This window comes from Pedobacter steynii (assembly GCF_900103665.1).
In the GTDB taxonomy this organism is placed as follows: Bacteria; Bacteroidota; Bacteroidia; order Sphingobacteriales; family Sphingobacteriaceae; genus Pedobacter; species Pedobacter steynii.
In genome coordinates this window covers 288,357-346,027 of record NZ_FNGY01000004.1, presented here as the reverse complement: position 1 = coordinate 346,027, position 57,671 = coordinate 288,357, and the positions used below count along the sequence as shown (strand labels likewise).

At 42.8% G+C, this 57,671-nt stretch carries 40 protein-coding genes (2 of these 40 cut by a window edge); 18 read left to right on the top strand and 22 right to left on the bottom strand.

The genetic code is table 11. The features are described 5' to 3' along the window. The 5 genes from BLQ87_RS13625 to BLQ87_RS13605 all read right to left on the bottom strand — a co-directional run. Positions 1-654, bottom strand: the 5' portion of a protein-coding gene (locus BLQ87_RS13625; RefSeq protein WP_074607529.1) for a TatD family hydrolase. Its footprint begins 333 nt before the window's first position; only the first 654 of its 987 coding nucleotides appear in the window; the start codon lies at positions 652-654; the stop codon falls past the left edge of the window. Positions 655-668: 14 nt separating this feature from the next. Beyond that, positions 669-1,373 carry an EboA domain-containing protein gene (locus BLQ87_RS13620; protein ID WP_074607527.1) on the bottom strand — a complete coding sequence of 235 codons (705 nt, stop codon included), beginning with the start codon at positions 1,371-1,373 and terminating at the stop codon, positions 669-671. A 7-nt stretch (positions 1,374-1,380) separates the two neighbouring features. After that, a complete protein-coding gene (locus tag BLQ87_RS13615) occupies positions 1,381-1,752 on the bottom strand; it encodes a transmembrane 220 family protein (protein WP_074607525.1) in 372 nt (123 codons plus the stop codon). Positions 1,753-1,836: 84 nt separating this feature from the next. Continuing rightward, positions 1,837-2,268 (bottom strand): YjdF family protein, encoded by a 432-nt coding sequence (locus tag BLQ87_RS13610; protein ID WP_074607523.1) that lies wholly within the window; start codon positions 2,266-2,268, stop codon positions 1,837-1,839. Between the two features lie 36 nt (positions 2,269-2,304). Beyond that, positions 2,305-3,048: a helix-turn-helix domain-containing protein gene (locus BLQ87_RS13605; RefSeq protein ID WP_074607521.1), complete on the bottom strand. Its 744-nt coding sequence runs from the start codon at positions 3,046-3,048 to the stop codon at positions 2,305-2,307. Between the two features lie 268 nt (positions 3,049-3,316). Here BLQ87_RS13605 and BLQ87_RS13600 point away from each other — a divergent pair, with 268 nt between their 5' ends. Then, a complete protein-coding gene (locus tag BLQ87_RS13600; RefSeq protein ID WP_074607518.1) occupies positions 3,317-6,034 on the top strand; it encodes a GH92 family glycosyl hydrolase in 2,718 nt (905 codons plus the stop codon). Between the two features lie 95 nt (positions 6,035-6,129). Here the strand turns inward: BLQ87_RS13600 and xylA are convergent, their stop codons facing one another. Further along, positions 6,130-7,461, bottom strand: a complete 1,332-nt coding sequence (gene xylA, locus BLQ87_RS13595) for a xylose isomerase (RefSeq protein WP_074607516.1) — start codon at positions 7,459-7,461, stop codon at positions 6,130-6,132. 91 nt (positions 7,462-7,552) lie between these two features. Beyond that, the gene (locus BLQ87_RS13590; RefSeq protein WP_074607514.1) at positions 7,553-9,031 is read right to left on the bottom strand and encodes a xylulokinase; all 1,479 of its coding nucleotides are present in this window, start codon (positions 9,029-9,031) and stop codon (positions 7,553-7,555) included. A gap of 668 nt (positions 9,032-9,699) precedes the next feature. Here BLQ87_RS13590 and BLQ87_RS13585 point away from each other — a divergent pair. The 17 genes from BLQ87_RS13585 (at position 9,700) to BLQ87_RS13505 (ending at position 40,348) form a co-directional block, all read left to right on the top strand. Further along, positions 9,700-12,621 (top strand): SusC/RagA family TonB-linked outer membrane protein, encoded by a 2,922-nt coding sequence (locus BLQ87_RS13585; protein WP_074607512.1) that lies wholly within the window; start codon positions 9,700-9,702, stop codon positions 12,619-12,621. Then, a complete protein-coding gene (locus BLQ87_RS13580; RefSeq protein ID WP_074607510.1) occupies positions 12,621-14,147 on the top strand; it encodes a RagB/SusD family nutrient uptake outer membrane protein in 1,527 nt (508 codons plus the stop codon). Before BLQ87_RS13585 ends, BLQ87_RS13580 begins: the two co-directional genes overlap by 1 nt. Next, positions 14,147-15,259 (top strand): fasciclin domain-containing protein, encoded by a 1,113-nt coding sequence (locus tag BLQ87_RS13575; RefSeq protein ID WP_083361855.1) that lies wholly within the window; start codon positions 14,147-14,149, stop codon positions 15,257-15,259. Before BLQ87_RS13580 ends, BLQ87_RS13575 begins: the two co-directional genes overlap by 1 nt. A gap of 16 nt (positions 15,260-15,275) precedes the next feature. Then, positions 15,276-16,367 (top strand): DUF5007 domain-containing protein, encoded by a 1,092-nt coding sequence (locus tag BLQ87_RS13570; protein ID WP_074607919.1) that lies wholly within the window; start codon positions 15,276-15,278, stop codon positions 16,365-16,367. A 21-nt stretch (positions 16,368-16,388) separates the two neighbouring features. Next, positions 16,389-19,541, top strand: a complete 3,153-nt coding sequence (locus BLQ87_RS13565; protein WP_074607508.1) for a SusC/RagA family TonB-linked outer membrane protein — start codon at positions 16,389-16,391, stop codon at positions 19,539-19,541. 5 nt (positions 19,542-19,546) lie between these two features. Continuing rightward, positions 19,547-21,091: a RagB/SusD family nutrient uptake outer membrane protein gene (locus tag BLQ87_RS13560; protein ID WP_074607506.1), complete on the top strand. Its 1,545-nt coding sequence runs from the start codon at positions 19,547-19,549 to the stop codon at positions 21,089-21,091. Positions 21,092-21,101: 10 nt separating this feature from the next. Then, the gene (locus BLQ87_RS13555) at positions 21,102-21,833 is read left to right on the top strand and encodes a hypothetical protein (protein ID WP_074607504.1); all 732 of its coding nucleotides are present in this window, start codon (positions 21,102-21,104) and stop codon (positions 21,831-21,833) included. Between the two features lie 38 nt (positions 21,834-21,871). Continuing rightward, positions 21,872-23,494, top strand: a complete 1,623-nt coding sequence (locus BLQ87_RS13550; RefSeq protein WP_083361853.1) for a DUF5008 domain-containing protein — start codon at positions 21,872-21,874, stop codon at positions 23,492-23,494. 39 nt (positions 23,495-23,533) lie between these two features. Continuing rightward, positions 23,534-25,228, top strand: coding sequence for a LamG-like jellyroll fold domain-containing protein (locus BLQ87_RS13545; RefSeq protein ID WP_074607500.1), 1,695 nt, complete (start codon positions 23,534-23,536; stop codon positions 25,226-25,228). 26 nt (positions 25,229-25,254) lie between these two features. Continuing rightward, positions 25,255-26,229: a hypothetical protein gene (locus BLQ87_RS13540; RefSeq protein ID WP_143010440.1), complete on the top strand. Its 975-nt coding sequence runs from the start codon at positions 25,255-25,257 to the stop codon at positions 26,227-26,229. A gap of 16 nt (positions 26,230-26,245) precedes the next feature. Then, complete coding sequence (locus tag BLQ87_RS13535) at positions 26,246-27,295, top strand: PKD domain-containing protein (protein ID WP_074607495.1); 1,050 nt, start codon at positions 26,246-26,248, stop codon at positions 27,293-27,295. 436 nt (positions 27,296-27,731) lie between these two features. After that, positions 27,732-29,957: a glycoside hydrolase family 95 protein gene (locus tag BLQ87_RS13530; protein WP_216857821.1), complete on the top strand. Its 2,226-nt coding sequence runs from the start codon at positions 27,732-27,734 to the stop codon at positions 29,955-29,957. 35 nt (positions 29,958-29,992) lie between these two features. Next, complete coding sequence (locus tag BLQ87_RS13525; protein WP_143010439.1) at positions 29,993-32,362, top strand: glycoside hydrolase family 36 protein; 2,370 nt, start codon at positions 29,993-29,995, stop codon at positions 32,360-32,362. Between the two features lie 9 nt (positions 32,363-32,371). Continuing rightward, positions 32,372-34,693 carry a GH92 family glycosyl hydrolase gene (locus BLQ87_RS13520; protein ID WP_074607492.1) on the top strand — a complete coding sequence of 774 codons (2,322 nt, stop codon included), beginning with the start codon at positions 32,372-32,374 and terminating at the stop codon, positions 34,691-34,693. Positions 34,694-34,701: 8 nt separating this feature from the next. Further along, positions 34,702-37,041, top strand: coding sequence for a family 20 glycosylhydrolase (locus BLQ87_RS13515; RefSeq protein ID WP_218129455.1), 2,340 nt, complete (start codon positions 34,702-34,704; stop codon positions 37,039-37,041). A gap of 35 nt (positions 37,042-37,076) precedes the next feature. Beyond that, on the top strand, positions 37,077-38,486 hold the full coding sequence (locus BLQ87_RS13510; protein WP_074607490.1) for an alkaline phosphatase PhoX: 1,410 nt from the start codon (positions 37,077-37,079) through the stop codon (positions 38,484-38,486). An 11-nt stretch (positions 38,487-38,497) separates the two neighbouring features. After that, positions 38,498-40,348, top strand: a complete 1,851-nt coding sequence (locus BLQ87_RS13505; protein WP_074607488.1) for a glycoside hydrolase family 97 protein — start codon at positions 38,498-38,500, stop codon at positions 40,346-40,348. Positions 40,349-40,419: 71 nt separating this feature from the next. Here the strand turns inward: BLQ87_RS13505 and BLQ87_RS13500 are convergent, their stop codons facing one another. From BLQ87_RS13500 to BLQ87_RS13430, 15 genes are all read right to left on the bottom strand, one after another. Beyond that, entirely contained in the window at positions 40,420-41,568 is a 1,149-nt protein-coding gene (locus tag BLQ87_RS13500) for a TlpA disulfide reductase family protein (RefSeq protein WP_074607486.1), read from the bottom strand. 544 nt (positions 41,569-42,112) lie between these two features. Continuing rightward, the gene (locus BLQ87_RS13495; RefSeq protein WP_074607484.1) at positions 42,113-42,961 is read right to left on the bottom strand and encodes a hypothetical protein; all 849 of its coding nucleotides are present in this window, start codon (positions 42,959-42,961) and stop codon (positions 42,113-42,115) included. Positions 42,962-42,973: 12 nt separating this feature from the next. Continuing rightward, positions 42,974-44,281: a beta-barrel domain-containing protein gene (locus BLQ87_RS13490; protein WP_083361850.1), complete on the bottom strand. Its 1,308-nt coding sequence runs from the start codon at positions 44,279-44,281 to the stop codon at positions 42,974-42,976. Between the two features lies 1 nt (position 44,282). Continuing rightward, on the bottom strand, positions 44,283-46,478 hold the full coding sequence (locus BLQ87_RS13485) for a peptidase domain-containing ABC transporter (protein WP_074607481.1): 2,196 nt from the start codon (positions 46,476-46,478) through the stop codon (positions 44,283-44,285). 27 nt (positions 46,479-46,505) lie between these two features. Next, positions 46,506-47,870 carry a glycosyltransferase family 25 protein gene (locus BLQ87_RS33190; protein ID WP_143010438.1) on the bottom strand — a complete coding sequence of 455 codons (1,365 nt, stop codon included), beginning with the start codon at positions 47,868-47,870 and terminating at the stop codon, positions 46,506-46,508. A 42-nt stretch (positions 47,871-47,912) separates the two neighbouring features. Continuing rightward, positions 47,913-49,301 (bottom strand): TlpA family protein disulfide reductase, encoded by a 1,389-nt coding sequence (locus BLQ87_RS13475; protein WP_074607479.1) that lies wholly within the window; start codon positions 49,299-49,301, stop codon positions 47,913-47,915. A 73-nt stretch (positions 49,302-49,374) separates the two neighbouring features. After that, positions 49,375-49,632 (bottom strand): hypothetical protein, encoded by a 258-nt coding sequence (locus BLQ87_RS13470; protein ID WP_143010437.1) that lies wholly within the window; start codon positions 49,630-49,632, stop codon positions 49,375-49,377. A 149-nt stretch (positions 49,633-49,781) separates the two neighbouring features. Continuing rightward, a complete protein-coding gene (locus tag BLQ87_RS13465) occupies positions 49,782-51,365 on the bottom strand; it encodes a cysteine peptidase family C39 domain-containing protein (RefSeq protein ID WP_074607475.1) in 1,584 nt (527 codons plus the stop codon). A 152-nt stretch (positions 51,366-51,517) separates the two neighbouring features. Then, entirely contained in the window at positions 51,518-52,927 is a 1,410-nt protein-coding gene (locus BLQ87_RS13460) for a TlpA family protein disulfide reductase (RefSeq protein ID WP_074607473.1), read from the bottom strand. 62 nt (positions 52,928-52,989) lie between these two features. After that, positions 52,990-53,232, bottom strand: coding sequence for a hypothetical protein (locus BLQ87_RS13455; RefSeq protein WP_143010436.1), 243 nt, complete (start codon positions 53,230-53,232; stop codon positions 52,990-52,992). Between the two features lie 254 nt (positions 53,233-53,486). Beyond that, complete coding sequence (locus tag BLQ87_RS13450) at positions 53,487-54,104, bottom strand: hypothetical protein (protein WP_074607469.1); 618 nt, start codon at positions 54,102-54,104, stop codon at positions 53,487-53,489. 1 nt (position 54,105) lies between these two features. Further along, positions 54,106-55,188 carry a hypothetical protein gene (locus BLQ87_RS13445; RefSeq protein WP_074607466.1) on the bottom strand — a complete coding sequence of 361 codons (1,083 nt, stop codon included), beginning with the start codon at positions 55,186-55,188 and terminating at the stop codon, positions 54,106-54,108. Between the two features lie 27 nt (positions 55,189-55,215). Continuing rightward, the gene (locus BLQ87_RS13440) at positions 55,216-56,388 is read right to left on the bottom strand and encodes a hypothetical protein (protein ID WP_074607464.1); all 1,173 of its coding nucleotides are present in this window, start codon (positions 56,386-56,388) and stop codon (positions 55,216-55,218) included. Beyond that, positions 56,389-56,997 (bottom strand): FkbM family methyltransferase, encoded by a 609-nt coding sequence (locus BLQ87_RS13435; RefSeq protein WP_074607462.1) that lies wholly within the window; start codon positions 56,995-56,997, stop codon positions 56,389-56,391. A 7-nt stretch (positions 56,998-57,004) separates the two neighbouring features. Then, a protein-coding gene (locus BLQ87_RS13430) for a glycosyltransferase family 2 protein (protein ID WP_074607459.1) crosses the window boundary here: on the bottom strand, positions 57,005-57,671 show its 3' portion. The gene runs 26 nt beyond the window's last position; the window shows 667 of its 693 coding nt (coding positions 27-693); its start codon lies off the right edge, out of view; it ends in the stop codon at positions 57,005-57,007.

Below are 57,671 nucleotides of genomic sequence, written 5' to 3'. Positions count from 1 at the left end.
GAATGGATAAATGGTAAAGGCTGCCCAGAAGCCCCGGTCCAGTACTTCCTTTACGGTTTCCTCATTGTTGTGGTCTACAATAATCATCTTAGGATCCAGTCCATGTTCAATGGCGATATCCATGCTGCGCTGTGTGCCTTTTTTCTTGTCCCGGTGTGGGGTATGGATTTGTACGGGCAATCCGGCTTCTTTTGCCAGTTCCAGTTGCAGGCGGTAGTACTTTTCTTCAGCAGCAGTCTGGTCATCAAAACCAATTTCACCGATACCGACCACACCTTCTTTAAAAATAAAGGATGGAAGAATTTCCATCACCTGTTCGGCAAGCTTTTCATTATTGGCCTCCCGGGAGTTCAATCCGATCGTACAGTAGTGTTTGATGCCGAACTGAGAAGATCTGAATCTTTCCCAGCCAATCAGACTACTGTAGTAATCGATAAAACTGTCTATCCCGGTACGCGGTTGCCCGAGCCAGAAAGCAGGTTCTATCAGCGCTACAATACCCGCATCGGCCATAGCCTGATAATCATCGGTAGTGCGCGAAGTCATGTGTACATGCGGATCAAAAAAATTCATCCCGCTGATCTCCGTTAAATCAAGGGTAGTTGTTATTTTCTCACCCTTGTTCCTTTCTTCAAAGTTTTCATTACAGCACATAGTTCATGGTTTATTTATGGTTTCGTTTGTTGTGTCAATTGATAAATCTCCGGAGCAACCGTTCTGTTCGCAGCCAGGCGTTCTTTGATGTAGTCCCCGAGCGTAGCCTTCAAGGCTTCATTTACCCGTTCGTTCAGTCCTACAATCAGATGGACGTCTTTTTCTGTAAAAAAGGCTTTTAATACCAGTTGGTTCCAGGCCGGTTGGGAAAGAAACTTTGCAGGGTAGGGGTTATGGTACATAATTGCTTCCAGTACTGTCCCGATATTACTTCTTATACCTTCTTCACATCTTGTGATCCATTCTTCAGGATAATGATATAAAGGCAGGGCAGCATAAAGTGCGATTTGTTCATTCATCTCAGCCGTAGCAAACAGGCTGTTAATTTTCTTAACGTAGTTTTCTTTGTGGTCTGATGGTAACTGCATCAGCATCCAGATTCTTGACAACTTGTCTAAAGTCCAGTCGTTGATCATGAAACCGGGCATTAATTCGCTGATCCTGAATGCTTCCTCATCCAATAAATCGATTTTGCCTTTTGAAGCAATTCTTGGAAGATGAGAAAAACAGAGATGCAACTGAACGGATTTCTCTTCAGCCACAACCAGGGCAATTTTTTGCTGCAACCAGGTCAGGGCCGTTGTACTCAGATTCCTTTCAAGAATTTGTAAAAAAACGTCACTCAGTTTTTTTAAATGGGTTAATTCTGCTAAAATCATAACCGGACTAGTTAATGGCGACAAAATAGTTGATCGCCAAAGCGCCGCTAATGATCAGCAGGCCGAAGAATTCACGGGTTTTTTCGATGTAAGGTTTAGTAGCCTGCATGCTCTCTACCAAACTTGGTCTTTTGTACTGTATGATCCAGTCGCGGACACCATCTTTTACAAAAAATAAAATAACAGCATAAACCAGATAGAAAGATATGGCCGCAAGGTATACCTTCGGGTAGAAATGATCAAAAACAGCGAATCCGCAACAAATGGAGGCGATCATATAAATCGGGACCCAAAGCCATGAATCATCATCGTTCAGGTTTACATAAGCGAATAAAATAAAGGCAATGCAAAAAATAGAGTTGAGAATACTCAGTAACATATTAATCAAAGTTTTATTGGTGTGTGGAGGACCAAATTAGGTAAACATTTTAAAAAAAGCAATCGATTGCATCTAAATTATAACTCAGTGCCCCTTGTGCCTGTCTTTTTTCTTTTGTTGTCTGATGTCAAACTTACGCTGTTCTGCTGTTATTTTGTCCTGTTTTGACACTGCTTTTCTTTCCTTTTTAACGTTTTCAAGTTGTTCCTTCAATAGGATTTGAGCTTTGCTGTAGACGTGTTTTATCCGGCTGTTTGTCATGTTTTTTTGAGTCTGCTTTTGCCGTTTTTTGAAGCTTTTTTTCTCTTTTGTTGCCTGGTTATTTGACACAAGGCCGGTATACTGAAGCTGGTCAAAGTCAAAGTTGTTCAGGAAGTCAGTTATTTCAGCACCTTCCGGTTCCGAAGTACTGATAATGGACCTGGCAACACAATATTGATCATTTTCGATTCTTTCAAATAATGCAATCCAAAAAGGCTGTTCAAATAATATGGTGAGGTGGTGTTCGCTTTTCACATTTTATACATTTTCCCGTTTTTTCGGAAAGCAAAACTACAGCTCCCCGAACCTGGAAAATTGTATAAATCGGTCGTTTTTATTTTGCCGGAGCACTTTTGGCGAGACGCCGGTAAGCTTTCTGATTTCTTTGATGAAATGAGATTGATCGGCAAAAGCCTCGTTTGGAAAGAGGTTTCCGTTTTTGATGTCCGGAATTGAATTCCGGAAGCGGAGAATATTGCAATATGATTTTAATGAAATGCCATATTGTGCATTGAAATAACGGTTAATTTGCCGCGCAGTCCAGCATACTTTTTCGGAGAGTTCTTTCACTGTCAACGAGCCATTGGAAGCATAAATCAACTCAAATAGCTTTTGTTTTCTTTTATCGGTCGCTTTGGGTAGGTATTCCTGTATTTTTTCTGAAGCTTTTTTACAGAAATACTCAAAATTGTCGAGGTCAGCAGAGCTGAACCCCCAAAAATCTGCTGGCAAAAGCCTTACCTTATTTAACAGGCCGGCAATCTGCGCTTTAAGAATGTATTCTATTCCAAGCGGCTTAAAACTAATGGCAAAAATTAAAGTATCTGCGGTAATGCTGGTCTGCTGTGCCTGGGTTTCAAGTCCGAAAATTGCAATGCGAAATGGTGATGCCGCCGATTGAGAAAAAAATAAATCAACCCTTCCGTCGGGGACGATCACAACTGGTTCATCCTTGTCTGAACTATTGTGCAGCATCCAAAAACTATCCACAAAGTCGGAAAGTGATGCTTCGGGTTTGATCAGTTGATATTTCAAGTCCTATTTGTTTAAGTTCATTCCATGCAATGATATTTAAAAACCATCTGTTTTTTCCGGTGTTCATGGGCATTTAAGCAACAGTGTTTTAGGTCCTTAATTGTGTGTCACATTGGGTCATAAAATTATCAGGAAATCAGGGATTTTAAAATTATATGTTGTATAATTGTATGTATGTACATGTCTGGGTGTTATGCGCTAGTATGTATATACATTGTCGCCAAACCTAAAATTGCTTTTTAATCACACACAATCAGACGTACTCCAAATGAAATTTAAATTTTTGTTTACACTCTTATTATTAGGATATCTAAACGCCAGCGCAGGCGGGGATAACATTGCTTCAACAGCAAAGATATCCGTTTCGACCACTTTAAGTAATGATTTTTCTGCTCAAAATGTAACAGATGGAATTATTGGGATTAACGGAAAAGGGGAATGGGCCTGTAAAGGACAAACTGCGCATTGGGGATATGTAAGGTTTCCATGGATTCAGCTCGACTGGGAAGATAACGTGATGATTGACCGGATCGTTTTGTACGACAGGCCCGGTTTGAAGGAATTTATTGGCAGTGGAAAACTGATGTTTAGCGATGGATCAGAGGTTTGGGTAAACTCAATACCCAATAACGGTACAGCTAAGGCTGTCGTTTTCAAAACCAAAAAGATAAAGTGGCTGCGTTTTGTAGTTACTGATGGCGACGGAAATAACCTGGGACTTTCCGAGATTGAAGTATTCAGATCACCTGAAAATAACCGGGATTACACTTCATTGGTTGATCCTTATATTGAAACCAACAGGGGAAGGTTTTTTTATTTTATAACCGGTTGCCGGCCTTTTGGAATGATGAGTGCCGCCCCACATACAAGAAATAAGAACCAGTGGGGAGGAGGATACAATTATAATGAGAACCAAATTCTTGGTTTCGCACAGATTCATGATTGGAGCTTATCAGGACTGGAAATTATGCCAACGGCGGCAAACACTGGCTTGGAGAAGGGCAAACCTTCATGGCAATCGGAGTTTAGTCATGACGATGAAATCGTCCAGCCGGGATACCACCGTGTATTTTTAAGGGACCATAAAATATGGACAGAATTAACCTCCACCGATAGGGTAAGCTTTTATCGTTTTACTTTTACCCAGGATATGAAGGCTCAGGTCATTACCAATTTAGGCGGCCTGATAGGAGGGACCAAAATGGTGAATGCAAGGGTGAACCGGGTGTCAGGTAATTCCTATGAGGGCTCTTTTAGTTCAGTAGGCCGTTTGTGGGGCGGACCTAAGGATGTAAAAGTGTTTTTTGTTGTTAAATTGGATAAAGAATTTAAAACGCTCACAGGCTGGAAAGGGAAAAAGAATTTTGAGAATATTGATAAACTGAACGGAGATAGCCTTGGTATTTCGCCACAATATGAGGTGCTGGCCGGAGATCAGCTACAAATGAAAATTGCAATTTCATACACCAGTCTCGAAAACGCCCGGCATAATTTGGAGGTGGAATGTCCGGGCTGGGACTTTAATCTGATCAGAAATGAATCTAAAAATGTATGGAACGACTGGCTTGGTAAAATTGACGTTAAGGGAGGGAGCATAGCGCAGCAGCGAAAATTCTATACCGATCTATGGCATGTGCTTTTAGGGCGTCATAAAATAACTGACGTTTCCGGTGATTATCCCGACCGCAGCAATCGCGCAGGTGAACCAGCATTGAGTGATACTTCATTTAGAATTAAGCAGGTACCAAAAATGGCCAATGGCCTGCTTAAATATGATATGTACAATACAGATGCATGGTGGCTTACCCAATGGAATCTGAATGTGCTCTGGGGATTGGGATGGCCGGAAGTGCAGGATGACATGTCATCGGCGATGCTTCAGTTTGCGGACGACGGGGGCTTGCTGCCCCGCGGCCCTGTAGGAGGTGGAGATACTTTTATCATGACGAGTTCCCCGGTCACCAATCTCATTGCAGGAACGTATATGAAGGGTTTATTGACTAAGGCAGATCCTGTTCATGCTTTTGATATCATCCGCCGGAACCATTTGCCGGGAGGGGTATTGGGCTCGAAGGAGCATATTGAATTCTATACAAAAAATGGCTATTTCCCAGGCAATGCAGGAATTACAGTCGAAGCTGTATTTCAGGATTATGCAATTGCGCAGATGGCCTATAAACTCAATCGAAAAGAAGATTATAACTTTTTCATGAAGCGTTCTGAAGGCTGGAAAAAGCTGTATGAGCCGAAGCAAAAGTTACTCTTTCCAAAAAATGAAGCGGGTAAATTCATCAGCACGGATCCATTAAGCCCTGCCGGCTGGATCGAAGCGAACTCCTGGCAGGCTACCTGGGGAGTCTCTCATGACATTAGCGGCCTGGCAAAGCTGATGGGAGGAAAGGCTGTTTTATCTGAAAAACTTAACTATGCTTTTGAAAAAGCACTGGAAAGTGATTTTGTAGCCGAATATGGTCAGGGTTACATTAGCTATGGTAATCAACCAGCTTTATCAGATGCACATGTTTTTAACTACGCAGGGAAACCCTGGTTAACACAGCGCTGGGTAAGGATTGTAAAGGAAAAATCATATGGAGGTATTAGTCCGGACCTTGGATATGGTGGTCAGGATGAGGACCAGGGACAAATGGGTGCTTTAAGTGCATTGATGGGCATAGGCCTATTTAATCTGCAGGGTAATGTGAACAGAGATCCTGTTTATGACATTACCAGCCCAATTTTTGATGAAGTGACGATCAAACTTGATCCTAAATATTATAAAGGAAAGCAGTTTGTAATCAAAACGCATCACAATTCAGCTGAAAATTTATACATCCAAAAGGCAACCTTAAATGGGAAAGCGTTAAATCGGTTCTGGTTTAGACATGCTGATTTTGCCAAAGGAGGGGAGCTGCATATCTGGCTCGGACCTAAACCAAATAAGCAATGGGGAATTGTAGATTTACCTCCCGGAGATCAGGTAAATTAGTCAAAAAATGTAGCAGAAAGAGGGAGAAATAATGGGTTGCTGAGCTTTCAGCAACCCATTATAATTTTCAATTACCAGAATAGGTTTATGAGGGGCTAAATAAATCTGTTAATGATGTTTTCTAACAGTTCCTGCTGACCGCTGATGCTTTCCGGTTCTCCTTTTTCAACGGCATAGTTGCGTAAAGCTTCGAGGTCCATCAAGCCATTTTCAAAATCCTGACCGGCGCCCTGATCAAATGAGGCATAACGTTTGGTCCTGATTTTTTTATAGTCAGATTGCTGGAGTATTTGATCTGCAGTAATCAGGGCTCTTGCAAAAGTATCCATCCCACCAATATGTGCATAGAACAAATCCGCAGGATCAGTAGAGTTTCTTCTGATTTTGGCGTCAAAGTTGATTCCGCCACCCTGAAGACCATTGGCTTCCAGCACAATCAGCATGGCTTCTGTCAGCTCATTGATGTTGTTTGGAAACTGATCGGTATCCCATCCGTTTTGGTAATCACCTCTGTTGGCATCCATAGAGCCCAAGAGACCTGCATCAGCAGCGACTTGTAATTCGTGCTGGAAGGTATGACCGGCAAGTGTGGCATGGTTCACCTCAATGTTCAGTTTGAAATCTTCCAGCAAACCATATTGACGAAGGAAATTGCTCACCGTTGCCGAATCGTAATCGTACTGGTGTTTAGAGGGTTCGCATGGTTTAGGTTCGATAAAGAAGGTGCCTTTAAAGCCCTGTTTACGGGCATAATCTTTTGCGGTGTGTAAGAACTTCGCGAGGTGTTCCTGTTCCCGTTTCATATTGGTATTCAGCAGGCTCATGTAACCTTCACGGCCACCCCAGAATACATAGTTTTCCCCACCGAGTGCAATTGTCGCATCTAAAGCTGATTTCACCTGTGCAGCACCATGGGCTAAAACGTGGAAATCAGGGTTTGTCGCCGCACCATTCATATACCGGCGGTGAGAGAACAAATTTGCAGTTCCCCAAAGTAGCTTTACACCACTTGCAGCCTGCTTTTGTTGGGCATAATCCACGACCGCCTGTAGACGTCGTTCATTCTCCTTAATGTCATTGGTATAATCTACCAGATCCACATCATGAAAGCAGTAATAAGGGAGGTTCATCTTGGTGATGAATTCAAAAGCCGCATCCATTTTGTCTTTTGCGCGTGCTACGGCATCAGATTTTTCATTCCATGGATGAATAATGGTGGCTTCGCCAAAGGGATCTCCACCCGTGGCGACAAAGGAATGCCAGTAGGCACAGGCAAAACGCAGGTGCTCCTTCATCGTCTTTCCTGCAATTACTCTATTTTCGTCATACCAGCGAAATGCCAATGGGTTATCTGTGCTTAAACCTTCAAATTTTATTTGTCCAATTCCTTTGAAGAATTCTTTTTCTCCTGTTGTTACTGTAATCATTTTGCTTGTTTTTAATTTGATTTAAGGTTGATTTGTGCTTAAATAAAGAACTTATACATGTGTATTTAAATTGCTTATAATCAGTATTATGTTACCTGATTTTAGACTCCAGGTGGGTAAGCCAGTCCTGATAAACGGGTTCATAGCTGGAAGTTAAGCTAGGTTCAGTGTATTGCAGGGGTTTGATCTGGCTAAAAGCCTCGGACGCGTGGCTATAAATCCGGGAACCAATTCCGGCACCGAGTGCTGCACCGGCACTGCCATCATTTTCATATAATTCTACCGGTACACCGGTACTGTTGACAAAGGCTTCCAAAAAGAGTTCGCTCAGAAAAAGGTTTGCTTTTCCACAGCGGATCACGGTTGGACGAAGGCCATTGCTCCGCATCGTATCTAATCCATAACGGAAAGCAAACGCAATTCCTTCCTGTACCCCTCTGAACAGGTGAGCATTGGTATGAAGGTTGAAATCAATGTTTTGAAAATGGCCGCCGATCAGCCGGTTATCGAGCATGCGTTCTGCACCGTTTCCAAATGGTAAGACCCGGATTCCTTCGGCACCGATAGCCGTCTTTTTGGCCATCATATTCATCTCCGCATAAGAAATACCGGATCCGGACAGGTTTTTAATCCATCGGTTCATGCTTCCGGTACCATTGATGCAAAGCAGGATTCCCAGTCTTTTCTCTTCCGGTGTATAATTGACATGGGCAAACGTATTTACCCTGGATTGCGGATCATAAACCAGCTGGTCACTGATGCCGTAAATGACGCCGGAGGTACCTGCGGTCGCTGCTATTTCTCCGGGTTCGAGTACATTGAGAGAGAGGGCATTATTGGGTTGATCGCCGGACTTATAAGCTATGGGGATTCCTGCTTTCAGACCAAGATCTTCTGCAACAGCCGCGTTCAGCCTCCCATGTTCCGAAAAAACAGGTTTAATTTCCGGGATCATTTCCCGGTCAAAACCATAATAATCCATCAATGAATCGGATAAGGTATCAGTTTTAAAGTCCCAGAATATGCCTTCCGACATGGCGGAGATACTGGTGCTGATACTTGAAGTCAGCTTCATCGCGATGAAATCACCGGGAAGCATTATTTTGTAGATTTTCGCATAGATCTCAGGCTCGTTTTGTTTTACCCAGGCCAGTTTTGAAGCAGTAAAGTTACCGGGAGAATTGAGCAGGTGATCTAAACAATAATCATGACCCAACCGATCAAATGCAGTATTGCCGATGGACACCGCTCTGCTGTCGCACCAAATGATGCTGTTCCGCAAAACCTGTTGTTCTTTATCTACCAGTACCAGGCCATGCATTTGATAGGCAATACCGATGGCGGAAATGTCCAATGGATTAAAAACGCCCTTCTTTTTGCAGATCGCAAAAGCTTTTTGCGCGTCTTCCCACCAGATATCCGGATTTTGCTCTGCCCATCCGGGCCGGGGGGAATGAATGATGCGTTCTTCTTCCGGATATTGTGCATTCGCAATGGTTTTTTGCGATTGTGCATCTACGATCGCCACCTTGACAGAAGAAGTTCCGATGTCTATTCCCAGTAATAACATATCATGTTTTTCTTATGGTTTATGTAATATATATATGGTTAATAAGAAGCGAATTTAGAAGAATGTTTCATAAAAGCAATCGATTGCCTAAAATATTTTATATTTATAATTTAGATAGAAGCCGTCAGAAAAGAATAACGATATAAGACATTGGCCAAAACTCAATTTAATAGCTTCATCGCTATCCCGGGCACTAATTGGTTGTGATAAAATCGGTTGTCAAAATCAAAAACAAATAAGACCGTACCCCATTAAACCCGGTCTGAGGACATATTTAAGGTGTTTCCGGGCAACAATTCGATAGATTAGAAGCCCTTAAAATTGTAAAAGTTATAATTACCTGATTCCTAATTGTTAATGCAAAAAAAACATTATAAAGAGTCAAATTAATTGTAGTTCATGTTTGTTGTTTTCCGCAAATTCGGTTTATTAAATCTAATGCGTTCTCGTTTATAAGTTATCCATCGCTAGTGCACTGGCGTGGATAATTTCTTAAATAAGTTTCATTAGCTGCAAACGAACAAACCAAACCACACCAAACCACACCAAATCACACCACTATGATTAAAACGATTACGCTATTTTCCTGGAGTCCACCTATAAGTGATCCCGCTATAGGCTAAGTATTAACAAATTTACGAACACTAAATTCTATTAATTTCAATACTATGTGTATTAAATTACCACTATTGTTATGTGCATCGCTATGCCTGAATTTTTCTTATGGATATGCGAGAGATCTCGATCAAAGCGCCTTTCAGGAACCCCTAACAGATACCTCAAAACTGGATACAACGAGGAAAATCATCAGACCTGTTGTGAGGAGAAAGGGCAGCATATCGCCACAGAAACTCTCCGAAATCCCTGTTGTTTCACTGCAACAGTATCTTAAAGGACAGGCTCCCGGGCTTACCGTTCAGGAACCCAGCGGAGAACCGGGCACGATTCAGAACATGTTTATCAGAGGCCTTTCCGGCCCTTTGTTATCTCCTGCCGACGTCATGCAGCAGCAACCGCTTGTGGTACTCGACGGAATTCCGCTGATCGGGGAACATCCTTTTGCTTATGATATTCAGTTGTACAATTACAACCGTATCGGAACAGCAACCAATCTTCTGACGAATATTGATATGAACAATATTCAGGAGGTTAAAGTGTTGCGCGATCTTTCTGCGGTGGCCATTTACGGACCTAATGCCGCAAATGGTGTCATCCTTTTAACTTCTAAAAAGCCGGGAACCATCAGGCGAATCAGCTTCAACACTTATTTTGGTCTTGCCCTGCGGCCAAATGTAACGACCCTGAACGCATCTGCTGAAAATGCATTCAGAAAACAGTTCTACGATCGTTACACGGCAAACGGAAGATATTCAGACGAAGATGTTTACCCCCAATACCTGAGCGACGCTTCCAGTCCGCTATACAATGGCCCGTCTAACTGGACCGATTATTATTACCGGAACGGGATGGTTCATGGCATTTCTGCGGACCTTTCCGGAGGAACTGAACGGGCCAATTTCAGGTTTGCGGGAGGAAACGTACGGAATGAGGGAGTGGCAGATTCTACCGGACTCAACCGCTATAACGTGATGTTCAATATCAATATGAAACCTTTGCAATGGCTTACCGTTTCGTTAATGGTGAATGCCAACAGGCTGGAACGCGACCGGAACCGGAGCTTAAGAGACCGTTTTGCACAGACGAACTATATTCCCTCGCTTTCCCTGCCATTGGCACCTAATAAAGAGGTCTATGGAAAGTACCTTAACCAATTTAGTAAAGGATACGACAACAACATCAATACTTTGCTGGATGGTTATGGAAAGCTGATTGTGAACCTTAAAGATGTAGAAATTTCTTCCGGCATCTCCGTTGATTACAATGAAGGAACCAGGGATATCTTTTTTGCAAAGCCATTGATGGAAGGCAATAGTTATGCTTCAAATTATTTCGGCTATAACCAAAGGCTCCTTTTTGAAAATGTGATCTCTTATACAAAGCAATTTGGAAGCGACCATCACCTGAAGGCAAGTGCAGGCCAATTACTGCAATGGGACCTTTCCAAGTACAATTATGCGTATGCCTATAAAGGGGTCAATGACTTTATCAAATTAAACCTGATCAATAAAGACCTGATTCCAACCTCATTTCCTGCCAATCTGTTGTTTAAGTTTTTAGATAAGACGAGTCATAACCTCCTTTCTGTTTATGGCAGGGCTACTTACGACTTCAAGGACAAATACAGCCTGTCGTTGTTGCTGAGGGAAGATGCCTCGTCAAATGCACAGCCTACGAGCAGATGGTTTTTATCTTCCGTATTGTCTGCAGGATGGAATGTTAAAAACGACCTTTTGTCGAATAGCAAAAACGTTTCAGCATTAAGCCTGAGATTGAGCGCTGGTCGCCTTGGGAAAACAAATGCCTATGATAATTTTGGGCAGGGACCTCAGTATACCTCGGATATCGGGTATACCGGTAATGTCACTTTACCCGGATATAATGGCTTTGCGATACTTTCCCGCCCTTATAATTTTGGCTGGGTAGGATATGGCATTCCATGGGCTTATACCGATCAGCTAAATTTTGGGATAGATTTTGGAATCAATAATAACCGTTTACAAGGAAGCCTGGATGTATATACAAAAACAGATAAAAATCAGTTATTGGGAATACCGGCTTATTCGGAATATGGATATAAGACTTCCCTGGAGCCGGGTCTTTCGGTAAACAATAAAGGTGTGGAGTTATTGTTGAGCTACGCCGCTGTTCAATCCCAAAATAATGGCTTCGCCTGGACACCCGCGTTCAATATCAGCTATAACGCCAATAAGCTAGTCGCCTTGCCGGGCGGACTTAAGGAAATTGTGATCGGTAACCGCCTTTTAAGAACCGGTGAAGCAGTAGACAGGTACTGGCTGCTGACGAACGAAGGTATCTATAACTCAGTCGATGAGCTACGCCAGGCGGATGGAACTGCCATGCAATACAGCGGAACCGCACTTCAGCCGGGAGATCCTAAATGGAAAGACCAGAATGGAGATCAGATGATTGACGCCAGGGACAAAACCTTATATGGCCATAGTCAGCCTGTAGTTATTGGTGGTTTTAACAATGATTTCAAATATGGAAAATGGTCCTTAAGCATGAATTTTTATTTTAATCTGGGCCATAGTCTGATGAACCAGCAAATGGCCAATTCCCTTGATTTTATCAACCGAGAGGGTGGAAATAGCATCACTTCGCTAAAAGAAATCACTTTTTGGGAGAAAAGAGGAAACAGAAATGATTATCCCCTTTATAATCCATGGAGTAGCGTGATTCCATATCGTATTGATCAGAATCTGTTTCTTGAAAATGCTTCTTTTCTTAAAATGCGCACGCTGTCAGTGGGTTATGATCTTGTGTCGGCGCAGAACAGGGGAAAGCTGAAAATCAATGGCCTTTATGTTTATGCCATGGCCAGTAATCTTTTTACCCTCACCAAATATAAGGGAACTGATCCTGAGCTGGTGCCTTATACCGGTTACGATACCGGCTATGGAATGCCAATTCCCAGAACTTATACCCTTGGATTAAAAATGAACTTATAATGAAAAGAAACATAAATTTAATGGCTGTTCTGGTACTGTTTATGCTATTGGGCGGCTGTAAAAAAATGGTAGATGTTCAATCTACACGGGCAGTTGCTGAACCGAACATGTGGAATAAGCTGGAGGATGCCAGGGGGGCTTTGTTAGGGATCTATGGACTAGCCCGTACCGCAATGGTAGACAACAATGCACATTGGATCTACGGCGATCTAAGGGCTAAACAATTTGTCAGCCCAACCCGGCAGGACCTTAAAGCGGTGATCGATAACCACCTTGCCGCTTCCTATCCAACACTTGAAGCCCTTTCCAGCTGGCGCAGGTGGTATGCCGTAATTAATGCGGCAAACATCTTCATTGAGCGGATCCCTGAGGTGAAAAAGGCCGATTTGCGTTATACGGCCAACACGATGGATCTTGATATCGCTCAGGCTCGTTTTCTCAGAGCTTTTGCCTATTTCTATATGGTAAGGATATGGGGGGATGTGCCACTGATCATCTCTTCGCATGATGGGAAATTTGAAAATAAAGCGCAGAATACCGGATCCGAAGTATTGGCATGGGCAGAGAAGGAGCTCTCAGCAACATTGGAAATCCTGCCAAACCGTTACGGATTAAGTGATCCGAAACAACCAGGCCTCTATTACAATGAGGGCAGTTCCAGATGGCAGGGAACACTGGCGCGCCGCATCTCAGCTTATGCACTTTTGGCGCATATTGCCGCATGGCAGGGCGATTATTCCAAGGTGGCATCCAATGCAACCAAAGTGATTAACGAGGCCGGTAACGCCGGGGTAACACTAACGGATGTCGGCAGTCTGACGAACTCTTCGGGATTTTTTTCAGGAAAACGGGATAGCCACCTGTTGGGCTTCAATTTTACTTTTGAGCAGGGAGAGGGGGGAATGTCCGGTCATATAGAAGAACTGACCCTGGCTTCGCCATTCGTAAATAAAGCCATTCCTGATCTCTATATACCAAAAGATGCAATCCTCGATATTTTTAATGAAAAGAAGGATACCCGTTTCGGTCTGGATACGCTTGGCCGGCCAACGAGCGACCGCTACTTTGTGAATTTTGATAGCCGGTATCCGGTTTTTAGCAAGATCAAGGTCGTTGAGGGTGGCTCGGCATCGACTTCTCCTTCTGAAGCTAAGTTTAGCTTCTTTTCCAGTGTGGCACTTTTTACACGTCTGGAAGACATCTATCTGTTACGTGCAGAGGCCAATTCTGTGCTCGGCGACCGCCAAAGTGCGATCGACGACTTAAATGCCATCAGATCAAGCAGAGGGCTTCCAAACTATATTGAAACCACCAACGGATTGGTGATCGACGCCATTTTTAAAGAACGGAAAAGAGAGCTGATGGGAGAAGGGCACCTCTGGTACGACCTGGTGCGCTATAACAAGATCAGACAAAATAACCTGGCCTTTACAGAACTGATTCGCAACGGTGGTATTTACTGGCCGGTATCGGAGCAATTACTTCAACAAAATAAATTGTTAACTCAAAATCTTTATTGGAAATAATGGAAATCAATCGTATTAAAAAGCAATTGTTCCTGATAGGAATGACTGCTATGGCCCTTATTGCTTGTCGTAAAGACTCCGGTTTTTACGATCAGGAAGCAATGAGCCAAACTGTTCCGGTAAATATTTATGATTACCTGAAGAGTAAAAAAGGAGTATTTGATTCCATGCTGCTCGTGGTCGATCGACTGGGACTTCAAACCACACTTCGGGACAGCAGCATCACTGTTTTTGCAATTCCAAATTCTTCCTTCCGGGTGGCGGTGACCAACCTGAATAATACGCGGAAATTAGCAGAAAGAGCGCCATTGAATTTATCAAATATGGACTATGAACAGCTGGATACCATCATGACACAATACATCATGCGTGGCAAATTCAAAACTGAGGAGATAGAAGGGCAGGATGGACTTGTTTTACATGGAGTCAGGTATGGTTATTTAATGAATGCGAAACTAACGACTTCAGCCACTTCCGGTTTTAAAAATGGTGGGCCTAAGATCATCAATTACAGCGACATGAGATGGAGCCAGTTCCAAAAAAACTGGTCAACTACCAATACCAGTTCCTCGAATATTTTAGCAACAAATGGTGTGGTACATACCATTAATCAGGATCACGTGGCTGGATTTCAGGATTTTGTTAAGCGTTTTACCATGACCTACCCACCTAAAAATTACATCAGGTTATATAGCGGTAAATTAACCGTTTCAGCGGAAGCACCGGATTCCCCGTACCCGGAAACCTCTTATTTTATGCTGGATGAATCGCCAATCACGAAGTTTTTTAACGGAAATGCTTTAGCTACAAAACCTTTTTGGATGAATATTGAATTTCCGGTAGCTCAGGTATGTAATGCCTATGCCCTGACTTCTGCCAATGACAATCCTGGAAGAAATCCCAAAGCCTGGAACCTTCAGGGCTCGCAGGACATGGTCAATTGGGAAATGCTTGATGAGCGAACTAACCAGAATTTTCAGGATTTTTTCATGCAGAGGGTTTTTCGCTTTAAAAATCCCAAAGCCTATAAACATTACCGCATGAACATTACGGAAAATAACGGAAGGGGAATAGAGTTGCAGATCGCTGATTATGTCCTGGGTTTTAAATAACGAAAGATTAGAAAAAATGAATTTCAACCTTAACAATAACCGTATCGTATTCCTTCTACTTTTTATTTCGCCTCTTGCAGGCTGTAAAAAAATATTCGAAGTACCCGCTGAAAAGGAATACATCAGTAATAAAATCAGCTATAGTTCAAAACTGTTTGAACCTGTATTGGGTCGGACTGCCTTAATGGGGACGTTCAGCGCTGATAATTCTACGCAGCCATTGACTTTTTCCATTGCCAACGCGCGCTATGGCGATGGCAGGCCTATGACGGACCTGTTTAAGCCCAAAGAAGTCTGGGTTTGGACAGGCGCTTATGATGGAAAGGAAAAAAGCCTCGAAGAAATCAACAGCAAAAGAAGAAAAGAGGTTCATCCGCTCTTCGAAGTCCGCTCTTCCGGTCAGTTTATTTTATGGTCTTCCGCCACAGATGACCTTGTTGCGGCAAGGAAAGCGGATAGCACTAACCTGATACAGGACCGTCGTTTTTTTGACGTGAAAGTGTCGAATAGCGGAGGGGAGGTCATCATCAAAGACATGGAACTTAAATTTTGGCGGGAACGTCCTTACGAACCATCTACAGATTTAAATCCTTTTACCGGGAAGGTTGCCCCGCATCCGGGAGATCCCAGAAATCCCAATAAACGGGATTATATCCGCCCTTCGCGTTTATCCAATATTATTGGGAAAAACACGCGGAAAGCATTGGTGACTGATGACAACACCAAAGATGTGGTGGTGTATATCAGACCATTTTCAGGAGGGAACGGGCATTCTTTGCGGTTCAAATTCCTGAATAAAGATTCTGTAGCCATGAACCCGGCACTGTTTAATGAAACAAAATGGGACCTGCTGGTGCACGGATTTAACCGGAAAAGTACGGCTGAATATGTTCAATACGATGTGGCTTACCCTATTCCTCTGATCAATATCAGCACACCTTATGCCAATTCGGGCAAAGCCAATGTAAACTTTGTTTATTCCAGAATAGGCTTCGGGGGCGCCCGCGAAACCGGAACCCTGGGTCTGGATTTTAGCATTTACAGAGAAGGGGACTGGGAAATTGTTTTCCACTTCCGTAACGACAATCCAAAATTTGAAGATGAATAAAACCTATTACCTAACAAGCATATGAAAATAAGAATAATTTTAAGGGTTTTGGTTTGTATAGCATTCATATCCCAAGGCCTTAAAGCACAAATTAAGCAGGTCACAATAAAGGGGACGGTAATCGATGAGGGAACAAAACAACCGATTCCGGCAGTATCCCTGCTCACGGGTACGCCATCCAAAGCCATTGGTTTTTCGGATGGAAAAGGACATTTCAGTGTAGCGATTCCTGCGGGCACTACGGTCGTGTTCAGGTATGTTGGGTATCAGCCCTACAGACTGAAAGTCAGTGCAGATCAGCTGAACCTGAACGTCAGGCTTAAAGAGCTGAATCAAAATATGGATGAGGTGGTGATCCGCGGGTATGTGGCCCGTTCCAAGGAGGTGACTACCGGGGCTTCCTTCTCCATTAAAGGTGAAGAATTGAAAGACATCCCGGTGGCAAATATTGAAGCTCTTTTACAGGGAAAGGTTCCGGGACTGAATATTCAGAACAATACGGGGGCTCCCGGATTTAGGGGAACTACCCAGTTGCGGGGTTTGGCTACTTTGAACGTTTCAAATACAGGTTCTGAAACATTCCTTCAGCCAACTTCTCCGCTGTATGTGATTGATGGGATTCCTATTGATGCAGACAAAGCTTCAGAGATGGGGTACGACCTTCAGGGGCCGGGAATAAGTCCTTTATCGCTGATCCCTCAGGAAGATGTTGAAAATATTGAAGTTTTACGTGACGCCCAGGCAACAGCGTTATACGGTGCCAGAGCAGCATATGGGGTAATTATCATTACCACCAAAAGGGGACATTCCGAGATCCCGCGTGTGAGGTATACCAATAACTTTTTTGTCAGTACACCGCCTGCCTTGAGGACAACCCTCGGAGGAAATAAAGAACGGGCATTAAAATTGGCTCAGATTTACGGTAATGCCTTGAGTTTTGCAGACATCATGGAAATTTCCCGTACACCGCTGCTATCGGATAGTTTGAACAGTTATTTCAACAATTCTACAAACTGGCAGGCCGTATTCTACCGGACTACTTACAACCAGACCCATAACCTGGCCATTGACGGAGGAAATCAGAAGTTCAATTACAAAGCAAACGTTGGATACTTTGCGAATAAAGGGATTCTGAAAAATACCGGATTCAGCAGATATACGCTGAACATGAATGCAGAACTGAGGCCAAATGACCGTTTCAGGTTTACTACATTTCTTTCCGGTGGGGTAGGTAAACAGCAAAAGGGAGATGGCCTTGGTTTCCTTCAACAGGGGGTAGCCAAAAGCGCCCAGGCTTCATCTTTACTGCCGGGCCCATCTTTTTATCAATCCAGCGGAGGAGTGGTTTCGGCTTTGGAAACCATAAACGACAATGCAACCCGAAATCTCCGGACCAGTATTGATGCAGAGTACAGTTTTCTGCCAGGTTTCAAGATCATGTCGACCGTGAATTATACTTTTTCCTCAGATATTGAGGATACGTTTACTCCGGCAGCGGCCAATAACCAGTTTTCGCAGGTATATGGATTTAATGGAAGAAGCAATTCCCTGTATAACCGGAATATGCTGAATTATAGCGCCACATTTAATGAAAAACATAGTATATATGTATCGGTGGCGAATGACATCAATGAACAAAGAGGACAGAATTCGGCCATCAGACAAGTCCGGACCCCAAATGATCAGTTTCAGGGACCCCTGGGTTTTGATGTGCTAAATTCAAGAGGTGGAGGTGTTTTAAGCTATAACCGGGGCAGACTGGCCTCCTTCTGGGCCGCCGGTTCTTATGATTATATGCGTAAATACATTTTGGATCTTGCCTATCGGATTGATGGAACTTCATCCAGCGGACTAAATGATCCGTTTTCAAAAAACCCTTCTATCGGCTTGCGCTGGAATTTCAATAAGGAAAACTGGATGTCTGACATTGATTGGTTAAATAGCGGATCAATCAGGGTAAGCTGGGGAAAGAACATTACCCCGACAGGAAGTCTGGCGAGCATTTATGGTAAATACAATACTGGCGGTAGTTACAATAATCAGCCGAGTATAGGCCTGGACTTTGGTTCTATTCCCAATCCGAACCTGAAGCCCAAAACAAAGGAGATGTACAATTTAGGGGTCGACCTGAATCTGTTTAGGGGTAAAATTGACCTGAATTTCGACGCTTATTTCAGTGAAATAAAAAATGAGCTGTTTTCGCGTAACCTGTCCAATACCCTGGGCTTCGGTAGTTTCCCGAGTAATGAAACGGGAATGGTGAATTATGGGTATGAAATGTACTTTGCCATCCGGCCTTTGTCTGATAAAAGTCCCTTCAAGCTCAATCTTTCCTTTAACGGGGCCTGGAACAATAACATCCTTACCCGATTGCCGGAGGGCTTTAATGGACAAAATATTGCCTTTTCAGGTGATGCCAGCGGACAACACACCATTTTTCGTGTAGGCAGAAATACACTGTCCAATTACCTGCTCGTGAATCAGGGCGTATTCTCGGTAGACGGTGATGTTCCCGTAGATCCGGTAACCGGACTGCGTTACCGGACTGAGGGTAATTTTTATCGGGCCGGAGATCCCAGGATTAAAGATGTGAACGGTGATTATATCATGGATCGGAATGATTACCAGATTACAGGTAACTCCCAGCCTTTACTTACAGGCGGTATGTCTGCCAGTCTTTCCTACAAAGGGCTGGGGATCAACATCTATGCGTCTTATACGGCAAAAAGGACGATTTTAAATAATGCGCTGGCGAATCGTCTGGGCATCATGAATGATCCTTTTGGACGAAGTGATGCCGGGCCCAAAGCGGTGGTTTCTCTTCCTGATGTAAATATGTGGCGCAAGCCAGGCGATGTCGCCAAATATCCCTATGCCTACGATTATAACCGGTATAGTACCATTCAGCCCTTCCGTAATGATCAGACCCTCTGGGAAGAAGATGGAACCTATCTGAAAATCAACAATATGACCCTGTTTTATTCCTTCCCTAAGAAAATTGTACAGCGGTTAGGTGTCAATAACCTCAGGTTTCAGATGAGCGTCAGTAACGTGATTACATTTTCTGGTTACTCCGGACCTAATCCCGAAAGTGTAACAGCGCTTGGAAGGGACCTTTCGGGCGGTTACCCGAATTCCAGGGATTATATTTTTGGCTTTAACCTAGATCTTTAATTGATATGAACATAAAATTGATCAAAAAAAATACAGCAGTGCTCTTAGTGCTGACTTGTATCGTATTCACCATAGGCTGTAAAAAATTCCTCGATATTAAGCCCCTCACGGAGCTTACCGGTAATAATTTTTACAAGTCTAAAGAAGATGTTGAAGCCAATATGGCCAGCATATATTTTAAATTTTTCGGAAAAATTAATGAAAGCTGGGTGATTGGTGCCATAGGCGAAAGCCGTTCTGGAGAGGCTTTTGCCGTGACCGGTTCCGACAACTATGGCAGTCGTAAAGTGGTCGAAGTGCTCGGTCAGAACAACATGATCAGTGTGATCAATGATCAGCCCTGGAAGGATACGTTTCATTTTGAACGCATTACCAATTGGACAAGCTATTACCAGGCAATCCAAAGTGCCAATATCCTGATTTCCAAGTTGAATGAAGGGATTCCTAACCTTTCAGAAAAAGATAAGAAAAGATATATCGCGGAAGCAGTTTTTATGCGCTGTTTTACTTATTTCTGGATGGTCAGGTTATACGGGGATGTGGTATACTATACCAAGGCCTTTCAGTCCGAACCCTTGCCCCGCGAGAACATGGTGTCTGTGATGAAAAAATGTATCGCAGATATGAATGAACATGTGGCAGATTTGCCCTGGACGTATGATGATCCTGCGCAGCGTGGCGCCAGGGGCAGCAAGGGCGCTGCATTGGCATTGATCATGCACATGAACATGTGGAATGCCGGATTTGACAATGGCCATGCCATGGAGTATTACGAAGAAACAGCGAAATCCGGCGAGGAACTGCTCCATAAAAATGGAGGTGCCTATGCATTATTGCCATTGGAAAGATGGCCGGAAGTGATCAAAGGCAGATCGGAAGAAAGCCTGTTCGAATTTTATCAGAGCATTAATTATGGTGATACCACCTCGAGTGTGGCCTCATTCGGAGATTCCTTTCTAAGGTATCCCTATAAATTTCCTGCTTCTTTGTTTCTCACTTCAAGAATGGCATTCAGGGGAGCCTATATGGAAAAACTGTTCCCGGTAGATGTCGCGGACAAGCGGAAGGATTTATGGTATGCAGATATTTATGCAAATAACGGCCGTTTTATGATGCCGAAATTTGCCGGTAACATTTATGCTTCAGGTGGAGAGAACAAGAATCCGGACAATAGTTTCCTGATCTTCAGGTTATCAGATGCAATGCTGTTACAGGCAGAAGCTTTGGCCGAACTCGGGCGCAGCGCGGAGGCCATCCCTTATGTAAATCAGGTCCGGGCAAGGGCAGGCGCGGGCCCTTATGAGGCCGCTCAGGGAACGCTGACAGATTTTATATTTCTGGAACGCCGCAGAGAACTTCAGGGCGAAGGCCATACCTGGTTTGACCTGGTAAGAACAAAAAGGATTCTGAGCTCGCAATGGGCCAACCATCCGTTAACACTGGATCAGTTTAACAGGGGGGCCTGGACCTGGCCAATCGATAGGGCTTCCTTAAAAGACAACCCTTTCATAACACTTAATGACTATTGGGCAAGCAGTGGTGGGATCTAACACGATAAAGATGAATAAGATGAAAAATTTGATGAATAAAACCTTCCTGCTATTTGGCTTCGGACTATTTTTTTGTATTGCCGGCTGTAAACGGGATGAGTATTACATAGATGGGGGTAAGGCGGATGCCAATTTTAATGGCAGTATGCTCGAGTACCTGAAAGCCAAGCCTGTTCCCTTTGATACCATTGCCAGTATCGTTAAACTGGCGGGTATGGAGGAAGTCTTTAATAAGGAGGACATTACCTTCTTTGCACCTACAGATTATGAAGTTAAAGAAATGATCGGTTCCGTCCGGAGGGTGGGTACCCTTAATTGGCAGCTCTATCGCGGTGGTAAGGATACGGTCAGGACCTTAGCGGATATTGACGGAGCGATATGGGCCAAATACCTGCAAAGACACATTTTCAAGGGCGTAAAAAAGTTATCCGACTATCCCCAGTATGATCCCAATCTGGTCGCGGTTTATCCGGGGCAATACTATTATTCCTATAATAATTCAGTGGCAAGAATCGGGGTGATTTATGGTGAGGTAGGTGGGGTCAAGTATATCGGCTACCGGCAACTGACGATTGCTTATATCCCCGATATATCCAATCCGGACCAGAGTTCATTTTTTAATTATAAGATTGCTTCATCGGATATTAAACCTAAAAATGGTGTAGTTCATTCCTTGCAGCTCTATGGAGAGGGTTTTGGCCTGGGCTCCTATGCGATGATTAATGACATTCTCTCCCGATAAGTGTACCTGAAAATTAACGATATAACCAGAATAAAGAAATGAAGATACGACAAATAAAAAAATCAATATTGGGCGCTTTGCTTTTATTGATGACGTTGGTTTCCTGCAAAAAAGCGGCCGAACAGTTCTCCGAACCTTATCCGGTCAGCACGGGAGGTTTAGGGATTAAAATGGACCGCGTTAAGCCTGCTCAACCTGCAGTTGGTGGTCCGGGAACAGAGGTGACCGTGGTCGCTACCGGTATGCTGCCTTATAAGGACCGGCTGGTATTTATGTTTAATGGCGAAAAGGCGGAAATACTGGAAATTACCGATAGCTATATTAAAGTGAAAGTTCCTGAATTTGCCAGCACGGGGGTTCTTTCCGCAGCAGTAGGAGATGTGATTACTTTTGGACCCAGTTTTAAGGTAAATGGACTGATTAATTTAGATCCTACATTTAAAGTACCCTATGGGGCAAACGCAGGAGTGAGTCAGATACTTGATCTTTTAGATGGAAGACACCTGATTGTAGGGGCTTTTACCAATTATAACAATAAGGGCCTGATCAGACCGATCAATCGCATTGTCAGTACTTTTAGTGATTTCTCTTTCGACGCTTCTTTACGCAGTGGCAAGGGGGCAAACGGGATGATCAGTTCTATCCTGGAACACAACGATAAATACCTGATTGCAGGTTCCTATAGCGGTTACGATCAACGTATTGACAATATCAGCAACATCACGATGCTGAACAAAAACGGATCAATTGATACGATGGGAATACATCCTTTCAGAAGACCCGATCAAAAAGATACGATCAAGTATTATCCAAGATTTAATGGCGGAGCAGATAAATACATCGCTAAGGTGTATAGACAGCCGGATCATAAAATCGTGCTTTCCGGAGCATTTGATTTTTTCATCAGTCGCAGGTATGATCAGCCCAACAGGCGAAAGGAAAAGGATTCTGTGATCCTGGATAGCATCCGGATGCCTCAGATCATGAGGCTCAATGCAGATGGTTCACTGGATAAAACTTATCGGTTTAACGTAGCATTAAACGAAGGTCTTAAAGCTGCAAACGGTCCTTCTCAAGCGATTTTTCATACAGATGCTAAACACCAGGGCAAAGTGTTGCTGTTTGGAAGATTCAGCACTTTCGACGGAAAGGCGGTCAGAAATATCATCAGGCTTAATCCGGATGGAACGATTGATGAAACTTTCAATCCGGGCACAGGGCCGGACAATAGCGTTTTCTCTGTTACCTATAACAGTACTCTGGACCGTTATGTGGTCTGCGGCGGGTTTAGAACCTATAATGGTAAACCTTGTGAGTTTCTCGCATTGTTAAAACCGGATGGCTCCTTAGATGAACAATTTACCGCAAAAAAATTCAATGGGCCCGAAGTGTCTTTTGCAAAATTGCTTGATGATGGCTTAATGGTCGTAAGTGGATATTTTAATACTTATAACGGAGTCTCCAGAAATGGTTTTATGATCTTAAACAGTAAAGGAGAACTGGCTCCGGGCTATAATGCTACCGGATCGTTCAACGGATCGCTGATCGATGCCATAGAAACCAGGTCAGATGACAACAAAAGAGCATTATTGTTGATTGGTTACATCCGGACATTCAATAATGAACCGGTAAATAATATCATCCGGATAACACTGGAATAAGCCAGGACAGCTGAATTTAAAAGCCATAAAAGAAAAAACATGAAAACAAGCCACCACAATAAAAAATCCAGGAAGTTATCCTGGTTCTGCATCGGTCTTCTTGCGATACTAGGAGCCTGTAATCAGCCTTTTGACCGGATGATTCCGGAACGGGAGCATACAGATTCCCCTGATGTTGCCTTTGGTAAAACTAAAGTGCTGTATATCATTGTCGACGGTGCAAGGGGAACTTCCGTGCAGAATGCACAACCTGCAAACCTCAAAAGTTTATTGCCTGCTTCTATTTATTCCTGGAACGGAATTTCTGACATAGATGCAAGCACCAATGCGGCCAGTTACGCGACAATGTTGACCGGAGTGAAAGCAGGGAAACATGGCATAAAGTCAGATGACTTTTCTGCCAATCACCTGGCAGAGTTTCCAGTCCTGTTCAAACGGATCAAAGCAGCAGATCCTGCTTTAAAGACGGCGGTGTATACGACTTCTCCGTTGCTTAAAACTAACCTTTCTACGGATGCGACGCTTAGTCAGCAGCTGGGTGATGACGCAGCAGTTAAATCAGCTGTGATCACAGATCTTGAAAAGGATCAGTCCAGTCTTGTTGTTGCTCAGTTTTCAGGAGTAGATGTGGCCGGTAAGAGCTCCGGTTATGACCTTTCTTTTCCCGCCTACAAAGCTGCCATTCTTCAGTTCGATGGCTATGTTGGGGAAATGATTGGCGCCCTAAAAAAACGGCCTAAATATAAAGAGGAGAAATGGCTTGTGGTGATTTCTTCAAATAAGGGTGGAATGTTTACCTTACCTCCAAATGAAAATGACAATACCATTTTTAGCAATACGGAAGTCAATACCTTTACCATTTTCTATAATCCCGCTTATACCACCCGGATTCTAACCAAACCTTTTCTGGGTACTAAATTCCCGGGCAACTTTGTACGTTTTTCCGGGGACCTGAAAGCCGTAAATGCCGCCAACGACAATTCCATTTATAATTTCGGCGAATCAGATTTTACCATAGAAATAAAGGTAAAGAAGAATGCGCTTAATTTTTCCTATCCAAGTATCGTTGGAAAACGAAGGGACTGGACCCATGGTGATATTGGATGGAATATCTTTCTGGAAGGCCCTTACTGGATGTTAAATGCAAGGGGGAACAAAAATGTAACCCGACAGGTGAAGGGGGCAGATATGCCTGCAGGCACCTGGAATTCCATAGCTGTGGTTTGCGTAACAAAAAACGCAAAACGTTATATCCGGACTTTTACTAACGGGAAATTTAACATAGAATCAGAAATTACAGATTTAGGACTTTTTGACAATAATTTTCCGGTGACCATAGGGAAGTACCCAAGTAACGGCGCTATGGATGGTTATCTAAGTGATGTTAAAATCTGGAAAACTGCAATTCCAGATGCAACAATTGCCCAGTTTGCCTGCGATGGTTATATCGATAAAGGACATCCTTATTACGATTATCTGATCAGCTACTGGCCTATGACTGATGCTACGGGAACCAGCTTTAAAGATGAGGGCATCGCAAAAAATGACCTGATACTTCAGGGTGGAACGGTAACCTGGCAAAATCTGGCTGACCTGATCTGCTCGCCACCTGCCACGAATCTTACCGCACTGGTACCTGGTACCGTCGATATTCCGGCTCAGATTTACAGCTGGTTAAGGGTTCCAAGACAGGAAAGCTGGCTATTAGACGGACGGGCATGGCAGGACCAATAATGAGGATAGAATTAAACTTAAAGATAATGAAGAAACTAAATAACAGTATTTATACGTGTTTTCTCCTGGCGCTGGTTGTCCTGGCCCAATCCTGTAAACGGGATAAACTGGAGGACTTTGGCGCTAAGGAAGGAATTCCGGCAAGTGTTTCTGTAAAAGGACTTTCCGGAGAGATTAAGAAAGATGCCGAGAATGTAAGGATCCCTGTCGAAATCCAGCTTTCCAGCAGCGCATCTCAGGCTTTTGACGCACATGTGGCATTGGACGACAATGCAGTGACCACGGCCATCGCTGGCAATTTGTTGCCAAATACCTTACTCATGCCCGGCGGATTAATTGTGGTTCCCCAAGCGGTGACCGTCCCTTTCGGTACAAAAAGTGCCGTATTTGAGGTAGTCATCAGTGTTACCGCTCTGGAGAAATTTTACTTTAGTGGTAAAAAAGTGGCCTTTGCATTGAAATTGACTGACGTTGCCAAGGGGAATACCATAGATGAGAAAAAACACACAGGAATAATTTCTGTAGACCCTATGGAGGTGATTGCAGCCAGCGCAATGCATGCAGTTTCAATCGCAAATGGTGGCGGTGGCACATTGGATGTTTCCGGAACGAGCAATTATGTACCTAGTGTGGCGTCCATTGGCATCCCTCTGGGGGTATCCCTGTCTGGAGCGGCCTCCCGTTCTTTTACCGTTGATGTAGCAGTAAACAGCGACACTGTTGCAGTACTGAAGACAAATGGGGTTCTTCCTGCAGATGCGGTCATCATGCAGCGCGGAGAATTTGAACTACCTGTTCAGGTGGCAGTAGATCAAAGCAGCAATACTGCTAAACTGGAGGTGACGGTTTCTTCAGAAACGCTGTTGAAATATAGAAACAATAAAATCGCATTGGTCGTTCAGTTAACCGGAAGTAGCAGACATGTAGTCCACCCGGTGAAAAGAACCGCGATCCTGCTGATTGATCCGGCCAGTATTATTATCGCAAACAATTATAAATAATTAAGAAATCCAACTCATGAAAAAGAAGAATACCCTTTTGGCATTTTCTATTCTTTTGGCTTTTATACTGCTTTCTGGCGGGTGTAAAAAGGCATTAGAGCCAACTGTTACTGAAGCCGACGAACCTAAACCAACAGTAACAGGTCTGGCCATCACGGGGCCGGTTAGTCAAAAAGATCCTTTTACCTACGTTTTTACCGGTCAGATCGGTAACTATAAGGAAGTGATCTGGTCTTTTGGTGATGGGACCACATCTTATGAAAAGGATGTGACACATACCTATTTAGCACCTGGTATTTATAAAGTGGTGCTGAAGGCTCAGAACACATTGGGCTATTGGGCCCAGCAGGAAGGACAAGTGATCATTCGCCCCGAGGATATCGTTAATTTTACCGCAGAAGCTCAACCAGATGGAACGCTTAAATTGCAGGCTGCAATGCCTGCAGAAATTCAGACTTATGCCTGGTATGAAGGAACCCTGACTACTGGTCTGCCGATCAGTACGGCAGCATCTTTGAATATTCCCATGCTCAGTACGGTCAGCTTTAAACAGATGACGCTTAAGATTAAAACTACAAAGGGAGCTGAAGCAACTTATACAAAAATAGTGACCAATGCCGGTGTGTTAAATGACGTTACCGCTCAAGGAGCCAGCCTGACTGTTTCAAATGAGAACTCTTCAGGACCATATTCCAGCGAAGGTTCATTAAAGCTGATAGATGGATCAAATACTACAAAATTTTTTATTGGCGGTGGTTATAGCAGTGAATTTTGGGCACAACAGAAACTTAGAACTCCTGTAGCCGTTAATGCATACGTATTTGTTTCGGGAAACGATGCAAAAGAAAGAGATCCTAAGAACTGGGATCTTCTAGGCTCTAACGACGGTTTGACCTGGGTGATATTGGATTCCCGTGCTGACATCATCAGCGATGTCCGTTATGAAACCAGGGTCTATAGTTTTAGCAATTCAACTGCTTACAGTCATTACCGCGTTAACATCAAAGCAGTAAGATCAGGAGGGGCAATGCAATTAGAAGAATGGAGGTTAATGAGCACTTTGTAGTCTGTTTTAATCTTGTTGTTGAACCCTTAGATCTGAAAAATGCTAAAAGCAGGTATTTGGGCAAAAATAGCATCAGTATTGAGCAATTTAGATTAAGTTAAGTAGGCCGGGAATTATTTATTTTAGCGCTTGATAAACTGATTGGTGACTTATCCGGAATACCCCCCCCCACGTCCGGTATAATTCACCTCTCGGTTTATCTATGCATACAAATGAACCCTGGAAATAATCCGCAGAAAAGCTGAACAAACATGATTGCAGACTTTACAATTCACTTGCGGTTTCGGCTGCATGTTGTCGTACTTGCAAAGTGCCTTAAGGTACTTTGCTTTTTGTGTTTGTTGGAAGCAAACAGCGGTGCTCAAACCCATATCTCTTTTTTCAGGAAAATAAAATGAGCTGGGCGAATATCTTGTCCAGGAAAATAGCTTTGCTAATGAAAATAATGAAATATTTTAAGTACGTACTTCTTTTTCTGCAATTGGCAGCAGTTGTTACTGTGAAAGCCAATACCGCAAATGATGATAAAATATGGTACCTCAAGCCTGCGGAAAAATGGGATGCCGAAGCCTTGCCTATTGGTAACGCCCGCATGGGCGCGATGTTATTCGCCGGTATTCAAACTGAACGGATCCAGTTTAATGAACAAAGCCTCTGGTCCGGAGATAACAACTGGGACGGTGGTTACCAGACTGGTGATCGTGGATTTGGTTCTTACCGGAACTTCGGTGAGTTTAGCCTGAATTTTGACCGGATGGCGGGGGCAAAAGCTTACCGCCGGGAATTGAACATCCGGACAGGCGTTCACCGGACTACATTTGTGGTAAACGGAGTCACCTTTACCCGTGAGGCCTTTGCCAGTTACCCAGATCAGGTGATGGTTTTCAGGTATACCGCCAGTAAAAAAGGCGCGCTAACCGGCAAAATTGCGATACAGTCTGCACAGGGTGCACTGAGTATCGCAAATGTGGATGGATTAAGTTTCGATGGGCAAATGCCCAATCATTTGAAATATGGGGCAAAGTTAAAACTGTTAAGGGATGGCGGAACGGCTGATGTAGAAGGCAATACCCTGGGCTTTAAAAACTGTAATTCAATTACCTTGTTCCTGGATGTACGGACCAATTATAAGCCTGATTATCAATCTGGATGGCGGGGAGCGGATCCAATGCCAGTAATCGACAAAGAACTGGCTGCAGCGCAAAAGCTCAGCTACGCCAGGTTGTTAAACCGCCATATTCATGACATTACCAGACTAACTAATGCTGCAGGCATTCGTGTAGGGAAAACGGAGCAAACGCAGCTAAACCTGCCCACCGATGCCAGGTTAAAAAAATATGCAGATGGCGTTAAAGATCCGGATCTTGAAGCACTGCTTTTTCAATATGGCCGTTACCTTCTGGTCAGTTCTTCAAGGCCAGGTGGATTACCGGCCAATCTGCAGGGTTTATGGAACAACAGCAATACGCCTGCATGGGCCAGCGACTACCACAACAACATCAATATTCAGATGAACTACTGGGCTGCAGAGTCTACCAATTTATCGGAATGTCATGTACCCCTGATTGACTTTATCGTGGCCGGGCAGGAACCTTGCCGGATCGCCACACGTAAAGCATTCGGAGAAAAGACCCGGGGATGGACGGCAAGGACGAGTCAGAGTATTTTTGGAGGAAATGGTTGGGAGTGGAATATTCCGGCCAGTGCCTGGTATGCCCAGCATGTTTTTGAGCATTGGGATTTTACGAGAGATAGATCGTACCTGAAGGATACCGCTTATCCTGTCCTGAAAGAAATTTGTCAGTTTTGGGAAGACCGTTTAAAACTTTCCAAAGACGGGAGTCTGATGGTGCCCAATGGCTGGTCACCTGAACATGGTCCGAGAGAAGATGGAGTGATGCACGACCAGCAACTGGTCAGGGATTTATTTCAAAATTACCTTCAGGCCGCTCAGGCATTGGGTACAGACACCGCTTATCAAAGAAAGATCGCTTCGATGCAGCAGCAGCTTGCGCCAAATAAAATAGGTAAATGGGGACAGTTGCAGGAATGGCAGGAAGACCGGGATGATCCGGATGATCAGCACCGCCACACTTCCCACCTTTTTGCGGTGTTTCCGGGACGTGAAATCAGCAGGAAGAATACCCCGGAGTTGGCAAATGCCGCTATTATTTCTTTAAGAAGCAGGAGCGGAAATTATGGTAAAAATATAAATACGCCTTTTACTGTTGAATCTACGGTAGGCGATAGCCGACGCTCCTGGACCTGGCCATGGAGGTGTGCTTTATGGGCAAGATTGGGTGAGGGCGAAAAGGCCGGAATGATGATCAGAGGACTGCTTACCTATAATATACTACCCAACTTATTTGCCAATCATCCTCCTTTCCAGCTGGACGGAAATTTTGGGATCAGTGGGGCGATGGCAGAGATGCTATTGCAAAGCCATGCCGGAGAAATTCAATTGTTACCTGCCATTCCAGCAGAATGGGCCTCAGAAGGTGCTTTTTATGGGCTTAAAGCAAGGGGAGGATTTACCGTGAACTGCAAGTGGTTAAATGGAAAAGTAACTGGTTATCAGATTTATTCAGAAAAACCTGAGAAAATAAAAATCCATATCAATGGTGTGGTGAAAGAAGAGTTTTCTGTTAAATTTAAAAGATAAACCAATCCATACCTAAACCACATAAACCAAACATAATGAACCGATTCTTTTTACATTCAGCGGCAATCGTCTTTTGTGCTTTGACTTTCCAGAGCCCAATGGCGAAAGCATCCGCTCCTCACACTGAGCTTCGGGAGGGGAGCAGTAACCGCATTGGCAATTCTGCTTTAATGCTGATTTATAATCCCCAAACCCGTGATTTTAACCTTAGCTCGAAGTCTACGGGGAAGCTATTTGTGAAAAAACTGGTTCCAAACCTGAATTTCAGGGAAGTTGCCAATACGAAAGTGACGGATCCTGTCTTTGGTACTGGTCAGGCTTTAACCGCAATTGGTGCTGACGGGTCCTCGGTATCTTTTGTCCTGTATCCCTCGCAACCATTTCTTTTTATCACTCAAACGGTAAAAAATACCGGAAATAACATCCTTGACCTTCCAAAACTAAACCCGGTTTCCTTTTTGGTCGATTTGGGAAAACCCATTAACAAGTTAAAAACACTGGGAACCGGCGGACTACTGGATCCGGATAAAAATCCGGGAAGTTATGTCTTTCTGACCACCGTTGATCCCGCATCAAGAAACGGAGTGGTAACGGGCTGGCTAACCAATGAAAAAGGAAGTGGTGTATTATTTTCCCAGGTTAAAAACAACCTGGTTGAAATCAACCCACAGATTGATTATGGTCGTTTTAATATCTCTGCGGCTAAAGCAGAAAATACAGAAACCTTGCTGATCGGCTATTTTGACGATGCGCGTCTGGGTGAAGAACAATTTGCCGATGCAATCGCCAAAAAGCAACAGATTAAGCTGAAGCCAAGAACTGCTGTTTATTGCACCTGGTATTCTGAAAAAAATGGAGGTGCCGGCACCGAATCTGAAACGATTAAACTGGCCGGTTTTATTAAAAAAGAATTGAAGCCTTTTGGCTTGGGCGTACTTCAGATCGATGACCAATGGCAGGCCGGGGGGCAATATAATGGTCCGCACAGAGGCTTTGACCGGGTAGATCCGAAAGGTGGTTATCCCAACGGAATGTCGACCACTGCCACTGCCATTAAAGACGCGGGCCTAACGGCAGGAATCTGGTGGATGCCTTTTAGCCGCAATCATCAGGATCCTGAATATAAAGACCGTCAGCATTGGTTTGCACAAAGAAAAAACGGGAAACCTTATGAAACCACCTGGGGTGGGACTTCTCTTGACCTGACCAATCCGGAAGTTCAGGAACACCTTGCCCATTATGCCAGTACGATGCAAAAATGGGGCTATGACTACTTCAAAATGGACGGATTATGGACTGGAACCGTTACTGAACAGATTTACATTAATGACGGTTACAAGAATGACAGCATAGGAAACAATAAGCCCTTGTTCGATCCATTTAAAACGCAGATCGAATCATTTAGAGATGGTTTGAAAATCATCAGAAAATGTACGGGTGAAAATATGTTCCTTTCCGGATGCTGTGTCAGCCAGAACATGAGGTCTTTCGGTGCGTCTATTGGCCTGGTCAATGCCATGCGTATCGGACCTGATTTTAACCATGATGGACAAAGTATCCGTACAGGCGCAATTCGTGCCTCGAGGCTTTATTTCTTCAATGGAAGAGTATGGTGGAATGACCCGGATCCTTCTATGTTAAGAGAAAAAGGCAAATCAACAGCCGATGGCGCGGCAGAGGGAATTGGCAGTCTGACAAGGGCGCGCTTGCTTCCATCTTTCGTTGCAGTTTCAGGACAATTCTTTTTAAGCAGCGACTGGCTTCCTGATCTGCCATCGGACCGCTTAGAAATTATGAAGCGTTGTATGGCTTCACATAACGGAACAGCAAGGCCGGTTGATGCTTTTGATAAAATGCTGCCTTCCATCTGGCTGGCAAAAGATAAAAAATCAGGTACAGACCGTACGGTATTAGGCTTGTTTAATTGGGAAACCAGTGCTCAAAAGATCCGTACCTCTCTGAGCTATGCCGGATTAAATGATAAAACCCATTATTACGCCTTTGATTTCTGGGGAAATAAAGTGCTTCCGGACATCAATGGCTCAATTGAAGAAACACTCCCTTCAGAGTCCTGCAAGGTCATCGCCCTGCGCGCCAAATCAAATCATCCGGTGGTGGTATCTACCTCTCAACACATCACTCAGGGGATGATTGATCTCCAAAAAGAAGAATGGAAGGGGGAAACACTTTCCGGAACGAGTAGCGTCATTGCTGGTGACCGTTATGAAATGCGTATCGCCGGAATGAATGATGGCGGCAAATGGAAGCTCGATAACGCTGCTGTTGGAGATAGCAAAGGAGTAACCATTGAAGTATTGCCCCGATCCGAAAAAGGATGGCTTAGTGTAGTGATTAAGAGCAGGGAAAGTCAGACCGTAAAATGGAAGCTGAAATTTAAAAAGTAGAAATGATATATGATGCGACGAAATAATTATAAAAAAATCTTACCACTCTTTTTGTTTGTAGCCTCGATGCAGGCGGCATATGCCCAGAAACAGCCTGTAGAATATGTGAACCCTTTTATTGGTGCCAGTACCAGCATTGCCAAGGCGGGAGACGGTGCCGGATTGGGTAAAACCTTTCCAGGAGCTGCGAGTCCCTTTGGCCTGGTTCAGTTAAGTCCCAATACCATTACAGGAGGAGACAACGGCAGTGGGTATAGTTACGAGCACAATACCATTGAGGGCTTTGCGTTTACCCAAATGAGTGGGATTGGCTGGTATGGTGATCTTGGGAATTTTTTGGTGATGCCCACTACCGGGCCATTGAAAACTTTTGCCGGTAAAGAAGATGGTAAAGAGAAAGGGTACCGTTCGCATTATGATAAGTTAACAGAAAAAGCGGGGGCGGGTTATTATGCGGCAACCTTAACTGATTACAATATTAAGGCCGAAGCTACCGTAGCACCGCATAGCGGGATGCTACGGCTTACTTATCCTGCAGGAAAGCAGTCGCGCATCCAGATTGACCTTGCCCGGCGGGTTGGCGGTACCTCTACAGAGCAGTATGTCGAGGTGGTGGATGATCACACAATTCGCGGCTGGATGAAGTGTACACCGGAAGGTGGTGGTTGGGGTAACGGTGATGGAAAGCCTGATTATACGGTTTACTTTCATGCCGTGCTCAGTAAACCATTAAAGAATTATGGGGTATGGACTGCCGATATACCTGATGGACAAAGACGTAAAAGAGAGCATGTGACCAGCGATGCTTATCAGAATATCGTGAAAAATGCCAAAGTTGTATATGGGGTAAAAAAAATGCAGGGGAAGCATCTTGGCTTTTTCTCAGAGTTTGAGACCGGGAAGAATGAACAGGTTTTTTTAAAAACAGGAATTTCATTTGTAAGCATGGAGGGGGCAGAAAAGAACCTTCAGGCCGAAATCAGGGATTTTAATTTTGACGCAGTTCATAAACAGACACAGGCGCTTTGGAACCAGGCTTTGAGTAAAGTCAAAGTTACCGGAGGAACCAAAGATGAAAAGACCATCTTTTATACCGCACTTTATCATACGATGATCGACCCGCGCTGTTTTACCGATGTAGACGGGCGATATGTCGGAGGTGATCAGAAAATCCATCAAACCGATAAGTTTGTAAAGCGCACGATTTTTAGTGGATGGGATGTGTATCGGAGCCAGTTTCCCTTACAGAATATCATCAATCCCAATGTCGTAAATGACATGGTAAATTCGCTGGTAGAACTGGCAGATGAAAACGGACAGCATTATTTGGAACGTTGGGAGTTTTTAAATGCTTATAGTGGTTGTATGACGGGAAATCCAGCAGTTTCGGTCATGGTGGATGCCTATAATAAAGGGATCAGGAAGTTTGATGTCGACAAGGCCTACCTTTATGCAAAAAACACCTGCGAGAAGTTTGGTAATGGAGATAGAGGACATTCCGGTCGGATTTCGGAAACACTGGAACATGCTTATTTTGAATGGAATCTTTCTATGCTGGCAGACAGCCTGGGTAAAAAAGAGGATGCTGCATTGTACTTTAAGCGCTCTAAAAGTTATAAGAATATTTTCGATACTTCAATTAATTGGTTCAGACCAAAAAACAACGATGATTCATGGGCAAAACTTCCTAAAGAAGGAATACTTGCAATGGGCTTTGGCTGCGCTGAAAGTAACCCTTATCAGCAGGGATGGTTTGTACCACATGACATTGATGGATTAGCGACATTACTTGGTGGCAGCGAGCGTACGGCTGCTGAGTTGGTGTCGTTTTTTGAAAAAGCACCGGCATCTATGAAATGGAATGACTATTACAACCATGCCAATGAGCCTGTACACCTTGTTCCATTTATGTTTAATAAGCTGGGGAAGCCTTATCTTACTCAGAAATGGGTGAGCGAAATATGTAAAAGAGCTTATAAAAACTCGGTAGAGGGATTGGTTGGCAACGAGGATGTCGGACAAATGTCGGCCTGGTATGTATTGGCAGCAAGCGGGCTTCATCCTTCATGTCCGGGAGAAAATCGTTACGAAATTTTCAGCCCTGTATTTGATAAGGTAGAAATAAAGACGGATAGCCAGTATGCTAAGGGAAAAACTTTTACGATTCAGGCCCACCATAATTCTGCGCAGAACAAGTACATTCAATCTGCAAAATTGAATGGAAAGGTATATAACAAGTGTTATATAGACTTTGCTCAAATTATAGATGGAGATCGTTTAGAATTATTTATGGGAGCAGAACCCAATACTTCATGGGGAGTTTCTAAATAAAACAAGATATGATATATTTTATGTTAAAAAGATCGGCTGCAATTGCAGCTTGTTTAGCGTTCATGACGACAGCCGGGAGGGCGCAGGAAGAAAAGCTGACCAGTGCTGATTCAGTTGCCTTTAAGTCGATCGTTTCAGGCTTGTCATTTCCTGATAAGCTAGCCCAGGGTACACCGCAATTGAGCCTTCCAAAGGTTGCTCAGGGATATGAACTTTCGCTTTACGGTTCAAGTAGAAAACCGGTTATAGGTCTAGATGGCAAGGTGTATCAGCCTTTAACCGAGTGTGAGGTTCAATTGGTATTTAAGCTAAAGAATAAGGGAAATAACCGTTCCTACGAATTTCCACATACAGTAAAAGTAGCAGGCCGGTATCCCGCGGAACCGGGCGCAAATCAGCAGCCCTTTGTGATCCCTTCTCTAAGGGAATGGAAGGGCGGAACTGGTTTATTTAAATTGTTATCTACTAGCCGCATCGTCGTCGTCAAGCCCAGGGACTGGGCGCTTTTAGCACCGGCAGCGAGGATCCTGCTCAGTGATCTTAAAAAATTAACGGGTCATGCTGCTTTAAGCATTACTACAGCTAAAGCAAAGCCGGGAGACATCATTCTTGATCTCAACCCTCAGCTGAAAAATTTAGGAGAGGAGGGTTATACCCTGGATATTGATCAGACCATCCGCATCAGTGCAGCCTATTATAAAGGCGCTTTTTGGGCGACCAGGACGATTTTGCAATTGCTGGAACAAGATCCTGCTCATCGCACGATCGTAAAGGGGAAGGCGCATGATTATCCAAAATACGAAGTAAGGGGCTTAGTGCTCGATGTTGGCCGTAAGTTTTTTACGCTCGACTTTCTGAAACATTATGTGAAGATGATGGCCTATTATAAAATGGGTGATTTTCATATTCATTTGAATGACAATGGATTCAAGCAGTTTTTTGGCGGCGACTGGGACAAAACCTATTCTGCATTCAGGCTGGAGAGTTCCACTTTCCCTCAGCTGACTGCTAAAGACGGTCATTATACAAAGGCAGAATTCCGGGAGTTACAGAAAACGGCACAGTTGTACGGTATGCGTATTATTCCGGAAATTGATGTCCCTGCACATTCCCTGGCTTTTACCAAAGCCTTTCCTGAGATCGGAAGTAAAGCTTATGGAATGGATCACCTGGACATCAATAACCCCAAAACTTACGAGATCATAGATCAGGTTTTTAAAGAATATATCGAAGGAAAAGATCCTGTTTTTGTAGATCCTGAAGTTCATATCGGAACGGATGAATATGCGAAAAAAGAAGCGGAAAGTTTCAGGGCCTTTACAGATCATTACATCCGTTTTGTACAAGGTTTTGGCAAAAAGGTACGCCTGTGGGGTGCATTAACGCATGCACAAGGGAATACAAAGGTGAGCGTAGAAGGAGTGACGATGAATGCCTGGTACAATGGTTATGCGGAGCCTAAAGAAATGGTTCGCCTGGGTTACGACCAGATCAGTACTCCGGATGGATGGTTGTATATCGTTCCTGCAGCAGGCTATTACTATGATTTTCTGAATATCAAACACCTCTATCAAAGCTGGGAACCGAATCAGATCGGTAAAGAGGTGTTTTTGATGGGACATCCCAAAATAAGAGGAGGAATGTTTGCGGTATGGAATGACCATGTGGGTAATGGGATTACGATGAAAGATGTCCATCAACGGGTTTTTCCGGCGATGCAGGTTTTGGCGGAAAAGATGTGGACGGGAAAGACAGATCAGTCTGACTGGGCTTCGTTTGCGGGGAACAGTGCCAATATCGCAGAAGGACCTGGCCTGAATATGCGTGCACTTGTTCGTTCTTCAGGCGCGGATTCTCTGGTTTTAGTGAATGGCAAACCTGCTAAGGGATTTGAGACCTTATCGTTGCCACTTAAAGAAATAGGTTACCCATATTCGGTTTCTTTTACCCTGAAGCCAAATCCGGGCAACAATAACGGGGTGACGCTGTTTGAAACTGAAAATGCCAGGGTATTTATGGATCAGAAAGACGGGCTGAAAATTGGTTTTAGCAGGGAGAATTATACGGATCTTTTTGATTTTGTATTTACGCCCGGCAGCAGCTATAAAATTGTACTTACTGGAAATGAAAAAGGTACCTGGTTGTACGTTGATGGAAAACTGGTGCAGAAAATGGAAGGCAAAAAGATCAGCTTTGAAAATACAGATGGTAAAATCAGCAGAATGCAAACCCTGGTATTTCCATTAAGCAGGCCTCTCGACCCTAAGTCAAAGGGCCTGGTTTCGGATGTTAAAGTTTACAATAAGCGCCTGAACGAATCCATGATTACTGATTCGTCTCAGAAATAAATTAAGACACGCATAAAACACACATAAGACACACAATGGACAATTCAAGAAGGAGTTTTATTAAAAACACGGGCCTGGTAAGTCTGGGCTTTATCGGATTAAACAATTATGCGGCAAATGCCGCAATGGATATCTTTTCTTTATCTGATGCGGGAATAGGTTTCGGCCCGCTTAGTTACCGCGAAGGGGATGTACTGAGCCTTCCCAAAGGTTTCGTCGCAAAAGTTATTTCCCGCAAGGGAGATCAGATGGCGGATGGTTTGTTGGTACCTGGTATGTACGATGGAATGGGATCGTTTGCGGTTAAGGGCAAAACGATATTGATCAGAAATCATGAAAACGTTCCTGGTGCAGATGAATTAGGTCCGTTTGGCAAGAATCATGAACTGATCCATAAAATCGATAAGGATAAGATCTATGATTTTGGTAAAGGTAAGGATCTGTGTGTGGGCGGAACTACCACGTTGGTGTACGATGAGCAAAAACAGCAGGTAGAAGCGCAATACCTCAGCTTAATTGGTACGATCAGGAACTGTGCCGGTGGCATCACGCCATGGAAATCATGGATCACCTGCGAAGAAAATACTTTTAAAGCTGCGGCCGGCGACAATAGTCTGGAAAAAGACCACGGTTTTAATTTTGAAATAGCCGCAACAGACCGCGTTGGAATTGCCGATCCGCATCCCATTAAAGACATGGGCCGGTTTACGCATGAAGCGGTAGCGGTTCAACCTAAAACAGGTATCGTTTATCAGACTGAAGATGAAGGAAACAGTCTTTTTTACCGCTACCTTCCAAATGCTTACGGGAAGTTACATAAGGGCGGAAAATTACAATGTCTTGCGATCAGGGAGTGGAAAAGCGCAGATACGCGAAATTATGGGAGCTTAACGACCAACCGTTTCCCTGAAAAGAAGTCTTTTGAAGTGGAATGGATAGACCTGGAAGATGTGCAGGCCCCGGATGGCGACCTGAGGTTAAGAGGATTTGATCTTGGGGCCGCAAGGTTTTCAAGAGGTGAGGGGATATGGTATGGTAAAAATGAATTGTTTTTTGCCTGTACTGATGGAGGTACAACCCGGAGGGGGCAGATCTTTAAATATACACCCAGTAAATTTGAAGGACAAAGCCGGGAAAAAGAGGCACCGGGAACACTGGAACTTTTTCTGGAACCTAATAATGTAGAGACCTTTCAGAATTGCGATAACCTGACCATCGCGCCCTGGGGAGACGTGATCATTTGTGAAGACAAGCATGATCCTAGAATTATCGGAATTACCCCTCAGGGAAAAACCTATGTCATTGCAAAAAATGTAGGTTATCGGAATTCGGAATTTGCTGGTCCGGTATTTTCACCAGGTGGTAATACGCTTTTTGTGAATATCCAGTCGCCAGGCCTGACATTGGCGATCACCGGGCCCTGGAAAAAAGGTCCAATTCTATAATATAAGCCTATATGAAGATGAAACTATTTTTTGTTGGCTTATGTATGCTGATCGCAGGTACAGCGTTCGGACAATCCACGCACGCAAAGTCCTGGCCTGTTACTGTACAGTCGCCGGACAAACATTTGCAGTTGCAATTTAAAATGAACCCATCGGGAGAAATCTATTATGATTTCCAGGCCGATGGAAAAGCAATGCTTCAGTCTTCCAGAATAGGACCTGAGGTTAAAGGAATCCCGGTTTTTAAAAGCAAACAAATCCGGTCGGTAAAGAGCGTATGGAATCCGGTATGGGCCAAACGGAGCGTAGTACCTGATGTATATCAGGAACTTACCCTTGTGTTTGATCTGTTTACGATTAAAGCCCGCTTGTACAATGATGGCATTGCTTTCAGATATGAGCATGCAAATGCAGAAAAGGAAATGACCACATTTAATTTTGCCGGTAACTTCAGTGCATGGTATTACAACGGTGAAAATCATAACATTGGTCCTGAAAAACTACAGGATGCCGATGGAGAGCGACTACCCGTAATGACCATAAAGGCAGGTGAGAAGGCTTTTATGGCCGTCCATGAAGCGGCATTGGAAAGTGGGGAACCGTTACGCCTTAAAGCACAAAAATCATTAGTATTCGGGGTGCCCTCACATCGGGGAAAGGCCTGGCGGGTAATTTTATATGGCCGTACACCGGGAGATCTTGTTGATACTCATCTGATTGAATTGTTGAATCCTGCACCTGCAGCCGGCTCGGATTTTTCCTGGGTAAAACCTGGCGTAGCGGTTTGGGACTGGCGAATCAATGGTGCGGTAGTTGATGGATTCAAGTATGAGATGTCACTGCCTTCCTGGAAACGCATGGTTGATTTCGCTGCGGAGAACAAAATGAAAGCATTGGTACTCGACGCCGATTGGTATGGTCCGGAATTTAGTAAAGATTCAGATCCTATGAAAGGTGGAAAAGTGGATCAGGTAAGGCAGATCATTGCATATGGTAAAGAAAAGGGCCTGAAAGTATGGCTGTATCTGAATGATGTAGGAGGAAAGAAATTTCCATTGGAAGCGACTTTAAAACAATATGGTGAATGGGGGGCAGGCGGTGTGAAGTATGGTTTTATGAATGGCAGTCCGGAAGAGAAAAATCTGCATACACAACTCGTTACCCGATTGTGCGCAGAAAATCATCTGCTCGTTGATTTTCATGACGGCCCTGTGCATCCTTACGGACAAATGCGTACCTGGCCCAATGCCGTGACCAGAGAATACGATCAGGCACAATCCGATGGTCATAAGGTCTTTCAACCCAAAACATTTGCAACTGCTGTTTTTGTCAACATGGTTGCCGGTCCTCTGGATATGAACAATGGCGCTATGGATATGGTGCAGAAAGGAAGAGTGGACAATTCGCAGCCTGTTCCTGCTACCGTTACCGCGGAAGCAGCTCGGACGTTGATCGTTTTTTCGGGCGCAACTATCATTCCGGATATTCCTGAGTACTATAACAAGTATCCTGAGCACCTGAAGTTTATCAGTGCACAAAAAATGCCATGGAAGGAAAGCAAGACCTTAAGCGGAGAAATCGGTGAATACATCTTGATGGCACGCAAATCAGCAGAAGGCAACTGGCTGATAGGAGCGGCAGGTAATGAAAACGCAAGGACCATTCGCATTCCGCTCAATGTACTGGATAAAGGAACCTATGAAGCCCTGATCATAAAGGATGGAAAGGATGCAGACTTTAGAACGAATAAAGAAAGCTATACCACCGAAAAAAGAATCGTGAACAAATCCACGATATTGGAGGTAAAACTGGCAGCAGGAGGTGGGGCTTGTATTTTGTTGCAAAAGTCCAAAGTCTTATAAGATCAAAATGCCCGTAAAAAACAGTATCGACAAACCAATTGGCTTGTGGATACTGTTTGATCATAAAAAAATTATAACACTTCTTTCAATTTGTTCATTAATTGGGTTCCTCTTAAATTTCTTGCTATAATTTTGCCTTCCTGATCAATTAAAAAATTCATAGGTAGAACGGTTATTCCATATTTTTTCCCTGTTTCACTTTGTATCCCTTTCAAATCGGATACTTGCAGCCAGGGTAACTGATCTTCGTTTATTGCCTTTAACCAGGAACCCTTATCGGTATCCATTGATATGCTAATGATTTTAAAACCTTTAGCCTGATAACTGTTGTAGGCTTTAATCAAATTGGGATGTTCCATGCGACAGGGGCCGCACCAACTCGCCCAAAAATCTATTAGTGTATAGCTTCCCTTATTAGCCTCCAATGACATCAGCTGCCCTTTTAAATCAGGTATGTTAAATGAAGGGGAAATACGACCTACTGCGGTTGATTCATAAGATTGTATCATTTGCAGCAATGCTTTGCCGTATGGCGATTCTTTTACGGTGGTCGTTAGCAGATCATATATAGTTTTAACTGTAGCGGGATCGGCATTTACCAGATTTATATTAGCGATATAGGCAGAAACCAAAGAATTTGGAAACTGAATCACATAAGCCTTAACAACATCATGAATCTGCTCATTAACTAATGGATATCGGGCGTTCAAACTATCGAGCTTTTTGTGATCTGATTTTTTTGTACGACCTATTTCATCAATAATTTTTGTTGTTTTCTTATTTATTGGGTCTGCTTTTTTTTTAAAAGCATTATACTCATCCTGGGCACTGGTTCCAAAAGCAGTAAGTGGAGATCGCCAATCAAATTCACCTTCAATATAAAGATGCCCGGAAGACAAAATAAAAGGGCCTTTATAGGTAATTGAAGGCAATATTTTTCCTTTTTTATCTTTATTAGGTATCCCTAAAATAAAAGGTGCTATTCCCGAAATTTTTCCTGAGAAACTAAATTCTCCATTGATTACCAGGGCAGAGTCCGTTCTCATATCCTTTTTAAGCTTATCGGTATGGCTTAAATAAATCCATCCATTATTATAATTGCGAATTTTACCGGTAATCGAGTAATTATCTGCAGTGTCAATCTGAGCAGTTAATGCTTTTGTATAATTACTTGTTGAGAATAGTATCAAAAATATTCCAGTTAGCAGCGTTTTGATCATTTTTTTAGAATTTAGCCAAATATTACTCCTTGCTTGTCCCTAATGAGGATATCATAAACAGAAGATAAGTAAGGATACTTATCTTCTTAAATTCAATAATTAATTCATTGTGCAACCCGTGCAACTATCAAGTGGATCCAATGCATTAAAATAGGCGGAGCCACAAACATCAACACAAAGATCATGAGAACTTCTCTTTGTATACCAGCAGGTAGTAGGACCGCTATGGCAGGAGCACTGGACACATCGTCCCTCAAGCGTACTACCACCACCACCTAAAACTTTTTTCAATTGACTTCTTGTAAGTGGTTCGTCTTTCTGAAAGGCAGAAGCATTTAAACTTAATTTTTTCATAATTTTGTATAAAATTTAATAAAATAGATTTTGTATCCCTGTCACGCCGGGATACTTTAAGCGGCATGTTTTTATAACATCATGCTGGTTATGGGCTGTTCTGTTGCAACTGGCAGCCCTTTCTTGTACAAGATCTTTAATCACTTAAAACAGTCATGGTTCAGGGATATCGCAGACCTCAGTATACGACCTAAGCCTTATAACTAAAGAGTCTTTCAAAAAAGCCGGGCTGATGAATTGGGATATCTTCTGCCGCTCCGGAAATGAGCTTGTCCCAGTATTGATAATCAAGCAATTCCCGCTTCAGGGGTTTTTCTTTTGCTTTGCCGATCAGGTCCTGTAATTTTTCCCTATCTCTAAGCTCAAGCGCATTTTCTAAAATAACGATAGGAAGATGATCGTAAATTTCTGAATATATCGGATAGTCGCCACTTTTAATCGTGACCGGAATCCTCCGGCAATAGAGTACTTCATATAACCTATGCGTATCTATCCCATTGCCTATAGGGCAAAGCGTTGCCTCATGAGCTAAAACCCTGTCGATGAAGGTTGCATAATCCAGATTGGGCTCATCAAGTGTAATAAATTCCCTTCCTGCACAAATTTCCTTTATCGGGGAGCGGTGTTTGATATTGGTTTTGATGTTGAAATTTGCGTACAGAAGTTTTGAGATCTCCTGTTTCTCTGGCTTGGCCCAGACCTCATTTAACAATTCTATTTTTTGCCAGACATGTTGCCAGGCTACACCATGTCCTGGTCTTTTGTTGCTAAATGAGTTTTCTAAACCGATAGGTAGGGACCTTAATTTATCATGGTATACCAGATTGTTTTGACAATACCAGGTATGAATGTTATCAGGCATGAGCGAAACAAGGCCGGGACTGATGCAAAAATCGCTGTTACCTGAAATCAGGATCACTTCATTTTTAATCTTTTGTATGGCCTTAAACTCCGTTACCAGGAAATCAGTCTTACAAAAAACAATATTTTTATTGTTGTGTAAACTGCCGAACTTATTTAATTGCAGTAAGTCTATCATAAGGTCTCAAGATTAGTTACTATTCAATATCTTGGTTATATTTCTTAAAAAACGTTGCAGCAACGTACTCTCTTCAGTAATGATTTCGGCCTCGGCCTGCATCCCGTTTTTAAGTACGATCTTATGCTCCGGATCTTTATTTTCAAATCGTTCAAATCCAATTTTTGCAATAAAAACGCTATCCTTAAATGCGACTTCTGAGATGTAATTTACCTTAGCCCTGATGACGCCATACTGTTCAAAGGGATAACTCTTCATCTTTACCAGGGTCCGTTGTCCAACCTTCACTTTTCCCATATTATACTGCGGTATATACACCTCTCCAAAAAAATCTGTATTCGCAGGATTGATCATGAACAGCTCCTGACCAGCATTCACTGTCTGGTTTTCCTGCACAATACCTGCATAACCCACTTTACCGGCTACCGGTGCCCTTAAAATATACTGGTTGATCCAGCCTTCGGTTTCGGTTAGCATGTTATTTAGCGACTGCACAAACTTGGCCCGTTCATCCTGTATGGTATGCTCCAGATCCAGGATCTCCTTTTGTTTGGCCGCATAGCTGCTGTTGTTGTTCAACAAGGCGGTAACACTCTGCTGCAAGGGGTACTTGCCCGAGAGGTATTTATTTTCCTGCTGCTTGTATTCGCTGGTAGAAACGACTCCTTTCTGGTACAGCTTTTTGTAGGCATCAAACTCCTGCTCCACATTGGCGTATTCCTGCTCCTGTATTTTCTGCTGGCTGATGATTTGTTCCTTTAGCTTTTGAATTTCCTTCAGGTCCTTCTCCAGGTACTTTTTGCTGTTTAGGTAATAGCCTCCGTTCTGTGCAGAAACGTATTGGAGATATTGCTGGTGAAAATTCTGATAAGCCGACTGCAACTCGCCCAGGTTCAGGTTTTTCAGGCTTAAGCCTGTTGTCGTTCCTTTACGTTTTAAGCTGTCGCTAAGCCCGGTCAGCTCCTGATGCAGTTTCAGTACATCGCTGTGATTGGCCGTACTTTCCATAAAAGCGAGGGGCTGGTACTGCGTTACACTGCTGCCTTCTTTGGCCAGCAGTGCCACAATCTTTCCGGTCTGCTTCACCAGCACGGTTTTGGGCGCATTCAGGGAGTTCACTTTTAAATTGGTCTTTACCACATCAGGATATTGTATAAAGGCCGAGATGCCCACAATCGTAAGCAGGATACAAAAGATCAGCGCAATCCCTCTTCGCAAGATCCATGACGGAACAGCGGTAATAATTTCCTGAACTTCTTCACTATTTACTTCCAGTACGTTCAGTCCGGAATCTATCATTTTCTCTTCTTCCATTTCCATCTTATACCCCCAGTTCCAATTGATTTTTCACCAGTTGATAGTATTCGCCATTGCGGCTCACCAGTTCCTGGTGACTACCTTGTTCTATGATGATGCCTTTATCCAGTACAATGATGTTATCGGCGTTTTTTACTGTGCTCAGGCGGTGCGCCACTACAACCACAGTCCGGCCTTTAAAGAAGGTCTCCAGATTCTCCATAATTACTTTTTCATTATTGGCATCCAGGGCATTGGTTGCCTCATCAAAGAAGATGTATTCAGGATCTTTATACACTGCCCGGGCAATCAGCATACGCTGACGTTGCCCCTGGCTAATCCCATTACCTGCAGCGCCGATCTTGGTGTTGAGTCCTAAAGGCAATTCTTCTATAAAGTCACTGATATTGGCCACCTTGATCGCATGAAGCAGCTTCGTCATATCCGGATATTCATCACCTACAGCGATGTTGCGCGCAATGGTATCCGAAAAGATAAATCCATCCTGCATCACAATGCCACATCTGCTCCGCCAGTAACGATACCCAATTTGCTGTAAATTGGTATTGCCCACTTTAATTTCCCCTTTCTGGGGTTCATAAAAGCGGAGCAGCAATTTTAAAATCGTGGTCTTGCCGCTTCCACTCATCCCTACAATCGCAGTTGTTTTTCCTTCGGGGATGTCCAGACTGATGTTGTCCAGCACGGGTTCATTGCCTGCTCCCGGATAAGTAAAGCTCAGGTTTTGCAGACTCAGGCTTTTAATTAGGGGCAACTCGCTTAAAAAGTTTTTTTCCACTGGTTCTTCGTCCTGCATTTCATGAATCTCGTTTAGTCTTTCCAGACTGATTTTTGCATCCTGAAAAGACTGCAGAAAGCCCAATAGTTGCTCTATCGGGCTGTTTAGCTGGCCCACAATGTATTGGATGGCCATCATGGCTCCCAAGGTTAATTGTCCATCGATCACTGTCTTTGCCACCATAAACGTAATCAGAATGTTCTTGCCTTCATTAATGAAAAAAGCTCCGAACTGCTGATATTGTCCCAATGCCAGGCTTTTCATACTGAACTTAAACAAGCCCGCCTGTATCCTTTCCCATTCCCAGCGTTTCTGCTGCTCACAGTTGTTGAGTTTAATCTCCTGCATCCCGCCAATCAGCTGTACAATGTTGCTCTGGTTTTCAGATGAAATATCGAAACGTTTGAAGTCCAGCTCCCGCCTTTTCTTTAAGAAAAAGACGATCCAAAAGCTATAGATCACACTGCTGACCAGGAAAATAATGAAGATATTGACGTTATAATAGGCCAGTACAAATGAAAATATCACCAGGTTGAACAGCGAAAAAACAGTACTCAGTGAAGAGCCGGTTAAAAAGCTTTGGATCCTGCTTTGGTCGTTCATCCGCTGCATGATGTCACCTGTCATCTTGGTCTCAAAGAAGCTCATGGGCAGCTTCATCAGCTTAATCAAAAAATCAGTTAGAATAGAAATGTTTATCCTTGTGGTGATGTGTAGCAATATCCAGGAACGGATAAAATCAATACTCATTCTACCTAAGAACAGCATCACCTGGGCAATCAATACCACGTATACAAAACTAAGATTGCGGGTGTTGATGCCCGTATCCACAACAGATTGTGTTAAAAATGGCAGGATCAGCTGCAATAAACTTCCTACACCTAAGCCTACAAACAGCTGAATGATCAACTGCCGGTATTTTAAAAGATAGCCCAGCATGTAAGTTAAGCTCAGGCCTTTTTCCGGATCTCCTCCTTGTCTGTAAAAATCAGGACTGGGGGCAATCATCAGTGCAACACCTTCAGGATTTCCGTTATTCCGGGTGCTCGTCCAGCGCTTTGAAAACTCAGCTGCTGTATATTGGATCCGATCCTTTGCCGGATCTGAAATGGCGTAAACTTTTTTAGAGGTGCCTGAGATTTTGTACAACACCACAAAATGGTTCTGTTGCCAGTGCAGGATACAAGGCAAATCTATTTCCTGCAGTTTGCTCAGCGGAATTCTTAAACCTGTTGTTCTAAAGCCGATCTTTTCGGCGGCTTCACTGATTCCCAATAATGATACGCCCTGCCGGTTAATGCCAGAGACTTCTCTTAACCGCTGAAGGGTATAATTTCGTCCATAATGTTTGGCGATCATGCGTAAACAGGTAGGACCACAGTCCATTTGGTCTGGTTGTTTATAATGAGGGAATTTTTTCAAGTGTGCTGTAATTAATTAAATTAAACATCAAAGCCCCGGATGTTCCATGAGCGTCTTATTACTCATTTGAATGTCCATTGCTTTATATTTTTGATCAGCATTCGTTAGGGTATTCAATCTCAGATTTGAATCTTCAAAATGTTCAGGGATCTTCCGGCCCGGCTCATGATCACTGTTAGCGATACCAGAATAGCCGAAATCTTTTTGAACGGATATAAATGGATATAACACCATTTTATTACTGGTCATTTCAGAGAACTTCGCATCAGCCGTGTCGTTGTCACTGAAAGGTTCATCTAAAATGTTTTGGAAAAACGGCTTATAGATCACCATAAATTGTGCACGCTGGAAAGTATCGGTCCAAAGGCGGTTTTTGGTAACCGGGACTGCCTGTTCGAAACCGCCTATTCCACCTAATAACAGGTTTAGACCCTGTTGGTGTGCTTCAATAATATTCTTCAACAAATATGCTTTACGGTAATTTCCGGTAAACTCATGGTCGGCTGTACAAATAATAATGACGTCGTCATCATTTTGGATGGCTGAATGAATGACTTTGAGGATGCTATTCCATAAATCACGGGCTTTATTTGTATGCTGACAAGCCTCAATTATTCTAACCTCAAATTCATTCCGATGTTCAAATTGTTGGCTGATATGTTGCAATTGTTCCGGTCGGTCTGATCGGTTGATGATATAAGTTGGGATCGTAATATTTTCATATTCTTCTTCAATTGCGATATGGTCTTCAGGAACCTCCTGATAGTATCCTCTTATTTTAGCTAATTTGTGCAGCACTATTGAAGCATCTTTAAATAATTTGTTTACATAGCCTTTGGTATTATTTTTTGCGGTAACATCAGAGTAACCAAATTCTTTTTGGATAGAAATAAAGGGATACATCAAAAATTTGTTGTCCGTTAGTGTAGCGATTTTTCTATCCGTTATGTCGTGATCTTTAAATTCTGTTTCCAGAATTTTTCTGAAGAAATTTTTAAAAATAATTGTAAACTGTAATCCTGTAAACTGGTGCAGCCAAAATAAATTGCTACTTAGCTGCAAGGCCTCACCAAACCAGCTTACACCACCTGATAAAATATCAGCTCCATTCCTTTTTGCTTCTTCTATATCACTGATTAATTTGCTCCGGTTATACTCTTTTGTAAATTGATGATCGTCTTCACAGATCAGGATATAGTCCGTCTCATCTGGAGTCAGATGCTCAATAATATGCACAATGGTTCGCCATAAACCTACAGCACCATTTTTGTTTTCAACCGCCTTAATGATCTTTACATCAAATTCCGGCTTGTTATTAAATTGCTCAAGGCTATGTTGTTTACGTTCAATACGTTTTTCAACATTTATAATAAAAGTTTGGATCGGTTTCATAATCATGGTTGCGTAGGGGGGTACATCTATTAATTTCAGGCACTAATTTGAAGAAGCGATGATCTGTGAAAGCGCTTTTTTGAATTCAGTGTCTGAAGGCCTGGGGAAATCCGGATTGATAAACTCCCCTTTGGAGTTGATCAGAATATAGCGCGGTATACTTGGCAGTCCAAAACTTTTGAACAGGGGATTGTCTTTTGGCTTGATTAACTTATAATGATTGGTAGCTTTTAAAAGGCCATCGGCTTTCAAGGCCTTTTTCCAATCATTTACCTTATCATCTTCATCCGTACTGATACTGACCAATACCATGTTTTGACCAGCTAGATCAGCTTTTGCTTTTTCAAATAAAGGCGCCTCCTCCCTGCAGGGCACACACCAGCTTGCCCAAAAATCTATCAATAAGTATTTGTTTTTATTCTTGTCCAACAGCTGTTTAAAGCTTAATCGTTTTCCATCAGGGGCAATTAACATCACCTTATCCATGTTTTGTAATACCGGTAATATCTTTTTTCTCAAGGCAGCTAATTCCAGTGGAAAATCACCATCAAGATACTCGCTTAAGTCCTTATAGCATTGTGCCAATACGGCCGGGCTTTGCGCCTGTAAATCCGATAAAATATGACGGATGTAACCGAATGAAATATTTTTTTTCCAGCCCAGATCAAGAATCGCCTTTACCACCTTTCTGGTATCCTTTGAGTTCAGATGATCCCTGCGGATCATGTACATTACATATCCGCCAAAAAGTTGTGCAGCACCCGTTGATCTTACCAGCTGAATCTGATCCTTATCTTTTACAAGCCCCTCCATCTCTCCGCTTATTTCGTCAACTGTTTGGTTTTTTAGTGCCCAGGATACCAATCGAAAATAATAATCTGCCTTTGCAATGCTCAATAATATGGCTTGCTCATTCGGGTTTAACACACCGCTGCTGTAACTTTTTTCAATAGCAGATTGATTGTTTTGAAAAATTGATTTTGTTAAGGAAAGGCCCGTTCCCTTGTCTAAAAACATCTTATTTGATGCAGGTTGACCAGGGAATTCATAATAGAGGTTCATCGTATCCTCTATGAAAAACCTGATTCCTGCTATCAATTTCAATTTCCAATCCGTGCCGATCTCTAATCGGAGCGTATCATTCTCCGGTAAAATAAAACTCTGTTTTATCAAGCCGGAATTAACATATGCAGAATGGGTCAGCACCTGACCTGCGGCTAATTCAAGTGTCTGAGAAATTACAGTATCTTTTTTCGCAGGATTAGAAAATGCGATTAGTTTCTCATTAAATGCACTGTCACGATAAGCTAAAATCACATTGGCTATACCAGAGGGGAATTTTATCTGAATCAGTTTTTTTGGGGGCGATGCAAACAATGCATTTGAAAGCGTAAACAGGATAAAAAAACATCCGATAAAATTATTTTTCATAGTGGTACCTGATTAGTTCATCATATCATTGAAGAAGGTTTTGGCCCCCTCCAATGATATTTATTATTTACGATTATATACACTCGTAGCCGCAATGGCGTACCTGTCCGGCTGCAATCCACTTCACACAGGTATCATTTCCACCGTCAGGTGCGTTTATAAACTCGGACCAATTCGTCCAATCATCAGTCTCCGAATACTTGTATTTGAAACGGCAAAAAGTAGAGCCCGGTGCACTGCTGCCATCTCCTCCTAATACTTTTTTCAATTGTTTCTTTGTAAGTACTTCCTCCTTGTTAAAGGCATTTGGTTTCAGACTTAATTTTTTCATGTTTAAAGTTTTAGATTTGGTTTTTAAGGTTTTGTAGCCCCTCCAAGCCTGGCTACTTGTAGCTCCATGTTTTTTTAACCTATGGTAGTTATCCGGGCTTTTCGTTTGCAACCGAAGCCCCATTTTTTGTACAAAATCTTATCGGTATGTTAGGGCAATAAATACTGCAGATCTTCCAGCTTGTACGGACTTTGTAACTTATAGCCATTCACTAAAATGGTCGGTGTGAAACTAATATCGGTCAGCTCACACCAATCCTTCTGCTTTTGAATCGCTTCATTTAAGCTGGGATCCAAGTTAACCGGGTAATGAACCGCCCAGTCTTCATAGCTTTTGTTAGCAGGCTTATACCAGTCGTTCAAAGCCCTTTCTGCTACACCCTGATCCTTAGATATACTCAAGGCGAGAAAGTGTTTGGCAATCTTTGTCCGCTCATCACTATCGTGGTTGGCCGTAGTAAATACAATTTTCAATTGTACATCATCTCTATTGTTTAACCAGGTGTCCAGTGTCTTGTGGGCAGCAGCACATGGACCGCAAAGCGGATTGGAAACCATTGTAATTACATTACCGGCATCCTTATTTCCTAAACAAATTGGGAGTAAATCATCAGGAATCGTGTAACGGGGTTGATTGCTGAGCAGTTTCATAAAAAGATCAGTATTGTATTTGAATGCTTTCAACTGCTGTTTTAAGGGATGAGTTTCCCCCGAACTGAGCAGTAAGGGGCGTAAAACTGTCCATATGGCTATTGGAAATAAGAAGCACAAGGTAAAGGAGAAGAACTGAAATGCAGAAAAGTCTGGCCTGGAGAAGGGTTCATTCCAAACAAACACCAAAGCCTCAGCCCACAATAATGCCTGGATGCCACAACACAATACACACCAGTTTTTTTGCTTAAGCTGGTAGCCTATAGAGTAAAAAGTATAGGGCAGGCAGGCTACACTCATCCAGATTAATAAGGTAACACTGGCCGGATTAAGTATCAGACATAATAAAGAGCCTGCGAAGTAGAACATGCCCACTTCGCTCCAGCTTAGCCAGCTCGTGATTTTTGCGGCATCCGACTTTAAAATCCCATTACAATCATTTTTCTTGCCCAAACTGCATAAATTTTGAATAAAAGGATTATTGGCATTTATGGAATATAAGAGCAACAATGCGCTTACAGACACCCCCGAGAGCTTTATCAGTACCAGTAGTAAATAGGGGAGGGCAACACTGGCTAAATTAATGGTGGCAAACATTGCTGCCAGAATTAGGATCATCAGGAAAGGGAATTTAAAATCTTCCAGCCAGCCCCTAATGACCGATTGCCTGTACCCACTTTCTCCGCTCTTTTCATGCTTTTCGGCCAGCAGTACTATTCCTCCCCATCTCATCATAAATTCTGCTTGTGCCATCGTCTGATTTGCACCTTTTTCATCGGCGTATTTTACCTGTTCATTGTTAATTTCATGAATCAGTAAAAACCGACCGCCTTCTCCCTTAATATGAGCAATCAATGGATAGGTAAAATCATCGGTATTCACCTCATTTGGATGGAGCTGATAGGCTTCATTCGGAACATTCCAGCTGTCCAGGCAATCGGTGAATGCCAGTAAACTTGGATATTCAGGATGGTTCTCCAGGTCATTCTTAATCGTAAAACGACTCACTGGAACCCCTAAATTTTTAAGCAGCTGACAAAGTACGGCTGTTGCATTAGCCTGTTTTGAGAATGTTAAATTCATATCATCTTATGCGTTTAATAAAGTGTTGATTTCTTGTAGTTGAAGCAATTTACCTATCGTATTCAAATCCTTTCAGGCACAATACCAGGTATTAAGAATTGGCCGTGTACTATTTTGAATAAGTGCTGTTTGACCAGGAATTTTTAAAGATTTTATTTTAAATACCGATCAATCAATAGCGCTAATTTTGGATCGCTGGGACGTGGGACGTTATCGTTGACCATTTTGCCATTTTGATCTATGAGCAGGTACCGTGGGATCAGGTCGATTTTAAACGCTTTTTTAAACCGTGATTGATCAAAGTCCAGTAAAAGAAAACTGTTGCCATTTAACCCATCCTCCTTTCCGGCTTTAATCCAGTCACTTACATTTTTATCTATTGAAATAGATTTAAAAACTACATTTCTATGTTGGTATTTCTTTTTTAAGGCGATCAGGTAAGGCGTTTCTTCTCTGCAAGGCATACACCAACTCGCCCAAATATCCAATATGATCAACTTTCCTTTACTCTCAGAAATGGTTTGTTCCAGCGTCCTGATCGTTTTCCCGTCTGCCGCTAATAAATTGTCTTTTGTTTTAGATAAAAGGGGTTGATTTTTTCTTGCCAGCTCATATTTAATCAGCTTTTTAAAATCTTCAGCAGAACATTGCTCATTGTATTTTTTTAACACTTCTTTCGAAATATTCAGATCAGCCTGATGTGCTGACAATATGGCCTTGGTGATTAAAAAATCTTTCGTCTTGCCATCGAAATTATTCAGGGCTGAAAAGAACGTGCTTTCGAATTTTTTACGGTCGTTGATGGTATAATAAAACCCGGCATTTGATGTCGCCATAGATAAGCACTCGACGCAAGCCATTTGATAGATTTGATAGGGTTCATAGCCAATGTTTTTCAGGGTCAAAAATTTTTGCCGTATCCCTTTTTCGTAAACATCCTTCCCTAACAGCGCCCGGTTATTCCTGGTAAGAATTAAGGAGTCTCTGAATGCGGTACTCTTTATGCTGTTCAACGCTATTTTAGTAAATTCATGACTAACTGGTCGCTTTTTTGCATAATCGGTCAGGAATTTCAACCTCACATTTTTCATGTGGTTAATTGTTTTCTCCAGTTGATGAAAACTGCGCAGGTCCTGCGTCTTTTTATGATAAGGACGAACGTCGAACACATAATATATATTCCCTGTTTCTTTAACCAGTTTTCTGAAAAAATTAAGCTCATTTGTTCTTTGATCATTGCCATTAACGTACAATGATAAAGAGTCTGTTCCCGCGTACCTGATGTTTATTTTCTCTCCCGGGTAGATGAGAAAAGGAATTTGTCTGGCACTTGTTTCAAACAGTAAAGTTGGTACATGAATCTGTATTTTCTTTTGAGTGTTAGAAATGGTTACCGGATGCCCGTTGGACAAAGAATCATGATAATAAAAGCTTAACCTCTTATTTTCCTCATTATGATCGATGGTGATCACTGTAGCAGTATCTTTGTCCTTATTGCCATTGTTAAAAGACAGGATCAGGAAGGCAAACCCTACAAGGGATAGATTTAAGATAGATTTCATTTCATGAGGTTAGCAACAAATGGCTATGATATAAATTTATCAAAAGCCATTTGTAAGGTGAATTAACGTGGACAACTCTGGCAACACCAGTAGTAATGGTGGTCAGGATTAGGATCTTGCTGAGCGGCTATGGACGCTGCATTTTCTGCTTGTTGTGCATCCGGGTAACCACATTGATAATTGGACCAGTCTGCATTATGAGCGCAGCAGCCGTCTTTACTACCAGTACTACCCATTCCACCTAATACTTTTTTCAATTCACTTCTGGTCAACGCTTCTCCTGCCTGAAAGGCTGAAGCATTCAATTTTAATTTTTTCATACTTTTGTATAAAATTTAATAGAATAGATTTTGTATCCCTGTCACGCCGGGATAGTTCAAGCGGCATGTTTTTACAACATCATGCTTGTTATTGGGGCTGTTCTGTTGCAACTGGCAGCCCCTTTTTGTACAAAAGCAAGTTACCTATTCTCGTTAAATCATTTAATACACAGGGCTTTGTATTATGAATCTCCCGGGTATTTTCTTGAATAAGTACGATATGACTAAGAATTGATCGTTTAAAATTCATCATCATCCTGGTCCACAACTCTCCCCACAAACTCATCGTTAATGCGGGAAGTCGGAAAATCAGTACCATCACCAAAAAGATTATAACTATCATGGATGATGGCATGATCTTTTACCTGCGGATAGATGTTTTTAGCCAAAAAGCGTTGGTCAGTTCCCTTAAAGCACTTGTAAGGATATTGATCTGTTAAGTCCCTTATTCCTCCGGTATCTCTGCAACCCCACATTCCCCCCATAATCAATGCCGTATGGTGTGGGTGATCCCGCATAATATGAAAAAGATGGTCTGTATCAAGCCATTGGTTAACCGCATCTACCTCCCTTTTCGACAATCTGGAATCCGCATCCCTGCAAATCATGATGTCTGCATCTTCTGCGGCATAGAACCGCCAAAACAAGCCCGCAAAATCTTCCGAAGGCTCCATCAGTACCATTTCACAATCTGCCTGATCAATCGTTTTAATGAGCGCCGGCGAAGAGGCCGCATCCACGTAAAACCGGCAAACCCAGTCCGGGTACAAAACCTTAGCCAGTTCAATATTCTTTAGCGCTCCAATCCAATACATCGGATTTTCACCCCATAGTGAAAAAGAAATAATTTTCTTCATGCTATCTGATTATTTGATTATTGTTCGTCAAAATGTTTAGTTCCTGATTCCACAACATTTCAATCTTATGTTTTCGTATTTCATTATGCCGGCGCATTTTCTCAGAAATTCCTGCCAAATCTGCCGATTTGATTTTTTCTTCCAAATCCACAAAAGAGTCAAAATAGGTGATATAAGGCATCCATTCCCGATCATACCAGTCTGCATGATCTAACCAGCGTTCAACAACTTCCGGATTCTTATAATTGTTAGGATCATTTTCTCCTGCCGGTAGTACTAAGGCATCAGTTACGCCTGAAATCTGCAACCAGGAAAGATCCGAGAGCACACCTAAGCCCAGGGAGTTTTCATACAGCTCCATGCAAAATTTCTTTGAAGGGAAGAACAGTGGTATACCCGCGGTGTAATATTCAAAAACAGACATGATGGAAGCATTATAGGGGATCACAATAATACCTGCGTATTTTGCCAGATCGGCCCATTCAAAGCGACCTAAAGACTTTTTATGCACCAGGCTCGTGTTTTTTAAACGGATTGGCAACATTCTGCTGTCTACTAAAAATGAAGGCCGCTCCGGATTCCACTGCACAGTCATATGACCACAATAGCTTGGAATATGCGTCCAGGAAAGCCCGGTAAACAACTGGCAATAGTGTTGATCGTATTTGTTATTGGCTACCCTTGCCATGAGTTGACGCCTGCTTAAGTCATGTATACTTTCGTTCAGCCATTCCCAATGCCGCTTGCTTCCTGAAAAAGGAGCCTCGTACCTGGTAGACGCGACGGTGATGATTGGCTTGTTAAACTCCCTGTAAAGTAAGGCAAAAGAGGGGGTATGTGTGACGATAAATGCATCGTAAACACTTAATTCATCCTTGTATCTCCCGTAAAATCTGCTGCACATGTTTTCATTCAGATGCTGCCAGGTAAACTGATTCAGGACCTCTACCTCTTTTTGTTCCCAACCATGAATCCAGCTATGTGAGGAGATAGACCAGTTATCGACCTGATGGCCAAATCCTTCAAACAGATCTATAAGATCCTTTATTACTGTTGCATGTAAATCCAGGTTGAATAATTTCATATTTGGAAGTCCTCCTGTTTTAAAAGATTAACGCTGAAAATGAATTGCCCGCAATTCCCATAAAGACCTCAGGAATTCCAGGGGCTCGTTTATATCCTCCTCTTTCCCGGACATCAGCAGCAAATCGCTAACCCTGTTTTCGCCATTACACTGCAGAATGAGCTTTGCTTCAAAATCAGTGATCTCTGCAAGCATCTTATTTGTATTTACATTCCTCAAACAAAATATTTCACCTGAAATTAGTTCCAGTTTATCAATAACAATTGCGGAAGATAATCTGGGTTTTACCTGCCGCATCAAAACATCATCATGAATATGTATGCTCAGCAGGTATTTTTCACTGATCGTTCTTTTTATGGAATCAAAAATATATTCCCGGGAAAAAGCTTTCATACGGCCGATGCTATGGTCAGAAAAATCCAGCAGATCATCGAGCTCTTTTGTATTCATCACCTCAAGAACATACATCATTTCCTGTACGAGCAGCAGAGGGGAAATACGCTCCCCAGGATGGCCTCCTGGTCTGCCGGAGAAACGATTTGGAAGGAAGGAAATTAAATTGTCTGCTGTTACCAGTCCTCCAAAACCCTGTTTACCCGCTACGATGACCGGTATATTGGATAATAATCCATTAGCTGCAGCGCTTTCTGAACCGATTAAGAGCTCACATTCAGGAAAAAATGAAGAATAGTCTTCAGTATTTTTCAGCAATGTAATATGGTCATTGGCGACCTGTTCAAGCAGGGGAATCAAAGCATCCGGAACAACACAACAAAATTCAAGGTGTAAAAGAAGGTTGAACGATTTAATTACAGACAAACAAATCGTTGCATTTTTCTCATCTGCTACATCGTCTAAAACATAAAATATTTTACTTGGATACCTTTTATTAACTTTTAAAGGGTAATGATGCATTCTTTCAAAAAATGGATACTCAAAGTTTGAAACCAATTCCCCGGGCACTCCCCAATCTAAAAGGTTGACTTCTTTCCCTACCACAATATAATGCACAGGTTGATTAAAATCGATATGGTGCTGCAAAAAATCCTGATGATAAATAAGGCAAATGCAATCACTTCCCAGCTCTTGTCCGGGGTAGATCAACAAATGTCCTTTCTGCCTCAGCACCAGATAGTCCAGTTGTTCAAGGTCCGAAATCATCCCGGAAACTAAATCCAATTCTTGAGTTAAAAGTCCCATTTATCGCTGTTGGTGTTTGATATATACTTGTTCTTGTGCTGCTATTTTAATCAACTGGTAACCTTTCCTCTTCATCCATGTAGGTATAAAATCTGAGGCTTCGTTGCTGCTGCTCAACACAATAATACTGATGTCAATTTTTTGCATATCAATTGAATTGAGTACCGCTATTTCGGAGCCCATGACATTAATAATGCACAGGTCGACTTCTGTTCTTTCTTCCGCAACGAGTATTTCGGTTAATGACCTGCCTGTCATTGAGCTGATGCTATCCCGATAAAGAAAAGGATGTTCGGGAGTTGCCCTGCTGCTATCGTAATGTGCTAAAAGCCCGCTAAACCTTCCTGATTCCAGCCAGAGTGAGTCAGCGCTTTCATTGATGCAGGCTTCTATAATTTTCGACCTTCTGTTTTTTGCCAGTTCTGTAACCGCAGATTCATTGGCATCTATACATATGCCTTCCCATTTTCTATATTTTTCAAAAAAAAGGGTATGGTTATTTGTTAGCCCATCGAAAGCTCCGATGTCCACAAAAAAGCCTGATTCCTGCTTTTCGAAAATTTCCTCATCAAGGTATTTAGCTAATCCGGTTTCTGAAAAATAGCGCATCAAAATTCTATTTATTTAGGAATATATTCCTGGCCCTTGAACATTCGGCATAAGCCTCGTCATAATTTACCTGACTAATACCACCAGGCCGGTGATGCGCCAATAATGCATCAACGCTCCTAAAAATGGCCCCATTTACATAAGCCCTTAACAGCCATTCGTAATCCATGGCAATCCGATAGTCTTCGTTAAATAGTCCGTATTTCAAATAGGCATCTCTTTTGACAAAGGTGGAAGGATGTGCCATGTTCATACTATCTAATAATAGTAAATGGCCATTCTCTGATCCTTTGATGTTGGGCGTTCCAACAAGTGTGATGAAATTGCACTTTCCATAATAGACATCGTAATAGGGGTACTTCCCATAAATATCAATGACGTCGGCAACGGCAGTTTCTTCGTACCAGTCATCTGCGTTAATGATGCCAATGATTTCTCCGGAGGCCGCTAAAACACCTTTGTTAAAAGCATTGCCAATACCTGTATCTGGTTCCGAAACAAAGACATCTATGTGCTTCGCATATTTTTTTATGATCTCTATCGTTTCGTCCGTACTGCCACCATCGATAATGATATATTCTATATCGCCGGCGGTTTGGCCAATTACGCTGTTAATGGTCTGTTCAATGGTCTTAGCGCCATTAAGTACGATGGTAATGATACTAATCTTAGGT

Excerpts from the sequence above, each read along its gene's own strand:
- BLQ87_RS13620 (WP_074607527.1), bottom strand. The coding sequence starts at position 1,373 with ATGATTTTAGCAGAATTAACCCATTTAAAAAAACTGAGTGACGTTTTT.
- BLQ87_RS13615 (WP_074607525.1), bottom strand. The coding sequence starts at position 1,752 with ATGTTACTGAGTATTCTCAACTCTATTTTTTGCATTGCCTTTATTTTA.
- BLQ87_RS13600 (WP_074607518.1), top strand. The coding sequence starts at position 3,317 with ATGAAATTTAAATTTTTGTTTACACTCTTATTATTAGGATATCTAAAC.
- xylA (WP_074607516.1), bottom strand. The coding sequence starts at position 7,461 with ATGATTACAGTAACAACAGGAGAAAAAGAATTCTTCAAAGGAATTGGA.
- BLQ87_RS13590 (WP_074607514.1), bottom strand. The coding sequence starts at position 9,031 with ATGTTATTACTGGGAATAGACATCGGAACTTCTTCTGTCAAGGTGGCG.
- BLQ87_RS13585 (WP_074607512.1), top strand. The coding sequence starts at position 9,700 with ATGTGTATTAAATTACCACTATTGTTATGTGCATCGCTATGCCTGAAT.
- BLQ87_RS13580 (WP_074607510.1), top strand. The coding sequence starts at position 12,621 with ATGAAAAGAAACATAAATTTAATGGCTGTTCTGGTACTGTTTATGCTA.
- BLQ87_RS13575 (WP_083361855.1), top strand. The coding sequence starts at position 14,147 with ATGGAAATCAATCGTATTAAAAAGCAATTGTTCCTGATAGGAATGACT.
- BLQ87_RS13570 (WP_074607919.1), top strand. The coding sequence starts at position 15,276 with ATGAATTTCAACCTTAACAATAACCGTATCGTATTCCTTCTACTTTTT.
- BLQ87_RS13565 (WP_074607508.1), top strand. The coding sequence starts at position 16,389 with ATGAAAATAAGAATAATTTTAAGGGTTTTGGTTTGTATAGCATTCATA.
- BLQ87_RS13560 (WP_074607506.1), top strand. The coding sequence starts at position 19,547 with ATGAACATAAAATTGATCAAAAAAAATACAGCAGTGCTCTTAGTGCTG.
- BLQ87_RS13555 (WP_074607504.1), top strand. The coding sequence starts at position 21,102 with ATGAATAAGATGAAAAATTTGATGAATAAAACCTTCCTGCTATTTGGC.
- BLQ87_RS13550 (WP_083361853.1), top strand. The coding sequence starts at position 21,872 with ATGAAGATACGACAAATAAAAAAATCAATATTGGGCGCTTTGCTTTTA.
- BLQ87_RS13545 (WP_074607500.1), top strand. The coding sequence starts at position 23,534 with ATGAAAACAAGCCACCACAATAAAAAATCCAGGAAGTTATCCTGGTTC.
- BLQ87_RS13540 (WP_143010440.1), top strand. The coding sequence starts at position 25,255 with ATGAAGAAACTAAATAACAGTATTTATACGTGTTTTCTCCTGGCGCTG.
- BLQ87_RS13535 (WP_074607495.1), top strand. The coding sequence starts at position 26,246 with ATGAAAAAGAAGAATACCCTTTTGGCATTTTCTATTCTTTTGGCTTTT.
- BLQ87_RS13530 (WP_216857821.1), top strand. The coding sequence starts at position 27,732 with ATGAAAATAATGAAATATTTTAAGTACGTACTTCTTTTTCTGCAATTG.
- BLQ87_RS13525 (WP_143010439.1), top strand. The coding sequence starts at position 29,993 with ATGAACCGATTCTTTTTACATTCAGCGGCAATCGTCTTTTGTGCTTTG.
- BLQ87_RS13520 (WP_074607492.1), top strand. The coding sequence starts at position 32,372 with ATGATGCGACGAAATAATTATAAAAAAATCTTACCACTCTTTTTGTTT.
- BLQ87_RS13515 (WP_218129455.1), top strand. The coding sequence starts at position 34,702 with ATGATATATTTTATGTTAAAAAGATCGGCTGCAATTGCAGCTTGTTTA.
- BLQ87_RS13510 (WP_074607490.1), top strand. The coding sequence starts at position 37,077 with ATGGACAATTCAAGAAGGAGTTTTATTAAAAACACGGGCCTGGTAAGT.
- BLQ87_RS13505 (WP_074607488.1), top strand. The coding sequence starts at position 38,498 with ATGAAGATGAAACTATTTTTTGTTGGCTTATGTATGCTGATCGCAGGT.
- BLQ87_RS13500 (WP_074607486.1), bottom strand. The coding sequence starts at position 41,568 with ATGATCAAAACGCTGCTAACTGGAATATTTTTGATACTATTCTCAACA.
- BLQ87_RS13495 (WP_074607484.1), bottom strand. The coding sequence starts at position 42,961 with ATGATAGACTTACTGCAATTAAATAAGTTCGGCAGTTTACACAACAAT.
- BLQ87_RS13490 (WP_083361850.1), bottom strand. The coding sequence starts at position 44,281 with ATGGAAATGGAAGAAGAGAAAATGATAGATTCCGGACTGAACGTACTG.
- BLQ87_RS33190 (WP_143010438.1), bottom strand. The coding sequence starts at position 47,870 with ATGAAACCGATCCAAACTTTTATTATAAATGTTGAAAAACGTATTGAA.
- BLQ87_RS13475 (WP_074607479.1), bottom strand. The coding sequence starts at position 49,301 with ATGAAAAATAATTTTATCGGATGTTTTTTTATCCTGTTTACGCTTTCA.
- BLQ87_RS13470 (WP_143010437.1), bottom strand. The coding sequence starts at position 49,632 with ATGAAAAAATTAAGTCTGAAACCAAATGCCTTTAACAAGGAGGAAGTA.
- BLQ87_RS13465 (WP_074607475.1), bottom strand. The coding sequence starts at position 51,365 with ATGAATTTAACATTCTCAAAACAGGCTAATGCAACAGCCGTACTTTGT.
- BLQ87_RS13460 (WP_074607473.1), bottom strand. The coding sequence starts at position 52,927 with ATGAAATCTATCTTAAATCTATCCCTTGTAGGGTTTGCCTTCCTGATC.
- BLQ87_RS13450 (WP_074607469.1), bottom strand. The coding sequence starts at position 54,104 with ATGAAGAAAATTATTTCTTTTTCACTATGGGGTGAAAATCCGATGTAT.
- BLQ87_RS13445 (WP_074607466.1), bottom strand. The coding sequence starts at position 55,188 with ATGAAATTATTCAACCTGGATTTACATGCAACAGTAATAAAGGATCTT.
- BLQ87_RS13440 (WP_074607464.1), bottom strand. The coding sequence starts at position 56,388 with ATGGGACTTTTAACTCAAGAATTGGATTTAGTTTCCGGGATGATTTCG.
- BLQ87_RS13435 (WP_074607462.1), bottom strand. The coding sequence starts at position 56,997 with ATGCGCTATTTTTCAGAAACCGGATTAGCTAAATACCTTGATGAGGAA.